Origin of the sequence: Pseudomonas sp. 3JA (assembly GCF_036961705.1) — a bacterium.
GTDB classification, from domain to species: Bacteria; Pseudomonadota; Gammaproteobacteria; order Pseudomonadales; family Pseudomonadaceae; genus Aquipseudomonas; species Aquipseudomonas fluorescens_Q.
The window spans coordinates 1-57,671 of record NZ_JBAMDJ010000006.1 but is presented as its reverse complement, the minus strand read 5'-3'; the positions used below and the strand labels follow the sequence as shown (position 1 = coordinate 57,671).

Sequence of the window (57,671 nt, the reverse complement as noted above, 5' to 3'; positions counted from 1 at the left end):
TATTGTCGACACCCAATTGCTCAATGCCCGACAACCAATCGCACAGGGTCGACTCTTCATTACCACGGTCCAGCAACAGTAATTCGTAGCGGCTGTACAGCGTCTGCCCCAACAGGCTATCGAGGCATCGCTGTGCGTGAGGTAACTGGCCATCGATCACAATCACGATACTGACCATTGGCGCATCGGCATGGTTGTAGTTCAGCTCGTAACAACCCGCCATTCTCGTATCAACCTGCGCCGCCGAGAACCCACGTACACGCAGGTGCTGCTCGATAAGCCCCCGCTCTTGGGGGTTATCCTGCAACGTCAGTAAATCGCTGATCACCAAGGGCTCGCTGATATGCCCCAACCCCTCGAGGCCGCCTGTTTCGATCAGGCGAAGAATGAACTCCAGCTCGAAGGCGTCTGGGTAATCGGTCACGAAACCGCCCATCCCCTGCCAGACATCCCGACGGAACAGCCAGTGCCCAACCATGGTGGCAGGCAGACTGAGCAGCAGGTCAAGATTGAAATCCGGACGCAGCATCAAGTCCAGGTTGCCGTTGGCATCGCGCATGACTTCGTCAGCATATACCGCCCGCAGTGCTGGCGCATTGATCAGGTCCAGAGCGGCGGTCAAGTAACCGCTGGACGTCAATTCATCCCCAGCCCTGAGTACCATGAACCAATCGGCACTCGACTCGAAAAGCCTTTGATTGATGAGTTCCAGACGTTGCCAGCCTGCGGCAATCTGGAACGCTTCGAGATTGACCTGGGGAGCGATGCTCGCCACATCAAGAAGCGCCAGCACAGTCACTCGAATCGAGGCGTAGCGGTCATCGAGGGCGTTTATACTGTCGAGCGTGCGAGCCAAGGCATGCGGCTCTCCCTTGCCATCAAGCACCAACACTTCGAATGTTGGCACGGTTTTGTCGCTCAAATACGCCTTGAGTACGTTTTCTTGGACATCGCTCAGCACTCGCGAAGCCAGCCACCGGCCGCCTTCACCACCCTTGCTTTGCTCTCGCAAGGTACGCACCGCTTGCTGGGTCACATCGACAAAGTGATCCAGCGAAGACCAGAATTTCGCCTGATGCTCAAGTTGAGCCTGACGCAACAAGGGCAAGGTTTGCCGGGCGCGTTCGATGGCCTCGGGAGTATTTCCCCAGGCCGTTCCGTAGTTCTTATTCTCGAACTCGGAAAGCTGCCCTTGTGCATATTTACCCGGCAACACAATACTGATACACCCACAAAGCGCCGCTTCAGCGGCCAACCCCGAGCGCTCGGCAAGATAAAAATACTCGCACTGCTGGAACAGATCGGCCAGCCCCTCCCAAGAATCTGGAAACTCAGGGGTTATCTCTATTGCATCCGGCGGCAATAGCCCAGGGTCGACTTTCGCCTGCGCGGCCCTCCCTTGGTAGTAACAGACTTTTCCCGGTATCCGTTTGGCAGGATTGGCCGGCGGGCAAAAGATACTCAGGTCAATCGCTGGCAGATGGAGGATATTGTCCTCCGGAGTCCCAGGCTGCAGCAGTCCTCGCGAATAGGCGAACAGCAGGTCATCCGGCTCATAGATACCACTGCCCCCCAGATACCCTGGCTGGTTCAGGAGATAACGTACAACGATCCCCGCCCCGAGTGGATTACCGTCGACGATCTCCGGATAAACCGCAATAGGCTCCAGGCCCTGGGACCGGTGCAAGGCGATGACATCATTGCTCAAGTAGGGCGTAATCAGATTCGGATTAAGCACCCGAGAGACGACATAGGCTTCATGGCCGGAACGGTTGAGTGCGTCGCACAGCATGTGCAGTACGCGAATGCCGGCGGAACTGCGGCGATAGTTCGGCGCATAAATGTAGTAAGGCTGTGGTCGCTTGGAAAACAGTTTGCGCATCAACACTTATCTCTCGTCGAATAGGGTGAGGTGTAAAGCCCGGTCAGCGGGCATCAAATGTCGATCCGTAATCCAGGTCACGGGCCCAATCCGCCATGCGGTCGATGGTGGCATCCAGGGACGTCCAGACGTCCAGCCCCAATCCTCTGGCCCGATTGATATCAGGCACATAGAACGAGCGCCCCGCGTCGTCGGGACGTCCCAGTACTTTCACCGGCTTCTCTGGCGCTATCCGGGAAACGACTCGCCGGGCCAGGTCAGCGATGCTGATTGCCTGGTCGGAGCCCACGTTGTAGGCAACACCGGATTCGCCGCGCACAAGCAAGGTCAACAGCCAGGCCGCAAGGTCTGCACCATACAGATAGCTGCGAATCGCCTGGCCACTGGAGTTGAGAACAATCTCATCGCCATAGAGGGCGTCACGAACGAAGTTGCCAATGGCAAAGTGTCCATCCAGGGGCAGTCCTGGCCCCGCGAAAGCAAAGCAGCGAGTCATCACCACCTTGATTCCATGACGTTGCGCATACAACGCCCCCAGCGTTTCCTGCGCCCGCTTGCCTTCCGCGTAAGCGCTGGCCACTGTATTACTTGCACAGGCTCCGCTATATGACTCGCAGACGCCGGTAGAAAAAGGCAGGCTTCCATACTGAGCACCTGAGCCGGTTATCAGCACGCGGGAGGAAGCGCTACGTGCGGCAAGGTCAAATACCCGTCGCGTACCGTCCACGAGTGTATTGAACAGCTCCAATGGATGCGCATTCGCCTCTGCCGATGTATCCGCAGCGGCATGCAGGATCAAATCGGGTGCACGCCCCGGCAAGTCCACGAGTTCACGGATGTCCCCGATAAACCAGCTGATCCAATCGCACTCGCGATATTCGGGGTGAGCCGCCAGGAAGCGCGCGGGGTTACGCGAGGTGATTGTCACCGTGATGGCGGCCCCTCGATTGTTGAGCTCGCCTAGCAATGCCAGTAGCCAGCGACCAAAGAACCCCGTTCCGCCAGTCAACAGAAGATGAGCACCGGACAGTTCATCCTGCAGGCATAGCCTGGCCAGAATCGGTTGCAGGTAATCAGGCAACCTGAATGCGGAACCTGACTGGCAAACGTGCATGTTCTTCTTCAGAAAACTGACCTCAAGGTTTCTCGGTAATCAGACTCCTGCATCGGATAGTCAGCCAACGTGACATCCTGCTTGGGGGCCTGCCAATTACCATAAACGTACGTCAGGTAACCGGGTACATCGTGTGGAGTGAAAAACTGTCGCCCCAGGAAGTTCATTGTATCCGCCGAACGAAAATGCACTTCAGGGGCGATAAACTCCGGACCGGATGACTTGGTGACCGATTTCCCATCTTCAAAAATTCGCCGCATGAAACCCAGTTCAAACGGAACGATGACGTCGCAATTAACCAGGTTCTCGAATGTAACAGACACACCGGTGACGAAATCACCGGACTTGAGGATGATGATTTCGATGCAAACGCCCGTTCGATGCGGAAGGAGCGACTTGAGATCGGACAGATGATCCAACAGCAGGGGGAATTTGTCGTCATTGATAGAAAAATCGACATCATCATCCCACGGGATCAAGTCACCATCGCGTGTGGCCCCCAGAAGCGTGCCGAAATCCATCAGAATGGGTATGTTGAACATCTCCGCAAAATCACCGACCCGTTGAATGGCATCCACTGCCAGCGCTTTGGTGAAGTCATGTGAAAACGGTTTGGCGCCATTATTGACCGCCAGCATGCTTTTAGGAGGAAGGACGATTTTCTCTGCCGAAACACCCAATTCCTCCAGTTGAGCGGTAATACTTTCCCACCAACCAGTACTTATAACGACCAGATCGTATTCCAAAGAATGCAAGGTCGAGGGCAGAACGACCGGCACCCGGCCGACGAAGGTTCCCTCCTTGAGCGGATCGTTATCAGCAAACGCAACCACGTTCAACTCGGGAAACCGGGCGAACATCAGCCGTGCCACTCGCCCGGCACCAAACAGCACCAAGCGTTTTTCTTTAAGTTGTTCAGGTACCATGTTCACCCCTTTACAGCAACGCAACGCCCAACTAGAGCATCTTCATCGCGGTACTTTGCAAAACCTCGCCCCTGTATCTGGTAGGCAATTGAAAATCCCGTCCCCTGTAGCGTATCGATCAATGCCTCATGGTCGATATAGCGACGGTAGTGCTGACCAAATCGTTTCGCCCCGCTTTCATCTTCCTTGGTCCTGTATTCCAGGAAAACCAGGCTGCCGGGTGCAAGCGTATTTTCCAGCATGTCAAAGAATGCCTTTTCCACCTCAGCATCGATCGCATGCAAAAAGAAACGCGCATAGACCGCAACGCGACGTTTGCCTTGCAGGAAATCCTGGAGGTGTTCGGTACTGCCCTCGGCGTTACTCAGCAAATACTGGACCTTGGCACTTTTTGTGCGCTGTTGGCATAAAGCGATGGCTTCGCTGGAAGCATCGAATGCCAACACCTGAAAACCGTTGAGCGCAAAAAATTCACTGTCGCGCCCGTTGCCGCAACCAAACTCAACGACCGCGTCCACGCCAATGAACTCGCCAGCAGCGAACACTGAAAACTGAGAAGGCAATTGCGGCACCGATGTATCTTGACGACTATAAAAGCCGTTCCAGTATTCCAAGCGATCAGCCAGGGTGGGATTGAAACTCATTGACGTACATCCCTTAAAATTCTTTTTAATCAATCGTGAAGTTGTCTCACGAGCCGAGGCATTAATAAAAATAGAGCGTGGTGTCGTCGACAATATCCGAATAATGACGAACACCGACTTTGTAATCCGAACGAATGGAAAGAACCGTATCGATCAATTTCCATAAATCATCACTACGGTGATAGGCACACACGCACAACTTCGGTCGTTCACGTTGTATGACTTGGCGAGCGCCACGCAGCGCGCCTTGTTCGGCGCCTTCGATGTCGAGCTTGATCAGCGTCACGTCGCCGGACATGATCTCGTCCAGCGGGATGCCAGGTACATGCGCAAGCGCTGTAGCCGGCTGCTCGGACGATAACGCACCGAGCACATCACAACTATTGGATTCGGGCGCCGATAATTGGCAAGCCACTTCAGTCATGGCCGCCTGAAGCACCCTCACTTCGGAGCGCCCGTCGAACTTACTCTGGCATTCCAGGAATGCCAGTTGCTCTGGTTCAAAAAGGCAGGCACTTTCCACCGGACCGAAACGTGATTCGATTTTGCTCAATGTGTCGCCGTTATAGGCACCGGCATCAACATAATGACGAAGGTCTTCAGCCCGGATGAATTCGGGTTCGACATATTCATCCATGAAGTCGGAACGAATCTTCGAGTCAGCATGGCCGAGATCAAGGCGCATGGCCATCAAGCCATCGAATACTTGTCGCGAGCGCTCATCATCAAGGCATAGAAATGCGGAGATGAAAGCCAAGCGTTCATCGATGACCTTAGTCCTGTAATTGCGGAAACTGGCCTCAGTGATATAAGGCGCATCCATTGCAACAAGAAATTGCTGCATGGTCATGAAATTGCCCCAACCCTTGGCCTCCAGGTCATGTTGAATGACCGCACTGTAGCGGCCACTGCCCAAGACAATAAGTGCATTGTCGGGCAGGCTGGAAAGGTCGAACGCCTTCACCGGTATCCCATCGAGCGTTGTGTTGTGTTTGCTCGCATCGTTATCGAAGAATGCTTGGACACTCCCACCGCGGTTGGCGTAAAGACGCGCCAATAGCACTCCCACTTGATGAGCGCCAAAGACATAGACCGGCGCATCAAGTTGCCTTTCCAATGGTTCATAGGAAAAGTCGGAGGCACTATCGCAAAGCAACCTGGCCATGGCGGGATAGGTGCCGAGTCGTTTCAGGACATCCAAATGATGGCGCGAGCGCAGCACCACTTCCTGTTCGGCAGCAATACTCGCCTGCGGATCGAAACGAAACTTCAGGATCGAGGATTGTCCATCAAGGGAAATCGTGCACTGATAGGTATGGCCTTCCGTCAGCGCTTCACTTTGCAGCAGATCGGCATTTTCATAGTTACGCATGCGTTGCTACCCCATTGCAGCGTTCAAAGTCATTGGGCGCGACCGCATAAAGCACCGTATCGAACGAGCTATGGGCATGACAGCGCAGAAAAAAGCGGTAACCCAGGCCGTATCCGTCTATCTGTTCAAAAATGCTCCACAGATGTTCGGCGCGGTGATAGATGCTGACGGCCAGGTTCGGACGGTACTGACGAAGAAGTTGCAAGGCCCCCTCCAGCGCAGCAGGCTCTTCGCCTTCAATGTCCATCTTGATCAGTGTCGGCGCAAAGCCCGGCAGTGCGTCATCCAGTCGAACGCAGGTCACGGTCTCGCCGCCCGATTCGACAAGATGGCCGCCAGCGCCCAACGCGCCATCGAAGCCGACCTGACGATTGCCATCGGACACACCGCAAGGAAAGTTGACTGCGTTGAGATTGCCCTGGCTCTTGACGAGCACCGCATAGTTTTCAAGGTTTGGTTCGAAAGTAGCGACGGCCTCGAAAATCAGGCCAGCGGCGCGCATCTCTTCCACGGTATCGCCGGTATAAGCGCCACAATCGATAAAACGCAACGGCTGCGGCCAAGTCGGCAAATCTTCAGGAAAATACTGTCGCGGCGAAGGCGCAGGTAACCGCGAATAATCACCCGAGATCCGAAAATCGACGATGCGATCCAGCAGCTCCCGACTGGTTTCATCGGCAAGGTTCTCGCGCAGATGGGCGATCCGATCAGCATTGGCCTCGTAGTAGCGCGGGTCCACCAACCAGTAACGAAACGGCTGCCCTTCGGGAAAATGACGAACGAACTCAACAAGGCTGACAACACGGCCATAACCCAACTGCTGCAATTGGGCCACGACTTCGCCGACATCCACGTAATTGTTGAACAAGCCGATGATTACGCAGGCACTGGCCGGATCATGACTGACAGCCCAGTCCTGGGCACTGGCGACAGGGATGCCATCGACCTGATCCAGAGACGCATCGCGATCCAGGAAAGCGCTGACCCTGACATCTCGATCCGCCAAATAAGCCTGGACCCGCTGGCCAGCCAAGCGCGCGCCATAAACCAGCACATGTTTGAAGTTCTGCTCATCAAGCATGTCGGTCTCCTGACGCGATCCGCACCAACACGGCATGCCCGTTGAGGTTGTGCAAGAAGCGGAAATCCTGGTTCGCGGCAGTGAACTCATTCACCAATCGGGTCACACCTTCGCAACCAAAGAAACCATAATCGTCAAACACCACGACAGCACCGGCCACCAGGCGTGGCAACGCCCATTCCAGCACGCTGCGCGCGGACTCATATACGTCCACATCAATGTGCAGAAAGGCCAGCCGTGGACCGACATGTTCGGCGTTATGCTCCGGGAACATCCCTTCCAGCAGGTGGACACGATCGATCACGCCGCAACGGGCGGCGAGGGCCTCCACCAGTTGAATATCCGTGTCGCTGTGTTCCCCACCCTCGTAGCGGGTATCAAGACTGCCCGCCTTGACCACACCGGTGAACGTATCAGCCAGGAACACCTTGCGGCCAGGCCGCTGGCTAGCCAGCGCCAACAAGCAACCCGAACCACCGCGCCATACACCCACTTCAAGAAAGTCGCCATCGACGCCATCCAACTGCCGGGCCAGCGACCACAGCTCATACAGCCGGTATTTATCCACGAGAGTATTGCGTTCGACCAGCGCGAGCGCTTGCTCAAAGGACTTATCGCCGCACCACGGCGCATAGCTCGAATATGGCAACAACCGCTCATGACGAATTTCAGGTGACTTGGCATGCGCCCAGGAAACCGTACCGCGCAAATAGCGGTAGCTAAGACCGGTCAATTTTCTCTTCAGCCAGGCCATTTCAGTTGCGCTCCGAAATCGCCATCTGCGCATTGAATTCGTCGCGCGGCAGGAATGGGTAAAGGTCTTCCAGCGCACCGGTCTCCGGCTTGCCCTGCTCGTTGATACGGGTCATCACACGCGGCACCCGCGCCTCTTCGACCTGGACCAGCACTTCGCAGATCACCGGACCACTGCGCGCGAGCACTTCACTCAATGCGGCGTCCAGCCCCTCGTGGGCGTCGATGCGTGCATAGCCCACGCCATAGGCGGCGGACAATTGCTGCAGGTCGGGCAGTTTCAGGCCGCTGGTGTCATCGGCACCGACCAGCAGTTTGAAGTGCATGTTCTGCGACGTACGGATGGAGGCGTAGCCCTGGTTGTTGATCACGAAGCACTTGATCGGCAGGTTCTGCGCGGCCAGCGTGGCCAGTTCCTGGATATTGAGCTGCACACCGCCATCGCCCTCCACACAGATCGTCTGTTTACGACCCGAGGCGAGGCAGGCGCCGATAGCCGACGGCACGCCGAAGCCCATCGAGCCGGTGCCGCGGTTGTGGAAGCAGCGCTGATCCTTCTTCAAGCGCAGATTGAGCAGGAACAGTTCCGAGGCGAAACCGGAACTGCCTGGGGCGATCACATCACCTTCGCTCAGCAGGTCCGACAGACGATCGGTGAAGTGATACATGCTCACGCCTTCGCTGTCGTCGGCGTGCTCAGGTTGCAGCAATGGATACCGCTCGCGCCAGGCCGCGATCTGCGAGCGCCAGGCGGAATAATCCGGCAGTGTTGCAGCCTTGATGCCCGCCAAGAGCCCTTCAATGAACGGCTTGACGTCAGCCACGACTTTGACTTCAACCGGCATTTGCAGCTTGGCGATTTCCGCCGGGTCGATATCGACCACGACCTTCTTGGCATAGGGCGCGAAATGCGCGTGGTTGTAGGCCGTGAGCGCCATGTCCAGGCGTGAGCCCAAGACAATCAACAGGTCGCAATTCTGCAGGGTGAAGTTCGCCCAGCGCGGCGCGATCGAACCAGGACGACCGCCGAAAAGCGGATGATCATCCTCGATCAGGTCCATGGACAGCCACGTCGGCATGACGGGGACGCCCGCGCGCTCGATCAATGCACTGAAAGCCTCGACCGCACCGGCCATGCGAATACCGCTGCCGGCGATGATGCCCGGACGTTTGGCGGTCTTGAGCAACTCAAGCGTGCGGCTCACCGACTCGCTGACGTCGACTGCCGCGGCAACCGGCGGCAATTTGGCACGGCGCAATTGAGCGGGATCGATCTGGACCGCTTGTACATCCAGCGGTACGTCGAGCCAGACCGGACCACGACGGCCAGTCAGCGCAGCATGTTCGAGTTCATCGAACACTTCAGCGACCGCCAGTGGGTCGGTCAGGGTCACCGCGCCCTTGGTAATCGAGGAAACGATGGAGACGATGTCGGCCTCCTGCACGCCCAACATGCGCAAACCGCTGCCGGCCTTCAAGTCGGCGGTCTTGACTTGGCCGGAGATGAAAAATACCGGTGTGGAGTCGAGCCAGGCACCCAGGGTCGCCGTGACCGCGTTAGTGGCGCCCGGACCGCACGTGGTCATGCAGGCACTCGGCCCCCCGGTCAGCTTGCCCGCCGCTTCGGCTGCGATGCCGGCGGCCTGTTCATGCAGGCAGAGGATCGGCTCCAGGTCTGGATGACGTCCCAGGGCATCGTTCAAATGCATGGCGCCGCCACCTGGCAGGAAGTACACCTGTTTGATGCCCAGTTCCGCCAGTCGATTCATGATGTAGTCAGCTACACGCATTTTGGTACTCATCGTTCAAAACCTCAGTTCGCCGAGCGCTCGGCTCAATTCAATTTGTTCAGGAATTCAAGCGCCGACCAGAATCCAGCACCGTGATCCTTGTGGCCTTGCCACACTTCGGGAATGAAACTCACCTGTGGATAATCCTTGAGCTGCGCCCAAGTGGCCGGCCAGTCCACGTCCCCGGTGCCCATCAGGACACCTTCGCCGTTACTGCCCTTGGCATCCGCCACATGCAGGTGCGCCGAATGCGGCAGCAACAGGGCCAGCGCCGCCTGGAAGTCCAGACCGAAATGGAAGCAGGCCATTTGCAGATGCGAGAGATCCAGGCACAGGCGCATGTTCATGGCCTTGGCCTGCTCGGCCAGTTCCTGCGGCATCATGAAAATGTTCTGGTGGCGCTGCCCGCCGAAGTGCCACGGGAACGGCGCCATGTTTTGCGGGATCAGTTCGGTACGACCAAAATCGATCTGGGCGCAAGACTCGCGAAAGCGTCGATACAACTCGGCCCGATGACTGACCGGGAAGGGTTCGTCAGCCGAGAAGCCACCGATGTTCGCCACGATCAGCAGCGAATCGGCGTTGGGGAAAAACTCGGCAATCTGCAAGGTCGCATCCACCACCCGCTGCAGGTTGGCAATGGAACGCTGACGGTATTCCAGGTCATCGGCCACCAGGTCCAACAGTTCGCTGTTTTCAAACAGCTCGGGCGCATGGACCACCAGGCGCGAGCATTCCACGGTCCGCAGGTACGCGTGCGGCGCCACACTAAGGTCGCGGTAGGACAGATGGAATTCGAACAGGTCGGGTTTGATCCACTGGTTGTATTGCAGGAAGTCGTGATAACGAACCGGCACGCCCCAGAGAATCGGCATGGCGTATTCGCGACGGATCACTTGCTGGGCAACCAGATCGCTGTCGAACAGGAAATCGCCCTGGGCAACGGCACGTCCGGCTTGCTTGCCCAGCAGATCGGCCAATCGATACGGCGGCAAGCCTTGGCCCGGACTGGCGACGCGCAGCATGTCCTGGGTGAACGTTTCGCCGGGCTCGATAGCACGTGCGGCGATCACACTTTTGCCGAGGTTTTCGCGGTTGAGCAATTCGCCCTGGCTGGCGTGGCGCCCCGGTCCTGTCCACGGCAACGCTTTCTCGACCTGGCGGATACCTTCGACCAGTTGACGGAATTCTTCCGGTTCCAGGCTGGCGAGGTGGTCCGGACCTTCCATGCCGCGATCGAGGGTGATGTGGCGCTCGATCAGCTTGGCGCCTAGCGCCACGGCGGCGATGCTGATGGCAGTGCCACGTTCGTGACCGGAGTAACCGATCAGGCCGTGCAGCTCACGAAGGCGCGCCAGGTAACCAAGCTGGATATCGGATTCCGGCGCCGGGTAGGTGCTGTTGCAATGCAGCAATGCGAACGGTACGCCCAAGCCGTTCAACTGCTCGATGGCGCGCTCGATCTCATGCTCCAGGGACATGCCGGTCGACAGGATCAACGGCTTGCCCAGGGACGCGGCCTTGGCGATCAGGTAAGGGTTGCAGAGGTCGGCGGAGGCGATTTTCAGCGCTGGCACGTCGAAACCGGCCAGCACGTCCACGCTTGGTTCGTCCCAAGGGGTGCAGATATAGCTGATGCCCTTTTGCGCGCAGTAGTCGCGAATCAGCCGATGTTCATCCACGCTCAGTTCGACTTTATCCAACAGGTCTTGAATGTATTCCACACCCAAGTCTTCAGCGCGCGAGCCATCGGCCTTGCGCCGGTACAGGGCTTCGCGGTTGCGCAGCTGGAACTTCACGCAGTCGGCGCCCGCCTCGATGGAGGCGTCCACCAGTTGTCGGGCCAGCTCCACCGAGCCGTTATGGTTGTTGCCCACTTCCGCGATGACAAAAGTGTGGTCCTCACCAATGGTGATCCCATCGATGCTGAATATCTGCTTACTCATTGAATTTTGGTCCGCCAGGAAGTGACACCGCTGGATTCAAAACGGAAATCGGTGGTTCGGCAGCCAAGCGCTCTGACCTTTTCGGTCACGGCTTGACGGTGCTGGGGTTGTACGAAAAACAGGAAGAAACCACCGCCACCGGCGCCCAGCAGCTTGCCACCCAGGGCACCCGCGTTAAGGGCGCACTCGTAGATCTGGTCGAGCACACCATCGCTCACGGCTTGGGAAAACTGTTTCTTGAGCATCCAACCGTCGTGCAGGCAGCGCCCGAAATCATGCAGCTCGCCCCGGATCAAGTGATGGTGCATGCGGCGGCACAGCGACACGCTTTCTGTCAGCAGCAGGCTTTGCTCGCCCCTGCTGCTCATTTCTTCGCGCTGCTGGACGTGGAGCTTGCCGGAGTCATGGGAGATGCGGGTATCGCAGAGCACCAGGCACTCTTCCAGCTCGTTGCAAATCGAATCTTCAAGGCGGATCGGGTGCACCAGGTTGCGGCCTTCCTTGAACTCGATCAGGTTGAAACCACCGAACGCCGAAGCGTACTGGTCCTGCCAGCCACCGGCGATGCCAAAGCACAGGCGCTCGGCCTGGAACGCCAGCTCCGCGACCTCATAGGTGCTCCAGCGATCACGGCGCAGTTCATTGAACGCGGCAATGACCGCCGTGGCGACCGCCGACGAACCACCCAGCCCAGAGCCCACCGGAAAATCGGAACGCATGTACAGATCCAGCCCGTAGTTGGGCTGGATGACCGAAACGATGGTCGCCAGCAGCCCCTTGTCGGCATGGTCCATGAGGTCATCCAAGGACTCATAGGACTCGCGGGTGCCCAGGTCTTCGGAGAAAATCCGGATCACATTGTCGGTACGCGGGATCAACGTCGCGTGGGAATACAGCCCGACCGTGCAACTGAGTACAGCGGCCGGGTTTTCCACGAAGTAATAGGTCAGGTCCGAACCACCGCCACTGAAGCTCATGCGCACCGGCGCCCTTGCCCGGGCCAGCACCGGCACTTCCTGGTTGGCCGCCAGCCGTGCGGGCGTGACGACGTCCACCAGGCAGCCGGATTCGTCCACGACCGGAATGGCGTTGTAGCTCAGGTCGAAGATCTTGAGCATTTCCTCGCGCGATGCACCCACTTTTACCGAACGGTAAGCGGTGTTCATGCACTCGGTGACCGGCACGTTCGTCGCCCCGCCCTGAAGCAGGTAACGACGCAAGTCGCCGTTGGTCAACACGCCTTCCAGGCGCCACAGCTCGTTGACCACAAAGACGATTTGCAAATCGCCCGTCTCGATGCACTCGACGGCATCGAGAATGGTCTGGTTCAGGTAGACCGTTTGTGTTCTGGCCAATTGGTTCATGAGTTGACGGCCTCCTTGAACCCCGACTTGAATGCGCTCAAGGCGTCAGGCGTTCCAATATCGATAAACGGCCCGGTGTAGGCACAGACCTTGAGTGACTGACGGCGGATAAGCATCGGCAGGATGTCCTGCTCCATCGAGCAGGCCTGGACGGTGCATGCCTGCAGGGAGTCGGCGGCGAACGCATAGACGCCGGCATTGACCCGGCCTGGTCCGCTCTGCCCCTTTTCATTGAGCGCCAGCAATCGCAGATCCTCGGAGCAGTCCAGGCTGCCATAGCGGGAGCGATCCTCCACCTGCACCCCCACCAGCACATCGCCGGTGGCGGCCATGGCCAACCGATAGGCCTGGCGGTCGAGCCAGGTATCGGCATTGAGTACCAGGAAGCGACCTTCGGGTGGCATTTGATGCAAGGCGTGCAGGATCGCGCCACCGGTGCCCATGGGTTGTTTTTCCACCACAATCTGCAGGTCCAGTCCGATTTCGGCCATCAGCGACGGCAGCAGCTCGGCCAATTGATCGGCCCGATAATGTGCGCACAAAACCGCCTGCGTGATGCCCGCCTGCTTGAGCTCAGCCAGCACCAGCGCCAGGAATGGCCGGCCGTGAATATCCACGACGGCTTTTTGCGAGCCTTGAAGCACAGCACTCAGGCGAGTACCGAAACCTCCACAGAGGACATAGGCACGCATCAGCGATCCAGCCCGAAAAAGTGTTCCAGGCAACGTGCCGCGTGGGCCAGGTGCTCTTCACCCAAGCCCGGCCAGACGCCGATCCAGAAGGTGTCGTTCATGATCTTGTCGGTGACCGTCAACTCGCCACTGATGCGGAAGTTGCGGCCCAGCATGTAGGGTTGACGCACCAGGTTGCCGGCGAACAGCAAGCGCGTGCCAACGTTCTGGCTATCCAGATAACGCAACAGCTCGACACGCTGGATGCCGCAGCCGTCGCGCAGGGTCACGGGAAAACCGAACCACGACGGGTCGCTGTCCGCAGTCGCCTCGGGCAGGATGAGGAAATCGGCGCAATTGGCCAGGCGCTCGCTGAGCCAGCGGAAGTTGCGCTTGCGCGCAACCGTGAAGTCTTCCACACGGTCCATCTGCGCCAGGGCACAGGCAGCCTGCATGTCGGTAATCTTCAGGTTATAGCCCAGGTGCGAATAGGTGTACTTGTGGTCGTAGCCCTCCGGCAGTTCGCCCATCTGCTTGCAAAAGCGCTGCTTGCAAGTGTTGTCCTGGCCAGGCTCGCAGTAGCAATCGCGGCCCCAGTCGCGGAAGGACTCCATGATGCGCTTGAGCAGCGGGCTGTCAGTGAACACCGCCCCGCCCTCGCCCATGGTGATGTGGTGCGCCGGGTAAAAGCTCAGCGTGCCGATGTCGCCGAACGTGCCGACCATCTGGCCCTTGTAGGTCGAGCCCAGGGCATCGCAGCAGTCTTCGATCAGCCACAGCTTGTATTTGTCGCACAGCGCCCGCACGACACCCAGGTCATAAGGGTTGCCCAGGGTGTGCGCCAGCATGATGGCCTTGGTCTTCGGCCCGATAGCCGCTTCGATCTTGGCCGGGTCGATGTTATAGGTGCCCATCTGGACGTCGACGAACACCGGGACGGCGCCGAACTGCAGGATCGGATTGACGGTGGTTGGGAAGCCGGCGGCAACACCAATCACTTCGTCGCCGGGTTTGATCGCGCGATCGCCCAAGCGCGAGGAAGTCAAGGCAGAAAATGCCAGCAGATTGGCCGACGACCCCGAGTTGGTGGTCAGCACACAGCGCCGCCCCAAGTACTTGCCCAGGCGTTTCTCAAAGGCCTCGTTGAACCGTCCAGTGGTCAACCAACCGTCCAGCACCGCCTCGGTCATCGATTGCAACTCAGCAGCACCGATTACCTTGCCAGCCGGCGGTACGCTGCTCTGGCCTGCAACGAATACCTGCGGCGCGAGCGCCGATTGCGCGTAGCGCCCCACCAGCTCGACAATTTGTTGGCGCAACTGCGTAGTACTTTCACTCATGGGTATCGCCTTGGTAATCCGCGATCTGGTTGCGGGTAAAGTTGTGCATGTCCTGGCCGTTCTGCCAGGCCAGGTGCCAGGCCAACGTGCGTTCAAGGCTGGTCGCCAGCGACCAGCGCGGCCTCCAGCCAAGCTCTTCGCGTGCCTTGTTGGAGTCGAGTGCCAATAAACCAGCCTCGTGGGGTTGCGCTAGGGGATCCACCGACCAGCGCACCGGCACCGGCCATTGCTCGGCAAGCAGGCCGACAATGGTTTCGACCGAAGCGACGCTGCCGCTCTCAGGGCCGAAGTTCCAGGCGCCGACGTGACGCTCGCCCTCTTCCACCAGCGCCCGGGCCAGCATCAGGTAGCCCATCAACGGCTCGAGCGCGTGTTGCCACGGGCGAGTCGCCTGGGGATAACGTAGGACCACTTCTTCATTGTTCTTCCAGGCGCGGAAAATATCCGGCAACAGGCGTTCCGGCGACCAGTCACCACCGCCGATGACATTGCCCGCCCGAGCGGTCGCCAGTGCCACACCAGATTTGTTCAGGTACGAATTGCGGTAAGACGCACAGAGCAATTCCACACAGGCCTTGCTATTGCTGTACGGATCAAAACCGCCCAAGGCGTCGCACTCGCGATAAGGCAAGACCCACTCACGGTTTTCGTAGCATTTATCGGTCGTCACCACGACCACTGCCCGCACGCTGGGGCAATGGCGAACGGCTTCAAGCAGATTGACCGTGCCCATGACGTTGGTGGCATAGGTCTGGACAGGGTTGCGATAGGCCTCGCGTACCAGCGCTTGCGCGGCCAGGTGCAGGACCACGTCCGGCTGGAATGCCTGGAGCGCCGACGACAGCGCCTCGCCTTCGCAAATGTCGGCCAGGTCCCCGGGGATCAAGCCGTCCAGGCCCGCGACAGACCACAAGGATGGCGTGGTGTCAGCCGGCAAGGCAAAACCACGGACCTCCGCCCCCAGCTGACGCAACCACAGCGCCAGCCAGCCGCCCTTGAAGCCTGTATGGCCGGTCAGGAAAACTTTTTTACCCGTCCAGAATGCGTTCAAGACCAGAGCTTCCATTCGGCCTGGCCGCTGCTCCAGCGCTCTTCGAGGAGTACACGGTCACGCAAGGTGTCCATCGGCTGCCAGAAGCCATGGTGCAAGTGACTCATCAACTGACCTTGCCGCGCCAGGTTGCGCATCGGCTCGTATTCCCAGGTCGTCGTGTCATCTTCAATACCATCGAGCGCAGCAGGCTCCAGCACGAAAAAACCGCCGTTGATCCAGCCGCCATCGCCTTGGGGTTTTTCCTGGAAGCCTCTGACACACGCACCTTCGAGTTCCATCGCGCCAAAGCGGCCCGGTGGCTGAACGCTCGTGACCGTCGCCAGCTTGCCGTGCTGTTGGTGAAACTCCACCAGCTCACGAATGTTGACGTTCGATACGCCATCGCCATAGGTGACGCAGAAGGTCTCATCGCCCAGATAATCGCGCACGCGCTTGAGACGCCCACCGGTACCGGTGACCTCACCGGTGTCCACCAGCGTGACACGCCACGGCTCGGCCTTGCCCTGGTGGATATGCATGCTGTTTTCAGCCAGGTCGAACGTGACATCCGACATGTGCAGGAAGTAGTTGGCGAAATACTCTTTTATGACGTAACCCTTGTAGCCCAGGCAGACCACAAAGTCGTTGATGCCGTAGTGAGAGTAGATCTTCATGATGTGCCAGATGATTGGCTTGCCACCAATTTCAATCATTGGCTTGGGCTTGAGATGCGACTCCTCACTGATGCGAGTACCCAGTCCTCCAGCCAGAATTACTGCCTTCATATGTCTCTCTCAAAATGTGAACCGCATCAGCGCCAAAGACGCTCGGACTACTCACAAGAGACGCCAATTATTCGGCGTCCCCGCCGGTAATACAGGCGTTGATACCTAGAAAGCAATTATGGTGCCACTGGCTGGAAGCCCGTGTTTACTGGGCCTTGAGGGGAAAACGGCGCTCGCCCCGGAGAGAGAAAGCGCCGTTTTTTTGGGCTTCGTTTCGCTAGGATTTCAGGATTGACTGATGGGTATAGGGAGGGAAATAAGCGCGGATGTTGCGTCCACAGGGGGAAATAAGTGTGGGAGCGAGCTTGCTCACGATAACGGCAACATAGTCACCCTCTCCATAAGCTGAACCACCGCCATCGCGAGCGGACTTGCTCGCGATGGCAGTGGTTCAGCGATAAGCCTGGGCCCTACATGCCTGCCCGGCCAATGAGCTTCGACCACGGCACCGGTACCACCGGCCCAAGGGTAAAGCCCGGACCGGTCGTCGCCAGGTTGGCGTTGTAATTCGGATCATGGGACAGCGCGTCCTGCCATTTCCCGACCAGGGCCTGGCGGGCTTCGTCCGAAGACGACAGGATGCCCGGATTCACGACCTGAACGTACGGCGTCCATACCGTGAGATAACCGGCCTGTGCGATTCGCAGGCACAGGTCCACGTCACCCAGCCCCTCGGCGAACAAGGCGTCATCCACGCCATCGGCCGCCTGGAACAGTTGCGCGGAGACCATCAGACAAGCAAAGGACACCGCAGAGCAATCCTGCTCGGCCACCAGGCGGTTCATGTAGCCCCGCGCATCCGACGCCTCACCGACGAACGCCGAGCCCACCACACCGTCGAACCCAAGCATCAGGCCCGCCTGGGTCGTACGTCCCTGACGGTCGATCAATCGGGCACCGACCACGCCGACTTCCGGACGTTGGGCCTGGTTGAGCAGGAGTTCGATCCAGTTGACGTTCACCACTTCGCTGTCCACCGCCAAGGTGAGCAGATACTCCCCCTTGGCCTGCTGGCTGGCCTGGTTGATCAGGACCGCCGTGGCAAGCCCCGGCTCGACATCGATGAACCGTACACGACTGGCCTGATGGCCCTGGCTGCGTAGCCAGTCCTTCACTGCTGCGCCGTGGACCGGATGTTCGGCCACCAGCAGTTCGAAGCGCTGGTAGCGGGTACGTTGCAGCACGTTGATGATGCATCGCTGCAGGGTTACCAGGTCGCCGTCGCCATGCAGGATGATCGACACCAGCGGACGTTCGATAAAGCGGTAGTCAATCTTGTAGACACCCGGCACCGCCGAACTGACGTCGGCCTTGTAGCCTCGTGCCCCGAGGTGGCGAAGCAGGGCCTTGCGCTCGTCGGCGTTGTCGCTGTCCGGCTGCGCCTGGCAAATCAGCAGCGGCTCGTCCAAATGCGCCAGGCCACCCATGCCGCCCTGTTCGATCAACCGCAGGAGCAATTCGAACTCCAAGGCGTCCTTGAAATCGCGCGAATAACCACCGGCCTGCACCAGCACCTCACGACGCACCAACCAGTGCCGCGCCATCAACGACGGTACGCTCAACAACAGATCGAGATTGAAGCCGGGACGGAACACATCGCTCAGGGTTTCATCGGGTTGGCGCTGGAATTCATCCATGGCCACCGCTCGGCATTGCGGTGCGTCAAGCAGCTCCAAGCTGGCATGCAACAGACCGGATGGCGTCAGCTCATCTCCCGCCTCGGCCAGGACCATCCAGTCGCAATCGCTCTGGCTGATGGCCTGGTTGATCCGATCCACATAGTTGCTTTCGTTGACCTTGACGAAATGCAGGGTGTTCTGGAGGGTCGTTTCGGCCGGCAGGTCACCGGTCGTGAACACAATGATCTTGAATGCCCTGCAAGCCCCGTTGATCACACTGTCGAAGGTGGTCTGCAGGCGGGTGAAATCCGCCTCCAGGTCCAGCAACAGGATGCCGAATATCGGTCCGCCCTGATGGCGAGCCAAGTATCGGGTGATGTCCTTGACCTGGTCCGCGCTCGGCTCACGCCCATCCAGCCAGCGTAGCAACTGGCCGGACCGCATGGTTTCGAAAAGACTGGCATGGTCCTGCACCATGACGTCCTGGAGACGCTGCGCCCATGCCTTCAACTTCAGGCTCACGGCTTCGGCACCGCCTTCTTCGAGGATCGCGGCCAATTGTTGCACCACATCAAGATTGAAAGCGTTGAGCTCGAAAGCCTTGAGCAAGCGCTCGTTAAGCGGTTCGGCGCCGGTGTTGCGCTGTGGTCGCGCCAGTTCTTTTTGCTTGAGCAGCACCGCCTCCAGCCCTTGCAGTTGCACGCGTCCGGCAGGCATCGCATGCATCAGGAACTCGAGCCTGGACAGACATTCGAAAAACGGCTGGTTGTAGAACGGCAATTCGACAAACTGCATCGGCTCGAAACGGCAGACAGGCCCTTCCAATTGCGAAAGCCAGCCCGACTCGAACAGCTTGGCCCGAGCGAAAGCTGCGCGCTGACTCAAATAATCACCAATCCCCACCAGGCTCTCGATGGCCTGCGATGACTCGTCCTGGCCCATCTCGAAAATCGAACCCAGCGTCGCCACAAGGCGCTCACGGATCGCCGCAGTGTTCGCATCACGATAGCTCAGCACGGCCGCCAGTTGGCGTGCTTCAAGAGTCGAAGGGGTTTGCAGCGCGTGCACCGCGTAAGGAATCGGCAGGATACGCACCTTCGCTGCCACCATCAGCGCACAACCATGACCAAGCTCTTGCCAGGCCAGATCAAGATCCACAGGCAATACGGCGTACCAGCGCTGTACGATCTCGGTCCGAGCGACAGCATTGATCAACGATGGGCAGTGACTGGCATACGTCGCCAAGCGCTCCGGGGCACAAGACTCGTCAAAATCCTCAACCCCCTTGCGGTCACGCCGGTAATAATCGACACGGGCAGCGTGGGCCTCAAAGGTCAGAGCGTAACCTTGGCAGGCCGAATAATCGCTATGGGCAGCCAGGAATTCCAGTGACTGATCAAGCGCTTCCGGCAGCAGGAAGGCATCGACATCGACCATGGCCAGGTAAGGCGTCGTAACGAACTCCAGCCCTTGACGAAGCTTGCTGGCGAAGTGACCTGTTTCGGGCCGATGCACATAACGCACGCCGGCCAATGTCGCCACACTGTCGGCATCCGGTTCGACAGACGAGTCGAGGACGAGCAGAGCGCATGGGTAAGCGGCGTAGTAACGCAAGGCCCTGCGCAAGGCTTCAGGTTGCTCATGGGCCAAAAGCACCAAGGTGAAACGCTCGTTCAACGGAGCGGATGAATCATTGGCAATACTGCGTTGCATATGAATTCCTATAACGAGCACGTCGCCTGATCGGCGGCATCATGTTCATGGCGTCCCGGTTCCAAATCCGGTCCTCGTTCTGTGGGTCAGACTAGGCCGTACACGGTCACTGTCAATCAATCCGGCAACCAGCCATCAGCCCAGTAGCGCAGGTTATCGCCACGCAGCATGAAGTCGCGCAGCACCACTTCACGTAGCTGATCACCCATTCGATAACTGGCCTGCGGGTCTGACAGGTGCATGCGAATCGCCTCCAACCACTCCTGCGTGCTGTTGGTCTTCACCCGGGTACAGGGTAGATGACCGCGATAGGCTTCGGTTTCGGTACAAATGACCGGATAACCACAAGCACCGTATTCCAGTAACCTGAGGTTGCTTTTGCAGTCATTGAAAATATGAAGCTCCAGCGGTGCCAGGGCCAGGTCCAGGTTCAGGCTTGCCAGCTTGGCCGGGTACGAAGAGAGCGCGACGCCGGCATGGTATTCATGCACATAGGGCCTGAGCGAATCCGGACACATGCCAAAAAAGACCCATTCGACTTCATCCGCCAGCTCGCGCACCACCTCGGAGATGACCTCCAGGTCGCCCCGGTGACTGGTGCCACCGCCCCAACCGACCCGAGGCTTGATCGAGGTGCGGCGCTGGCTGGAGATACGGTTCCACAGGTGCGGCGCCAGCATGTTCGGCACCACGCGAATATCGTGATGCAGGTTCGACAGCGCGTCAGCCAGCGGAAACGTTGAAACCACCACCCGATCACACAAGGCGATACCACGTTCCAACAGATCCTGGATATTGTCCGGCATGTTGCGGGTGTGATCGTTCTTTACCGGGATCCGTGCCACATAGTCATCGAGTTCGTAGATGCGCATGGCATTCGAATAGGTTTTCACCTGGACGAGGTCATTGAACTTACTGGTGTTGTAGCGCCCCTGGAACACAATCACATCCGGCGCTTCGCGCTCGATTTCGATGATCGACGGCATTTCATAGGACACCCGTCCGACGATCCGTCCAGCGTTATGCAATTCAATCAGCGGCTGGCTGATGCGATAGTGGCCGATGGCTGAACTGTTGAGCGCCAGGCCCAGGATCGACGGCAGCGGCTGACTGCATAAGGGGTTCCATCCAGTGCGCTGGCCCGGTGCCAGGCTGAAACTGTTACCAGTCAGGCTAAGGTTGCGGTTGTAGGCCGGGTCATTGGCGATCTTGGGTAACCAGCGCTGGTAAAACGACTCTTGCTCCTGCTCCACGCGCTGCTTCCAGAACACCTCGCGGGCAAACCCGGCGGAAGGCTTCAGGATCACGTTTGCATAGGGGGTCGTCACCACCAGATAACCTTGCTTGCCAATTTCCAGGCACAGTTCAAGGACATTGATGCCTGGCGTGTCGATGGCAGGCGACAAGCCTCCCACGCTATCGAACACAGCCCTGCGCACCAGCAGGCAATGACCACTCACCGCGCTCCAGTTCTGCACGACCTGCAAACGCTGCATGTATCCGCCGGCAGTCGGTTGTTCATTGGCAAATGGTCGACCGGCCAGACCATCGAGCCCGAGCACCAGACCGGTGTCGATCACCTGGCCCTGCAAGTTCAGGGTTCGCGGGCCAACGATGGCCACCTCAGGGCGCTGGGCATGATTCAATAATTCGTCCAGCCAGGCCGCGTCGTGAATCACGCAAAATGGACTGAGCAACAGCAGGTAATCACCGCGAGCCTGCCGGGCCGCAGAATTCCTCACCTGCGCTTCGTTGCCCTGCTCGTCAGCGGTCACTATCCGCAACTTGTCGCTGCCCAACTCGGCCATGGCCGCCAGCCAGTTGCGCATGTCATCGGTTTCGCTGCCATTGTCGACGATGATGACTTCGTAATGCCCATAGTCGGTGGTGGTCAACAAACTGTTGATGCAGCTTTCCAGCGCCGCCAGTTGATCCTTGACGCTGATGATGATCGAGACCAGCGGACGCTCGGGGTGCAGGTACTCGATCCGCGGGATCAACGGCAAGGGTCCAGGATGCAGCCGATGCTCCACACCAATGCGCTGCAAGTGGGTCGTCAGCAGACGAGGGCCCTGCTCGATCACCTGCGGTAGCGAGAGCCATTGGGCGAAAGCCTGGGTCGACTCCACCTGGATCTCCGCCAGGTGCTCGATGGTCTGCGGACCATCGGCTTCCACCAGGCGCCAGATCAGATCATGGGGCGCCAGTTCGCCCAGGTCCGTGTCAAAGCCACCCAGTTCCAGCACGCGTTCGCGCGAGAAGGCCAGGGTCCTGCCCACATAAGGGTAGGCGCGCATCAGGTCGAGATTGAAATCAGGCTTGAAGATCGGTTCCAGCGATTTGCCGTCTTCCAACGCGCCTTCGTCGCTGTAGACACAGGCAATGCCAGGCATCGCATTGATTCGTTCGGCCAACACCAACAGCGCCGACGTCCTCAAGCGATCACCGGCACGTAGCAGATAGAACCACTGAACGCAGTCCAGGCGTGGCAACAACTCATTGAGCGCACGAACCCAGTCGGGTTGCAGCGCCAAACGCATCACATTGCCTTCGATCGCACCCCGGCCATTGGAAAACAGCACCACCGGTTCGCTGGTGTAAATCTGCGAGGCAATGCTGTCCAGCGTCAATGCCACCGCCTCGGCGTCCCCATCGAAGTCGAACACCACCGGCACAATGCCCGGGCGTTGCGCCCAGAGTTCGACTTGTCGCAGGACCACCCGTTGGCGCGCCTTTTCGAACTGTCGATACTCCAGCCACTGCCGGTAGACTTCGTCATAACTCTCGGCATCGGTGCCGACTTGATACGCGACAATGGCCTGCCGGCTGGCCATCAACGAATACAGGTTCAGCTCTTCCCACTCATGAGGCTGGTCCGGCTTGACCTGATCCAGGTTCAGATAACGCACCCAACCCGACGCCGGTGCCGGCTCGCCGCTGCGTTGGGCCAGCATCTGGGCCAACCAGGTCCACTCGACAATCGAGGCATCGACGATGTCGGGACGGTGAGACAACCTTTGCGGGTACAACCGCTCAAGGCTGCCAAGGCTGCACAACTCCACCAGGTTGCCGCGTCGCAGCAGGCAAATGAACAACGCCAGATCAAGCAACGCGATAAACCCCTGGCCAACCTGGGCCAGCGCGGGCAGCAAGGCCACGATGTCGGCCCGTCGCATCAAGGCACCGGTGAAACCACCGAAGATATTACGCGGTGTGGCCTCGACGGAGGCGAGCAGGTCTTCACCCTTGTAGAGACCTTCGAACAGGGCAATGCCTACGTTCTCCAGGCGAATCGGCAGCACATAACCGTCAGCATCGATAAAGTGACGCTTGCTGACGACCAACTGAACGTCGTCATGCGCGGCGAGGACCTGTGCCTGTTGACGCACGCAGGATTGGAGCAACTTATCGTCATCACACAGGAACTTGATGAACTCCCCACCCGCCTCTTCCAGGCAGCGCAACATGTTCTGCTGGAAACCCAGCCGCTGCGGGTTACGCAGGTAGCGCATGGCAACATTCGAGTGTTCGTGCAATGAGTCGACAATCTGACGGATATCGTCACCGGGGCAGTCATCGCACACGATGACTTCCAGGTTTTCGTAATCCTGGTCCAGGGCACTCTTGAGCGCCTCGCGGAAAAAGCGAGGGTTGAACGCGGGGATGACGATGCTGACAAGAGGAGTTGGTTTCACGCGAAAGACTCTCGGCTGGCCGGTGCCGCCTCCCACGAGAGCCGACCTCCTGAGCCGTAAAAAACGGAGGAATGGGGGTTATCTCATTCCGACATACCCCCCAAGCCCATCAGATCTTGTTGAACAGGCCCAACTGGGTGATCTTGCTGAACGCCAGTTGCGAAGCTTGCAGCATGGTCTGCTGCAGCGTCAGACGAGTCATCACCTCAGCCGCGTCCGAGTCACGAATCGCCGATTGGGTCTGTGTATTGGCCAGGACAAAGCTCTGGTTGGTATCGCTCTGGGTGTCTAGCGACTGGCCGCGCCCGCCGACCGAGCTCAACGCGCTGGTCAATTGGTCAGTGCCACTGGCCAGGTTACCGATACCCGAAGCCACTGCCGCATTCAGCTTCTGACCGGCGATGGCATCGCCATCGGCCGGGGTGTTCAAAGCGATCCGCAACTGGTTCACCGTGTCCAGAATGTTCTGCGTCTCGTGAGTATTGACCGAAATACTGAACTGATCATTGGCGGCCGGAGCACCATTGAGCGTGAAACTCACACCGGATGCGGTCGCGACATTGCCCGCCAGGGTGCCGCTGGACACCGGCTTGCTGTCAGCGTTCAAGGGCGCTGCGTACAAGTCGAAATCCGTGGCACTGGTGAACTTCAGCACCGCCGCTCCTGTCGGGAAACTGGCGTGGTAGGCCACCGGATCGGTGATTGCGCTACCGGTGATCTGAGTCGCGGTGGCATTGCCCGGGCTGCGCGCCGGGGTGAACGTATCGGGCTTGGCAGCCAAGGTAAAGGTATGGCCAGGCAACACCGTGCCCGCAGCGTCGCCGGTTTTCAGATTGACGTTCAAGGTCAAGTCGACGCCGCGAAAATTCACACTCTGCCCGGCCTGGCTGCTGGGGTCGATGACACCACCCTTGCTGGCTTCGGCGGTCACATCGTTGCCACCCGAATCGGTGATTTTCAACTGGGTGCCGCTGACGAATTCCACGGTGTACGGCTCGCCGCTGCGGAACTGGCTGTTGTAGGTCACGCTGGACGACACTTGGCCGTTGCTCAACACAACGCGACCATCATCCACCGCCGGCGCGGTCATGGTGACCTGGCTGCGACTGGTGTTGACGGCTTGCTGGAACACTTCCCAGCCCGTGCTGTTGGTGGCCATCGACATGGTATCGCCGATGGGCAGGTCGAGAGTGACCTGATCGCCATTGTAGCTATAGGTGCCATCGTCGTTGCGGGTAAACGGAACGACGTCACCTTTGGATCCGGCAAAGATGTACTTGCCGTTCTCATCCTTGGTGTTCATCAAGCTCAGCAGCTGTTCTTCGATCGAACCCAATTCCGAAGCCACCGCCTTGCGGTCTGCGTCGGTGTAGGCAGCGTTGCCGGCACTCACGGCCAATTCCTTGGCGCGCTGCAGCACATTGCCGATGCTGGTCATGACCGCTTCGGTGGTCCCCAGGGTGGCCTTGATGGTGGTGACGTTGGCTTCGTACTGGGACAGCATCGAAGCCTGGTTGCCCAGTTGCAGCAAGCGCGAAGCGCCCACCGGATCATCAGCGGCGGTGTTCACACGTACCAGGCTGCTGGCTTCTTCGCTGGTCTTGACCACCTTGGCGAAATTTTTCTGGTAGTTCGCAGCCGTGCTTTCGTAAAACTGAGAAGTAGAAATGCGCATGGGCTACGGCTCCTTAAAGACTGTTGATCAATGTGCTGAAGATTTGCTGCGCCGCCTTGATGATCTGCGAAGACGCGGTGTAGTACTGCTGGAACTTGACCAGGTTGCCGGTTTCCTCATCCAGGTCCACGCCCGACAGCGAGTCACGGGCGGTCTTGGCGTTGTTCAGGATCGCCCCCGTGGCAGCGCTGTCGAGCTTGCCCTGGGCGGCCTTGGCGCCGACGCCTTCCACCAGCTTGCCGTAGGCGTCGTTCAGGGAAATACCCTTGCTGGCCGAACCGGTGTCTACAGTCTTGGCGGTCTGCAAGCCGGCCAGGACAGTACCGTTACGGTTGTCCAGGCTGCCGGCCTGGCTGAGGCTGATATTGACGGACGCTCCGTTGGATGGAGCTCCGGCAATGGACATGTCGAACGTAACGGTGCGTTGTACCGGTGGCACGGACGAATCCATGATCGGGTTACCACTGGCATCCTTGAGCGGAACACTCAGGCTCAGGGTATTGCTTTCGCCGGGCTTGATCGTCCCGCTGCTGATCGGGGAGCCCTTGGCATCGAGCAGTTGGTAAGCCTGGCTGGTGCCATCGGCGGATGTCGCGCCGAATACCACCTTGACTGGCATGGAATTCTTGATGCCGTTCTGGATGACGGTCGTGGTGGCTGCGTCGTAGATGTCCAGCTTGGTGGTCATGCTCGGCTGGCCGCTGGCCGGGATGGTCAGCGTACCGCTGCCCCCTGGCACGATGGCGGCGCCCAACGGCGCGGCAATCGCCAGCCGCTTGGAGTCGGTCATCTCGGTCTTGATGTTGGCCGCCTCGTTGCGGGTCGGCGTGAGTTTGAACGTGTCGCCGGCGGCCGCGGTGCCGTTGGCAAAGGTCATCGAGAAACCGTCGATCACCGGCGGCGGCGTGGTCGCGGTGTTGAACGCGCCCATCGAAGTACCGTCGGGCAGGCGCTGGACGGTGTAGTCCGTGCCGCTGGTGAACGTCACCTTGTAATCGTTGGTGGTCAGCTTGCCGGAGTCTTTGATGGCAATGTTGAAGTTGCCGGAGCCGGCGCTGTTGTTCAACGACGCAACGCTGCGCTGGCTGATCTGCGCGGCGCTGTTGATGTTAGTGAACAGGTTGGAGCCGAAGGCCCCGTTCATATCGATGCCCGAAGCCTGGATGCTGTTCATCTGGTCGGCGACCACCAGGGCCACGCGCCCCAGCTCGTTCATGGCCGGATCGAGCACCGTACTGCGGTAGCGCATCAGGCCACCAATTTCGCCGCCAGTGAGCACCGACGTCAGGTCCATGGAGCTGGAACCGCTGTTGAGCTGGATACCTATGCGCCCCGGATCGTTCTTGTCCGGCACCGCTTCCAGGGTATTGACGGTATTGCCCATCACCAACGGTTGGCCAGAGCCCAGGTAAATGTCCAGGCTGCTGCCGTTCTCGACGACCTGCGTGCCGGTGAACGTCGAGAGCTGGCGAATGGTTTCGCTGCGAGCATCGAGCAGGTCGTTGGGCGCGCCGCCGGCGTTGGAGACTTCGGCGATTTTCTTGTTCAACTGGGCGACGGTGGTGGCCAGGTTGTTGATCTGGTCGACCATGTTCGACAGGTTGCCGTTGATGTTTTCGTTCTGCGCGGTCAACTGGCTGGCAACCGAGTTGAAACGGTTGCTCAAGGCCTGGGCATCGCTGAGCAGCAACTGCCGGGATGCATCGTCACCCGGTTTGGCGTTGACGTTCTGCACCGAAGCGAAAAACTTGGTCAGCGCGCCGTTGAGGCCAGTGCCGCTGTCCGACAGCAGGGAGTCAAGCGGGGTGATCTGCCCCTGGTAGGCCGCCGCATCGCTGTTGAGCGACGTGGTGGTTTTCAGTTGCGCTTCAAGATACGAGTTATACACCCGGCGCACATCGGCCAGGGTCGTGCCGGAACCAATGAACACGTTGCCGTATTGGTTCGACGCCTTGGTGGTCTGCACGGTCTGCTGGCGCGAATAGCCGGCGGTATCGACGTTGGCGATGTTGTTACCCGTGGTCACCAACGCGGTCTGGCTTGCTGACAGACCCGACATCCCTATATTGAGCAAACTCATGGTTCAGACCTTATAAAGTCGTGGTGGCGCCTGCAGAAGCGTAGTTTTGGTAACTCGTCATCTGCCGGGCTATGTTCGAAATCTTATTCGCGTAGTTCGGGTCGGTGGCATAACCGGCCTTCTGCAACTCGCGTACAAACTGTTCGGGTTTATCGGCCGACTTCAGCACATCTTGATAGCGACTGTTGCTTTGCAGCAGGTTGACCAAGTCATGGAAACTGTCGCGGTACGAGGCGTAGGAACGGAACTCGGCCGTCTCCTTGACCATCGCCCCATTGCGGAATTCGCTGGTGATCGCCCGGGCCGAATCGCCCTTCCAGTTCGCGCTGGCCTTGATGCCGAACAGGTTGTGACTGCTGCTGCCATCGGGCTGGCGCATGACCGATTTGCCCCAACCGGTTTCCAGGGCGGCCTGGGCCACCAGATAACGCGGGTCGACACCGATGCGGTCGGCCGCTTCCTTGGCCATTGGCAGCATGGCATTGACGAATTCGTCGGCATCGCGGAAGGCCTTGCGTGCCGGTGCCAGCGGCGGCTGGGCCACGGCGCGGCCATAAACCTGCATGTCGCCTTTCGGCTCGGCTGCCTTGAGTGCAGCCAACCAGTCGCCATTGGCCAGTTCGCCAGTCGCCGGTTTGACGGCGGCGATGGCGCGATCCGTCAGGACGTTCTGTGCAGGCGCATCGGCGTTGACCGCGGCCGAGGGCACCAGCCCGGCAAGCAGACGGTCAGCCAGTTTCGGTGGCAGGGCCAGGCGACGCTGGTTGAGCAGTTCCATGTCGTTGCGGTGGATACCCTCGGCCCCTTGCGGCGCACTCACAGCCCGCGAAGCCCACAGCGGACGCTGGCCGTTGCTACGCGACAAGGGACCGTCGGTAGGCAATGTACCTGCCGCCACCGGTGTCGGAACCCGCTTGGCCACCTTGTCCAACGCCTCCTGTTGCTTGGCGGCGGACAATGTGGCCGCCTCACCAGGGGCTGTAGGCTTGTTCTTGGACATCTGGCGCAACAGCACATCGGCCAGCCCGATGCCGCCGCCTTCGCGAGACATGGAAACGGCCAACTGCTGGTCGTACATTTCCTGGTACTGCTTGGCCTCGGGCGTGTTCATGGGATTGTCCTTGCCCAGCACCTCGGTGGCCGAACGCATGGACTTGAGCATCTCGCCAATGAACAGCGACTCGAACTCCTGGGCCACCTTGCGCAGGTTACCGTCGCTGTTCTTGTCGCCGACCTTGAGCTGATTGAGGCGGTTCAGGTCCGAGTAGGAAGCCGAATCCCCGCTGATCAAGGCGCCTTTGCGCATATCCACCATGGCCGGTGTCCTTAAATCACGATCAGGTCGGCTTGCAACGCGCCGGCCTGCTTCAAGGCTTCGAGAATCGCCATCAAGTCGCCCGGCGCCGCGCCGACCTGGTTCACCGCCCGGACGATTTCATCCAGGGTAGTGCCCGGGCCGAACTTGAACATCGGCTTGGCTTCTTGCTCGGCATTGACCCGCGAACGGGGCACTACGGCCGTCTGGCCGTTGGACAACGGGCCAGGCTGGCTGACGATCGGGTCTTCGGTGATGGTCACGGTCAGGCTGCCGTGGGTCACGGCGGCCGGGGAAACCTTGACGTTCTGGCCGATCACGATGGTGCCGGTACGCGAGTTGATGATGACTTTCGCCACCGCCTGGCCCGGATCGACCTCGAGGTTTTCCAGGATCGACAGGTAGTCGACCCGCTGGCTCGGATCCAGCGGCGCGGTGACGCGGATCGAACCGCCGTCGATGGCCTGGGCCACGCCTGGGCCAAGCATGTCGTTGATCTTGTCGACAATGCGCTTGGCGGTGGTGAAGTCGGAACGGTTGAGGTTCAGCGTCAGGCTGTTGCCCTGGTTGAAACCGCTCGGCACCGCACGTTCCACCGACGCACCGCCGGGAATGCGACCGGCCGACGGAACGTTGACGGTGATCTTCGAACCGTCGCGCCCCTCGGCATCGAAACCACCCACCACCAGGTTGCCCTGGGCGACGGCGTAGACGTTGCCGTCGATCCCCTTGAGCGGCGTCAGCAGCAGAGTGCCGCCACGCAGGCTCTTGGAGTTACCGATGGACGAGACGGTGATATCCACCTGTTGGCCAGGCTTGGCGAACGCCGGCAGATCAGCACTGATCGATACCGCCGCAACGTTTTTCAACTGGACGTTGCCGGAACCGGCCGGCACCTTGATGCCGAACTGCGACAACATGTTGTTGAAGGTCTGCAGGGTGAACGGGGTCTGGGTGGTCTGGTCGCCGGTGCCGTTCAGGCCCACGACCAGGCCGTAGCCGATCAACTGGTTGGAGCGCACGCCGGAAATGCTGGCGATGTCCTTCAAACGCTCGGCCTGAGCGGTAAAGGCTGCGGACATCACCAAGGCACCGATCAACAGCTGCTTAAGATTCAACTGGGCCACCTAGAAAGGGAACTTCGGGCTGAGGAAGAAACGGTCGAACCAGCCTGGCTGACTCGCATCGGCAAAGGCACCGGTGCCCGAATAGGTGATGCGCGCATCGGCCACACGAGTTGACGGAACAGTATTATCGGTAGAGATGTCATCGGCGCGAACCATGCCGGCGATGCGCACCAGCTCGTCACCGGTGTTGAGGGTCAGCCACTTCTCGCCCCGCACGGCAATGATGCCGTTGGGCAGCACATCGGCGACGGTCACGGTGATCGAACCGGTCAGGCTGTTGCTCTGGCCCGACTGACTGTCACCCTTGGTGGCCCGGTCGGCACTGTAACCGGCGTTGAGGCTCAGGTCATTGCTGCCGATCGGGTTGTTGGTGGTCAGGCTGGAGCCGAACAGAGAGGTCAGGCCGACGCTGGTTTCGCTGGTCTTGTCGATCTGCGAGTTGGCGTTCTTGCTGGCCTGGGTTCGCTCGTTCAGGGTGATGGTGATGATGTCACCGACCCGGAAGGCCTTGCGGTCGCTGTACAGGTTCTGCTCGAAGCCGGCCTGGTAGATCGAGCCATTGTTGGCGGCAGCCGGCAACGGCGTGCGTGGCAACACCGGAGCGTAATACGGGTCATTGGGCCTGGGTGTCGGCGCGACACAGCCCGCGAGTGCGGTGATGCCACTCAGTGCCAGAACAGATACGAAGCGTTTCATGACCCTACCTCTTGGTGTTGCAGGCGACCCTGGGGTCGCCCTGTCTACGTGGTGACGGACGTTGTGACGATTACAGATTCTGCGTAACGAACGAGAGCATCTGGTCGGCGGTGGAGATCACCTTGGAGTTCATCTCGTAGGCACGCTGGGTGGTGATCATGTTGACCATCTCCTCGACGGTGCTCACGTTGGAGGTTTCCAGGGTGTTCTGCAGCGTGGTGCCGAAACCGTTCAGGCCCGGGGTGCCGACTTGCGGCGCGCCACTGGCAGCGGTTTCCAGGAACAGGTTGTTGCCCACCGCTTGCAGGCCGGCCGGGTTGATGAAGTCGGCGGTCTGCAGGTTGCCAATCACCTGGGCGGCCGGGTTGCCTGCCACGGTGATGGACACGGTACCGTCACGGCCCACGGTAAAGGTCTGGGCATCGTTCGGAATGACGATCGCCGGCTCCAGGGCGAAACCGCTGGCGTTGACGATCTGGCCATTGGAGTCGAGGTGGAACGTACCGTCACGGGTGTAGGACGTGGTGCCGTCCGGTTGCAGGATCTGGAAGAAACCGCGACCGTCGATGGCCATGTCCAGCGGCTGCTCGGTGGTCTGCAGGCTGCCGGCGTTGAAGTTTTTCTGGGTGCCGACAATGCGCACACCGGTACCCACTTGCAGGCCCGACGGCAATTCGCTGTCCTGGGTCGATTGGGCGCCAGGCTGGCGTTTTACCTGATACAGCAGGTCCTGGAACTCGGCGCGGTCACGTTTGAAACCCGTGGTCGAGACGTTCGCCAGGTTGTTGGAAATAGTGGAAAGGTTGGTGTCCTGGGCGGACAGACCTGTTTTGGCAACCCATAGAGCCGGAAGCATTCGATTCTCCTCGTACGCCTGTTTTTCGGCGCAGCGCTGTAATTAATGATTAGATCTGCAAGACCCGAGCCATGGCTTCATCGCCTTCTTTGGCGGTGTTCATCATCTTGACGTGGAGCTCGAACTGCTTGGCCAAGGCCAGCACCGAAGTCATTTCATCCACGGCGTTGACGTTGCTCGCCTCCTGGAAACCCGACACCAACTGCACGTTGGCATCGATGGGCGCCGGCTGGCCGTCCTTGGTCCGGATCGAACCGTCCAGGCCCTTGGTCATGTTCTTGAGGTCCGGGTTGACCAGCTTGATGCGGTCGACTTCAGCCATCACCCGCGGGCCTTCGCCCATGGCGCGAATGCTGATGGTGCCGTCCTGGCCAATTTCGATTTTCTGCTCTGGCGGCACGGCGATCGGCCCGCCGTTGCCCATCACCGGCATGCCGTTGCCAGCCCGCAGCACGCCCAGGGCGTCGACATTGAGGCTGCCGGTGCGCACGTAGCTTTCACCGCCGTCGGGGTTCTGCACGGCCATCCAACCCGGCCCGCTCACCGCGACGTCGAGGTCACGACCGGTTTCCACCAGTGCGCCCGGGGTGAAGTCAGTGGCAGGCCGTTCGGACATGGCAAAGGCCCGCGCCGGAAAGCTGTCGCCAAACACCGGCATCGAGCGCGCCTGCTCCAGGTCTTTCTGAAAACCATTGGTGGAGATGTTCGCCAGGTTGTTGGCATGGGCCCGCTGCGCCAGTGCGTTCTGGCTGGCGCCGGTCATTGCCACATAAAGGTACTTGTCCACTGTCGTTCCTCTGCATGCCGGACGTTTGCCGCCCACTGCTGTGTTGCACAGCCTTAAGCAATTTGCAGACCAACTTTTTTCTGGCGCCACGAGCCCCGGTAAACAAAGGGCTTGTGGGTTCTGGAAGGGAATTTTGGAATGGATCGAAGACGAAAAACCGGCGGTGTCATGCCGCTGCAAGGCAAAGGTATACCCCTGCGGCAACTGCTCCACATTCTTGTGGCGAGGGGATTTATCCCCGCTGGGGTGCGAAGCGCCCCTAAAAACAGACAACTAAAGTCTGTCAGGTTGACTGCTTTGGGGCTGCTACGCAGCCCGGCGGGGATAAATCTCCTCGCCACAATTGATTACGCACTGGGTTCTTTGCCGACTTCATATTCGCGCAATTTATTGGCAATGGTCGTATGGGAAACCCCCAGCCGCTTGCCCAGTTGCCGGCTGCTCGGGTGCTCGGAGTACAAGCGCTCCAGCACCGCTTTCTCGAAACGCCCAACGATCTCGTCCAGCCCCCCCTCCAGGGAAAAATCGCCAAGGGGTTGGCGCACGCCGTAGTCCGGCAGGCGGATATGCTCAGCCTTCACCGTCCCGCCATCGCACAGGGAAACGGCCTGGAACAGCACGTTTTCCAACTGCCGGACGTTGCCCGGCCAGTGGTAGTGACTCAGACGCTCCATCGCCGCCGGGGCCAGCTTGGGCAGCGGACAACCGATCTGGCGGCTGGCCTGGTCGAGAAAATGCTCCACCAGCGGCGCCAGGCCATCGAGGCATTCGCGCAGCGGTGGGATGTGCAAGGACAGCACGTTCAAGCGGTGGTACAGATCCTGACGGAATTCGCCCCGGGCGCAGAGTTCGGACAAATCAACCTGGGTGGCGCAGATCACCCTGACGTCCAGGTACACCTCTTCATCGCTGCCGACACGCCGGAAGCAACCGTCCTGCAGAAAGCGCAGCAGTTTCACTTGCAGGCGCGGGCTCATTTCCCCGACCCCGTCGAGGAACAGCGTCCCCCCGGCGGTCAGTTCCAGCAGGCCGAGCTTGCCTTCTGCCCGGGCACCTTCGAAGGCCCCCGGCCCGTAGCCGAACAGTTCGGTCTCGGCCATGGACTCCGGCAGCCCGGCACAGTTGAGCGCCATCAATGGCGATTGCCCGCGCGGGCTCGCCAGGTGACAGGCGCGGGCCAGCAGCTCCTTGCCAGTGCCGGTTTCGCCTTCTATCAATAGCGGCGCGTCCAGCGGGGCCATGCGCCGGGCCTCGCGGACCACCGCCGCCATCACTTTCGAACTCTGGAAAATACTGTCGAAACCGCGCAGTTCCTGCTTGCGCACGTTATAGATCCGCTCGCCCACGCGGTCGGCCCGATGCAGCGTCAGCACCGCACCGGCCATGGCCTCGCTGTCGTCGTGCTCCGATTGCAGTGGCGCGATGTCGGCCAGGAACACATCGCCCTTGACCTTGACCCGCAGGCCGTTGATGCGCGACTGGTTAGCCCGCACCAGTTCCGGCAAGTCGAAATCCTCGGCATAGCGGGACAGGGGAATGCCCGGCACCTCGTCCACTCGCACTCCGAGCAACTGCGCCGCCGCCCGGTTGGCCGCAACGATGGAGCCACCCATGTCGATAGACAGCACCGGGAATTCCAAAGCGCCGAGCAAGGCGTTAAGTTCCATGTGCCGACGCTCACTGGGCATCAGTCCTACGCGCTTGACGCCAAACACCCCTGCGATGCCTTCGAATTTCGGACGCAGCGCCTGGAACTGGATGTTGATCAGGTTTGGGCAGTGCAGGTAGATCGCGTTGCCATGCTCGCCACCGACCTCGCCTCGGGCGACGTTGATACCGTATTCCACCAACAGGTTGAGAATGTCCCGCAGGATGCCGATGCGATTCTGGCAATGGACTTTGATGCGCATGAAAAGGCCCGGATGTGGATGAGAGAGTGGTGCCCCATTCAAGCCCGACACACACCCTGTGGCGAGGGAGCTTGCTCCCGCTGGGCTGCGAAGCGGCCCTGTTATTGGGACTGCTGCGCAGTCCAGCGGGAGCAAGCTCCCTCGCCACGGGTTTGTGTTGGTTTTTTTGTCTAGGCACACAAATAGTTGTCAAGATTATGTGACAGCTGTAGACCATTTCCCAGCCAAAAATCTCGACATGGCCGCGACTCGACCTCATACGTAACGAAAACTTTACAAAATGACACGCACTTGTCCCTACCCACCTGTTTTCTTCGGCTGCACGCGCTCCTGCTTCGGGTTATCTCTAATGCATCGCTGGACATAAAAACAAACAGCCTTCCCCACGAGGGAAATCAGCAGGAGAGCAGCATGAAGCAGACGCAGTACGTGGCCCGCGAGCCCGATGCGCAAGGTTTTATCCACTACACCGCCGAAGAACACGCGGTGTGGAACACGCTGATCACCCGCCAGTTGAAAGTCATCGAAGGCCGTGCGTGCCAGGAGTACCTGGATGGCATCGACAAGCTGGGCCTGCCCCACGACCGTATCCCGCAACTGGACGAAATCAACAAGGTGCTGGGCGAGACCACGGGCTGGCAAGTCGCCCGGGTGCCAGCGTTGATCCCCTTCCAGACCTTTTTCGAATTGCTCGCCAGCAAACAGTTTCCTGTGGCGACCTTCATTCGTACCCGAGAAGAGCTGGATTACCTGCAAGAGCCGGACATTTTCCACGAGATCTTCGGCCACTGCCCATTGCTGACCAACCCTTGGTTCGCGGAATTTACCCACACCTACGGCAAACTCGGCCTACAGGCCTCCAAGGAAGAACGCGTCTACCTGGCGCGCCTGTACTGGATGACCATCGAGTTCGGCCTGGTGCAGACCCCGCAGGGCCGGCGCATCTACGGCGGCGGCATCCTGTCTTCGCCCAAGGAAACCGTGTACTGCCTGTCGGACGAACCGGAACACCAGGCCTTCGATCCGCTGGAAGCCATGCGCACGCCGTATCGCATCGACATCCTGCAACCGGTGTATTTCGTGCTGCCCGAACTCAAGCGTCTGTTCGACCTGGCTCACGAAGACATCATGGGCATGGTCAAGCGCGGTCGGGAGCTGGGCTTGCATGCCCCGAAATTCCCACCAAAAGCGGCGTGAACCGCCTCTTTTAATCCCAATTGAGTCTGTTGCACGACGCGGCTTTGCTTTAGCGTGGATGCATCGACGTTTTCCAAATATTCGATCCAGGAACACACCATGAACACTCTGAACCAAGCCCACTGCGAAGCCTGCCGCGCCGATGCCCCGCAAGTCAGCGACGACGAATTGCCGGTGCTGATCAAGCAGATCCCCGACTGGAACATCGAAGTGCGCGACGGCGTGATGCAACTGGAAAAAGTTTTCCTGTTCAAAAACTTCAAGCACGCCCTGGCGTTCACCAACGCCGTCGGCGAGATCTCCGAGGCCGAAGGCCACCACCCAGGCCTGCTCACCGAATGGGGCAAAGTCACCGTGACCTGGTGGAGCCACTCCATCAAGGGCCTGCACCGCAACGACTTCATCATGGCCGCCCGCACCGATGACGTGGCCAAGACCGCCGAGGGCCGCAAGTAATGCATTTCGACGCCATCGGCCGGGTCCCCGGCGACCCGATCCTGGGCCTGATGGAGGCCTACGGGGCGGACGCCAACCCGAGCAAGTTCGACCTGGGCGTGGGCGTCTACAAGGATGCCCAGGGCCTGACGCCGATTCTTCAGTCAGTGAAACAGGCTGAACAACGGCTAGTGGATCGCCAGACCACCAAGACCTACATCGGCGGCCATGGCGACGCTGCATTCGGCCAATTGATCAACGAGCTCGTACTGGGTGCCGACTCTCCGCTGATCAGCGCAAAACGCGCCGGCGCCACCCAGACACCGGGTGGCACCGGTGCGCTGCGCCTGAGTGCCGACTTCATCGCTCAATGCCTGCCGGGCCGTGGCGTGTGGCTGAGCAACCCGACCTGGCCGATCCACGAGACCATCTTCGCCGCGGCCGGGGTCAAGGTCGGTCACTACCCTTACGTAGGCGCCGATAACCGCCTGGATTTCGAGGCGATGCTGGCGACCTTGAACCAGGCCCCCAAAGGCGATGTCGTGCTGCTGCACGCCTGCTGCCACAACCCCACCGGGTTCGACCTGTCCCATGAGCAATGGCGTCAGGTGTTGGAGGTGGTGCGCGACCGCGACTTGCTGCCGCTGATCGATTTCGCCTACCAGGGCTTCGGCGATGGATTGGAACAGGACGCCTGGGCGGTCCGGCTGTTTGCCCAAGCCCTGCCGGAAGTGCTGGTCACCAGTTCCTGCTCGAAGAACTTCGGCCTGTACCGCGATCGTACCGGTGCGTTGATCGTCTGTGCCCGGGATGCCGAGAAGCTGGTGGACATCCGCAGCCAACTGGCAAACATCGCCCGCAACCTGTGGTCGACACCGCCGGATCATGGTGCGGCCGTGGTGGCGACCATTCTCGGCAACCCGGAACTCAAAAGCCTGTGGGCCGATGAAGTCCAGGCCATGCGCCTGCGCATCGCGCAATTGCGCAGCGGCTTGCTGGAGGCCCTCGAACCCCATGGCTTGCGCGAGCGCTTCGCCCATATCGGCGTGCAACGCGGGATGTTTTCCTACACCGGCCTGACGCCGGAACAGGTCAAGCACCTGCGCGAACGCCACAGTGTCTACATGGTCGGCACCGGCCGGGCCAACGTGGCCGGCATCGACGCCACGCGCCTGGACCTGCTGGCCGAAGCGATTGCCGACGCTTGCAAGTAACCCAAGGCCAGGCACTTTCCCTGTGGCGAGGGAGCTTGCTCCCGCTGGGCTGCGCAGCAGCCCTGAGACCTGGCACCTCGGCGTGTCAGGCGGCCTCTAACCAGGCTTTTGGGGCGGCTTCGCCGCCCAGCGGGAGCAAGCTCCCTCGCCACAGTGGATCCCCCCCCAAGTCATCCGCCGCCCTTGAGACGTTACTGGCCCGTCCACTCCCGGACAAACTGCCCGACATCTTCCTGCGGTGCCGTGCGCGCTTCTTTCTGCGGCGTGCCCAGGTAGAGGAAACCGATCACCTCTTCCCCGTCCTCAAGGCCAAGCCCCCTGGCCACATGCGGCGAGTACGCCAGTTCACCGGTACGCCACACACCGCCAACCCCCTGGGCATACGCCGCCAACAAGATGCCATGGGCCGCGCAGCCGGCCGCCAACAGTTGCTCGGATTTGGGGATTTTGAAATGGTCCTGCAGACGGGCGACCACCACCACGACCAAGGGCGCGCGCAATGGGCCGTTGAGGGCCTTTTCCACGACGCTTTCCGGTACCAGCGGGTCATTGAACCGCGCGGCTTCGGCCAGCAGTTCGCCCATGCGATGCCGCGCCTGCCCTTCGACCGTCAGAAAACGCCATGGCCGCAACTGGCCGTGATCCGGCGCCCGCATGGCCGCGGCAAACATGAGCTCGCGCTGCTCCGCAGTGGGGGCCGGGTCCACCAGGCGCGGGACGGAAACACGGTTGAGCAAAGCGTCGAGAGCCTGCATCGGCCACCTCCTGAAAAAATGTCCAGCTATTCTAGTGGCTGTGCGGCGAGTTCGTCAGCGCAAATTCCGCGGCCAGTTGCCCACTCGGCGCCAGGTGCCGGTTTACAGGGCGCTTGTCGCGGGTAGAATGGCGCCCTTCCTTTTCCAGCCTGAGCGGACTTCATGGCGTTGCCGACCCTGCGGATCATTGGTTTCATCATCGGCATCTTCCTGATCACCCTGGCGATCTTCATGGTCGTGCCCATGGCCACCCTGATGGTCTTCGAGCGCACCGCCGACCTGCCGTCGTTCCTCTGGTCGAGCATGATTACCTTCGTCGCCGGCCTGGCGCTGGTGCTTCCCGGGCGCCCGGAACACATCCACCTGCGCCCGCGCGACATGTACTTGCTGACTGTCAGCAGTTGGCTGGTGGTGTGTATCTTTGCCGCGCTGCCGTTCCTGCTGACCCAGAAGATCACCTATACCGACTCGTTTTTCGAAAGCATGTCGGGCATCACCGCCACCGGCGCCACCGTCCTGAGCGGCCTGGACACCATGTCCCCGGGCATCCTGATGTGGCGCTCGCTGCTGCACTGGCTCGGCGGTATCGGCTTCATCGGCATGGCTGTGGCGATCCTGCCCCTGCTACGCATCGGTGGCATGCGGCTGTTCCAGACCGAATCGTCGGACCGCTCGGAAAAAGTCATGCCCCGTTCCCACATGGTGGCGCGGCTGATCGTGGCGTCCTACGTAGGCATCACCATCCTCGGCACCCTGGCGCTCTGGTGGGCCGGGATGAGCCTGTTCGATGCCATCAACCATGCGATGTCGGCGATCTCCACCGGCGGTTTCTCCACCTCGGACCTGTCCCTGGCCAAATGGACCCAGCCGGCGGTGCACTGGGTCGCCATTGTCATCATGATCCTCGGCAGCCTGCCGTTTGCCCTGTATGTCTCGACGCTGCGCGGCAATCGCCGGGCGCTGATCAAGGACCAGCAGGTCCAGGGGCTCATCGGGGTGTTGTTGGTGACCTGGCTGGTGCTCGGCACCTGGTATTGGGCGACCACCGACCTGCATTGGCTGGACGCGCTGCGGCACGTGGCGCTGAACGTGACGTCCATCGTCACCACCACCGGTTTCGCCCTCGGCGACTACAGCCTGTGGGGCAACTTTTCGCTGATGCTGTTTTTCTACCTGGGGTTCGTCGGCGGTTGTTCAGGCTCGACGGCCGGCGGGATCAAGATTTTCCGCTTCCAGGTCGCCTACATCCTGCTGCGGGCCAACCTGAATCAACTGATCCACCCCCGCGCGGTGATCAAACAGAAATACAACGGTCATCGCCTTGACGAAGAAATCGTCCGCTCGATCCTTACGTTCTCGTTCTTCTTCGCCATCACCATCTGCGTGATCGCCCTGCTGCTGTCGCTGCTGGGCGTGGAATGGATGACGGCGCTGACCGGTGCGGCCAGCACCGTGTCCGGCGTCGGCCCGGGGCTGGGAGAGATCATCGGGCCGGCCGGCAACTTCGCACCGCTGCCGGACGCGGCCAAGTGGATTCTGTCCGCAGGCATGCTGCTGGGCCGACTGGAGATCATCACGGTGTTCGTGCTGTGTATCCCGGCGTTCTGGCGTCACTGACCGCTTCTGGCTGGCTCGCCAACCGTGCCCGGTATTCGCCGGGCGTGGTGTCGAACCAACGGCGAAAGGCCCGGAAAAAATTGCTCGGGTCGGCAAACCCCAACAGATAGGCGATCTCCAGCAGCGTCATGCCCGGCTGCGCCAGGTACTGCTCGGCCAGTTCACGACGGGTGTCCTCCAGCAAACTCTGGAAACTGGTGCCCTCTTCCTGCAAGCGCCGCTGCAAGGTGCGCTGTGACAGGTGCAGCGTCTGCGCCACCACGTCACGCTTGGGCTCGCCCTGGGGCAACAGTCGGCACAACACTTGTCGCGCCTTGTGGGTCACACGGCTTTCCGAAAAACGCGCGAGGTATTCACCGGCAAACCGGTCATGCAACTGCGCCATGGCTTCGTTGGCCGTAGGCAACGGCGCCTCCATGTCGGCCCGTTCAAAAATCAGCGCGTCATAAGACGCGCCGAACTCCAGCGGCGCGCAGAAGGCTCGCTGATAAGGCGCCAGGTCCAGGGGCTCGGTGCCTTGGCACAGCACTTTTACCGGGTGCAAGGTACGCCCGGTCAGCCAGTTGCACAGGGCCAACGCACAGGCCAGGGATGCTTCGGCACTTTGGCGGGTCGGGGGCAAATGGTCGCCATGTACCGTCAAAATCAGCCCGTAGCCTTCTTCCAAGCGACGAAAACTCAAGTCGGCGCTTTCGGCAATGATCCGCTGGTATCGCACCAGTCGCTGGAACCCCTCCGCCAGCGTGCGACTGGACATCAAGGCGTAGCCCGCCACATGGAACGAGGCCGGGCGCACCACTTTACCCATGTTCAAGCCAATGGCCGGGTTACCTGACAATTCCACCGCCCGTTGCCAGAGCCGCGTCATCGAGTCCTGGGGGAAACGTGCATCCGGATCGTCCAGCGCATCAAAGTCCAGCCCCAGTTGCTTGAACAGCACCCGACAATCCAGGCCGTCGATTTCCAACGCCTTGACAATCCCCATCGCCCAGCTTGAAGAAGTCGTTCGTTCGTTCATGACGTTTTACTTGCATGACGAGCCGCAGGGTACGGCTGGATTTGCGAAGGATAGCAGTGTCCGGTCTTACCAATAACGCCCCTTTTGGACGAGCGGCTGTTGTTGTCAGGCAAGACGCCACGACGAGTCATAGCCCGCTATGGCGAGGAGTGGCAACGCAGCATGACGGCAACAGAAGCCGTCCAAAAGGGGCGTTATTGGTAAGACTGGACACTAGAGTGGCGCTGATTGTCACTGGCCGTAGCGATTGATGGCTCTAGACTTCAAGTATCAGAACAATGACCACAGAGCCAGCCGTCGTGGAAAACACTAAACGATTCAATAGCTTCGCCGAGTTCTACCCGTACTACCTCAGCGAACACAGCAACAGCACCTGCCGACGACTGCATTTCATCGGCACCTCCCTGGTCATCCTGGTGTTCTCCCTCGCTCTCGTCGTGGGTAGCGGGTGGCTGTGGCTCGCCCTGCCCGTGGCCGGCTACGGCTTCGCCTGGGTCGGGCACTTCTTCTTCGAAAAAAACCGTCCCGCCACCTTCCAGCATCCGCTCTACAGCCTGCTCGGCGATTTCGTCATGTACCGCGACATGCTGCTGGGCAAGGTCGCGTTCTAACAAGGACTGCCGATGAGCAACCACGCGCGCTTTACCCACATGAAAGAAGGCACCCAACAAGACTGGGCGATCATCGCGGCCGACTTCAGCGCCTACGCGCGGCAATTGCCGGGCCGGATCCTGGCCCATTTGAAACTGCTGGACGGCGATTTCGGCGGGTTCCCGGTGGATCGCCTGACCCATTCCCTGCAAACCGCTACCCGCGCCTACCGTGACGGGCGGGACGAAGAATACGTGGTCTGCGCCCTGCTCCACGATATCGGTGACACCCTGGGTTCATACAACCACCCGGACATCGCCGCGGCGATCCTCAAGCCTTTCGTCAGCGCCGAAAACCTGTGGATGGTGGAGAAGCACGGGATTTTCCAGGGCTATTACTTCTTCCATCACCTGGGCATGGACCGGCATCTGCGCGAGCAATTCAGTGGCCATCCGCAGTACCAGGCGACCATTGAGTTCTGTGCGAAGTACGACGCGGCGGCATTCGATGCCGAATACGACACCCTGCCCTTGAGTTTCTTCGAGCCGATGCTGGAAAGGGTCTTTGCCACGCCGAAGCAATCGATCTACAAGGCGGCGATGGCGGACATACCGGCCTGACAGACACAGCAAAACCCGTGGCGAGGGAGCTTGCTCCCGCTGGGTGGCGAAGCCGCCCTGTTTTTGGGGGCTGCTGCGCAGCCCAGCGGGAGCAAGCTCCCTCTCCACAGGGGGTTATATGTTTGCTTGCGAAAGCATCAGACCGGTCTAAACCGGCTCGGCCACTTTCAACTCTGCCTTGAGCAACGCCTCCCGCGCCTGGGCCTCCGCCAACCGATACAACTCGATCGACCCATCCCAATGCTCGATCAGCGCCGTGCAGGATTCGACCCAATCACCACAATTGAGGTATTCCACCTCACCCACCTTGCGCATCTCCGCGTGGTGGATATGCCCACAGACCACGCCATGCAGTTCGCGCTTCACACACTCGTGGGCGATGGCTTCTTCGAAATCGCTGATGAAGCTGACGGCGGTCTTGACCTTATGCTTGAGGTACGCCGACAACGACCAGTAGCCGTAGCCGTAACGGGCTCGCCAATGGTTGAGCCAGCGGTTCAGCGTGAGGGTGAACTCGTAGGCCGAATCCCCGAGGAACGCCAGCCAACGGTGGTACCGGGTGATGACATCGAACTGGTCACCATGGATCACCAACAGATGCCGGCCATCGGCCGTGACGTGCACCGCTTCGTCTACCAACTGGATATTGCCCAGGATCAGCTTCGAATAGCGCCGCAGGAATTCGTCATGGTTGCCGGTGACGTAGATCACTTCGGTGCCGCGCTTGCTCATGGTCAGCAAGCGACGAATGACGTTGGTGTGGGCCTGGGGCCAATACATGCCACCGCGCAGTTTCCAACCATCGATGATGTCACCCACCAGGTAGATCTTGTCAGCGTGGTAGCCCTTGAGAAACTGCGACAAGTGCTCGGCCTGGCAATCCCGGGTACCCAGGTGCACATCGGAAATCCACAGGGTGCGTACACGCTGTTTGCGGCTGGGTCTGGCGAGCTCGGCGCTGGTCATTGGGCAACCCTCTGATCGTTTTCGCCACTGTGCACGCCAGCGGTTAATGGCCCATGACAAACACAAGTCCATTACATGACAGCGCGGGGCGGTGTGCCCTCGGTGTATGCTGGCGGCCTGATACGGGAGACCGCGATGAGACCGATCCTCACGCTACGCCACTACAGCCACGATCTGATTGTCCACAGCCACGACCACGCGCAACTGGTGTTCGGGTTGTCCGGCGCGCTGGATTTCGAGGTCGAAGGGCGTGGCAGCCAGGTGGTGCAACAGAGTTTCGTGGTAGTACCCGCCGGTGCCCATCACGCCTGCGGCAGCCCCCGGGGCAGTCGCTGCCTGGTGCTGGATGTGCCCAGTGACGATTGGGTCGGGCAATGCCTGGGGGATCACGCCGACGCCAGCCGCCGTTTGCTCGACGACACCGCGCGCCTGCCCCTGGACGCGGGACAAAGCCAGTTGGTCAGTTGGCTGGCGGGCAGCCCGGTGGACGATCCGGTGATCGCCCAGCAAGGCGCGGTGCTGCTGCTGGCGAGTCTCAATGACGTTCGCCAGCGCCCCGTCGGTGGGCGGCGCCTGCCCTACGCCGCACTCAATGCCCACATCGACCAGAACGCCGCCTATGCGCTGCAAGTGGCGGACCTGGCGCGAATCGCCGGCCTCTCCAACGCCCGCCTGCACGCACGTTTCGTCGCCGAGTGCGGGCAAACCCCGATGGAGTACATCCGCAGCCGCCGCTTGCACCAGGCCGTGGCGTTGTTGCGTGATTCGCAGTTGCCCATCGGTGAGATCGCCCACCGCGTCGGCTACAGCTCCCAAAGTGCCTTCGCCGCGGCGGTGCTGCGCGAATTCGGCGTCTCGCCGGGCAAGCTGCGGCGTCAGCGCTAGCTTCGCGCTAAAAATCGCTAGGATCGCGACAGACACAGCACCTCCCCAACGCTTAAATACCCCCATGGGATCGATGTTTGTCCGTCGGTTTTGGCTTATCTGTTGAAAGGATTGAAATGACACCTCGTACCGCCCTCGGCGCCCTGCACATCGGCGCACTCATGTTTGGCCTGACCGGTGTCTTCGGCAAACTCGCCGCGGCTTCGCCGGCGGTCATCGTGTTCGGGCGCGCCGTCTTCGCCGTGCTGGCCCTGGCGATGTTCGCCCGGTTCGCCAGCAACAGCCGCTGGCAGAAGCTGCGGGCCCGGGATGGCCGGCGATTGTTGCTTGGGGGGCTGTTGCTGGCCGGGCATTGGGTGAGCTTCTTCATCGCCGTGAAGGTGGCCGGCGTGGCGGTCGCCACGTTGGGGTTCGCCAGTTTCCCGGCCTTCACGGTATTGCTCGAGGGGCTGATCTTCCGCGAACGGATTCGCGCCAATGAAATCTGGCTGGTGGTGCTGGTGAGCGTCGGCCTGGTGTTGGTCACGCCGAACTTCGACCTGGCCAGCGGTGCCACCACTGGCCTGCTGTGGGCCGTGGCCTCGGGGTTGCTCTTCTCCCTGTTGTCCTTGACCAACCGTGCCGGTTCGGCGCACGTCCCGCCAGTGCAGGCCGCGCTGTGCCAGAACGTGGTGGTCGGGTTGTGCCTGCTGCCGATGGCCGCGCCACAATTGAGCGACGTTCGCCCCCTCGACTGGTTGTGGATCGGCTTGCTCGGCGTGTTCTGCACCGGCCTGGCCCACAGCCTGTTCGTGGCCAGCCTGGCGGTGATCAAGGCCCGCACGGCGGCGGTGGTGTTCGCCATGGAGCCGGTCTACGGCATCGCCATGGCCTGGTGGCTGTTCGATGAGAACCCGACCCTGCGCATGCTGCTGGGCGGCGTGGTGATCATCGCGGCCATCGTGATCTCAAGCCAACTGGGCGGTTCGAAGAAACCGGGGGTTGGCGCCCAAGCCGCTTCTCACTGAACCCGATCGTTGTGGCCCAGGTCCCGCTCCGGATCGATCCGGTCGCGGACCCGCTGCTTGAGGACCTTGGCTTCGGGAAAACCGCCATCGGCCTTGCGCTCCCAGATCTGCGTATTGTCGCAACTGATGTGGAACACGCCACCGGTGCCCGGTACCAGGGACACTTTGCCCAAGTCGTCGCCAAAGGTGCTGAGCAGTTCCTGGGCCAGCCAGGCAGCGCGCAACAGCCATTGGCACTGGGTGCAATACGTGATGACGACTTCCGGTTTATGTTCGGTCATTGCGGGTGGACTCCTGGATTCGAAGGCGTCGTTATAATACCCGCCTTTGACGCCCGCCCCGAGATTGACGATGCGCCGCCTCCTGCCCCTCCTGCTTCTGTTGCTGTTGCCCCTGCTCGGCCATGCCAACGTGCCCGCCGTCGAAGCGCCACGCCCGAAAATCGGCCTGGTGCTGTCCGGCGGTGCCGCACGAGGGCTGGCTCACATCGGCGTGCTCAAGGCCCTGGAAGAGCAAGGCATCAAGATCGATGCCATCGCCGGCACCAGCATGGGCGCGGTCATCGGCGGGCTGTATGCCTCAGGCTACAAGATCGACGAACTGGAAAAACTCGCCCTGGGCATCGACTGGCAACAGGCTCTGTCCGATGCGCCGCCACGCAAGGACGTACCCTTCCGGCGCAAGCAGGATGACCGGGACTTCCTGGTCAAACAGAAACTGAGTTTTCGTGACGACGGCAGCCTCGGCCTGCCCTTGGGGGTCATCCAGGGCCAGAACCTGGCCCTGCTGCTCGAAAGCCTGCTGGCCCACGCCAGCGATACACGGGACTTCGACAAACTGCCGATCCCGTTTCGCGCAGTCGCCACTGACATCGCCACGGGCGAAAAAGTCGTGTTCCGCAAAGGCCACCTGCCCAAGGTCATCCGCGCCAGCATGTCGATCCCGGCGGTATTCGCTCCGGTGGAACTGGACGACCGACTGCTGGTGGACGGCGGCATGTCCGACAACATCCCGCTGGATGTGGTCCGGGAAATGGGCGTGGACGTGGCCATCGTGGTCGACATCGGTACGCCCCTGCGCAACCGCAAGCAACTGGTCACGGTGGTCGACGTGCTGAACCAGTCGACCACCCTGATGACCCGGCGCAACTCTGAAGAGCAACTGGCAACGCTGAAGAAAGACGACGTGCTGATCCAGCCGGCGCTGGCGAGCTTCGGCTCCACCGATTTCGGCCGGGCCCAGGACATGATCGACGCCGGTTACCGTGCCACGCGGATACTCGAGACACGCCTGGCGCCTCTACGCCCGTCCGAGGCGCCCGACGCCGAGCTCATGGCCGCGCGCACCCCAAGCGAGCGCACGCCGGTCATCACCGCCATTCGTGTGGAGAACGACTCGAAAGTCGGCGATGACGTGATCCGCTATTACGTTCGCCAGAAAATCGGCGAGCCGCTGGACCTGGGCCGCCTGCAGACCGACATGGGCACGCTGTACGGCCTGGATTACTTCGAACAGGTGCAATACCGCGTGGTCCGCAAGGGCCCGGATCACACGCTGGTGATCAGCGCCCGGGGCAGACGCACCGGCACCGACTACCTTCGGCTGGGGCTGAGCCTGTCGGACGACATGCGCGGCGACAGCGCTTTCAACCTGGGAGCCAGCTATCGGGTCAACGGCATCAATCGCCTCGGTGCCGAATGGCTGACCCGGGCGCAGATCGGCGACAAGCAGGAGCTGTACAGTGAGTTCTACCAACCATTGGATGTCGGTTCACGTTACTTCATCGCCCCCTACGGGCAATTTGAATCCCGCAACGTGGAGTCCATCCTGGACAACGATCCGGTGGCCCAGTATCGCGTCGAGCGCTATGGCTTCGGGCTGAACGTGGGCCGCCAGATCAGCAACAACGGCGAAATCCGCTTCGGTGTCGGCCAGGCCTGGGGCAAGGCGGATGTGCGCATTGGCGATCACGACCAGCCCAGCGAAAACTTCAATGAAGGTTTCTATGAGCTGAAGTACTCCTTCGATTCCTTCGACAACGTGTATTTCCCCCACGAAGGGGAAGATATCGGCCTGAGCTGGCGCCAATACGAACCAGGGCTGGGTTCCGACCAGCGTTACCGCCAGTGGGAGTTCAAGCTGGACAAAGCCCTGAGCAGCGGCCCGGACACCTTCATCCTGGGCGGGCGCTACGGTCGAACACTGGACACTGCTGAAGTCGTGACGTCCAGCTTTGTGCTCGGTGGCGCGCGGCAACTGTCAGGCTTTCGCGAAGACGGGGTATCCGGACAGAACATCAGCCTGATGCGTGCCGTGTATTACCGCCGCCTCACACCGCGGGCCTATCTGCCACTGGACTTCCCGCTGTACATCGGCGGCTCGTTGGAACGCGGCCGGGCCTGGAACAACGACAATGAATTCGACAGCGGCTACATCAACGCCGCCAGCATTTTCCTGGGCTTCGATACACCGCTGGGGCCACTGAATTTCAGCTATGGCTTTAACGACGATGATGAACAGGCGGTGTATCTGAACCTGGGGCAGACGTTTTGATGGGCTGTCTGGACAGGATTTGACAGCCTGATAGGCCGCTATCGCGAGCAAGCTCGCTCCCACATGGGGGCGCAGATGGCTGTGGGAGCGAGCTTGCTCGCGAAGAGGCCAGCCGCTACAACCTCGATGGTTCTTAGCGAATCCCTGCCAGCAGCACCCGGGCGGTCTCCTTGAGGGGTTCGTCCCCCTCCTCGAGCAGCTCTTCAAGCAGGGAGACGGCGGTTTTCAGGTCTCCATCGTCGATGCAATTCTGTGCCTGTTCCAGCTTGACCGAGTGTTCCGGGGCCTGAGGCTCGAGGGACAGGGTGTCCAGGGAAACAGGTTCAAGGGCCAGTGGCTCAAGTTCCAGCGACTGTTCTTCGTCGGCAAAGCTATCGAGGAAGGCATCGTCCAGCGACTCGGTTTCCAGTGGTGCTTCCCATTGCAGGTCCGGTTCGTCAAAACCTGAAAGCGAAAAGCTCTCGGCGGCATAAGGTGAAACAGCCTCTTTATCGGCAGTGCTGTCCTGGGCATCGGCGAGGTCCCAGCTGGTTTCCATGGACAGCGCATCCAGGTCCAACTCGAACTCGTCACCGGGCACCGGCTCACGTTCAGGAGCAGATGTCGGTGCCGGAGTAGATGAAAGAACCGGTACCTGAGGTGGTACCGACGCCACTGTCGGCGTGGCGATCATGGAAACCTTGGGGTAGCGCCCACGGACCTCCTCCAACGTCCCGGCATCGATACCCTGTGCCTGTAGATGATGCTCCTGGGCCTGGAAACCGATGACATCGCCCTGCTTGCCCAGTACTTCCAGCAACTTGAGGCCCAGGTCGGTGCGTTCCGGCTCCGCCAGCAACGCGGCGCGCAACAGCCCTGCGGCCTCGGTGAATCGACCGTAGGTCAGGTAGATCCCGACGCCCTCCAGCACATCACCCAGGGGCGTGTCACCGTTATTGAACGATGCCGCGTTCTCGGAAGGCTCCGTATCGGGGATTGAAGCGAAGGTTTCGTCGCCCTCCTCCAGCATCGGCTCGGGACGCCCGGTCATCGGTTCCAACTCGGCCTGCTGCTGCCGACGCCGAACGAACAGTAACAGCGCCAGCAACCCCAACAGGCCCACCAGCCCCGCCACCCATGTCCAATTGATGCCCTCTGGCTCTGCTACCGGTTCTGTAGCGGGTTGCGCGTTCGACGCCGGTTCCGATGCAGGAAGCGCCGGTTGCGGTTGCGTCGATGCGACAGGGGCTGGCGCCACCTCGGCCAGCCGGGCCTGCAATTCGCTGATCTGCTTGCGCTGGCCAGCGACTTCCTCGTCCTGGGCCTGGAGCCGGGCCTGCAGTTGCTCGATAGTCTTCTGTTGCTGCTGGTTTAGCAGCACGCTGGCGGCCAATTGCTCATCGGCCGCGACGGGGGCCTGGCCGGCCGGGGTTGCAGCCGACGTCGGCAGCACGGCCGAATCGGGCAACAACAAGCGCTGGCCGATGGAAAGCCGGTCGCTGCCGGGGTTCAAGGCCTGGATTGCTTGCATCAATTCATTGATCGACGCGTTGCTGCCGGCGTCATGCAGGCGTTTGGCGATGAGCCAGGGGTTGTCCCCCGGCACCACGGTGTAGCGCTTGCCCTGTACCGCCGGGGGCGGCTTGATGGACGGCGGGGCCTCGGAAGGTTCGTCACGGACAGGCACGATACCCGGTGTGCCCGGCGGGTCGATCAGCACGGTGTATTCGCGCAGCAGGCGCCCGTTGGGCTGATTGAGCTGCACCAGGAAGTTGAGAAAGGGTTCCTCCACCGGTTTGCTGGAGGTCACCCGAATGAAGCTGCGCTCCCCGCGCAAGACCGGCGTGAAGCGCAGGTTGTTGAGAAAAAACGCCCGTTCCACACCCGCACGACTGAAATCGTCCGGGCTCGCCAGGCTGGCCGACAGATCGCCCTCGCCGATGCCGGCCACATCGACCAGGGCGATATCGGCGCGCAACGGCTGGTTCAGGGCGGAATGGAGCGTTATGTCCCCCAGTCCCAGCGCCGACGCCAAGGCCGAATACCCCAGGGCACCCACGACGACCGACACGTTGACCCAACTGCGCAACGTGGACTGCAAACTTTCAAGCATGGGTATCCCTTTCGACTACCAGACTGAGCGTAAACGCATCCAATACGATCACTTAGTACTGGTTATAGTTCGCTAATCGCCGAATCTCAAAAGTCTGGCGCCAGGGATATGCCTCAGGATTTTTCCAGGTTGGCCAGGATCGTACCGTGGACCCGCATGCACACGCGCATGTCCGCTTCATCGACCCCTTCGAACAGTTCACGACGCAATTGCGTGGCAATGGTTTCGATTTGTTCGATCAACGGTAGGGCCGGTGCGCAGAGCACGATTTTCTTGGCCCGGCGGTCCTCGGCCACGGCCTGGCGCTGCACCAGCCCCTGGGTTTCCAGGCTGTCGAGCAACCGGGCCAGGGTCGGTCCTTCGACGGCGACGCTCTGGGCCAGTTCACGCTGGGTCGGCGCCTGTTCGAAACGGGCCAGGTGCAACAGCACCAGCCAACGCGCCTGGGACAGGCCCAACCCGGCCAGGCGACGATCCAGTTCGGCACGCCAGCCCCGAGACATTTGCGCCAACTGCATGCCAAAACGGTGTTGATCGGTTAACGGCATAAAAAAACTCATCAGATCTGAAATAGAGAAAAACTAATTATTAGTCAGCTAAGCATGAGCTTTGGATTCAAGCAAGGCTCGCCTTGTACTGAATCGTTAAAGGAACGCAACTTACTGATCAGACTTCAAATTCCGACTGCAATGCAGCCCTGACGCAATACAACACGCCTTCGGGAACCCGTCCGACAAACAGTGCGGCAACTTCAGACACTGGTGGTAACTCGCCTTCGCCGTCCAGGAAGGCATCCTGCACTTCACCCATCAGTTCCTCGGGCAGATCCAGTGCCTGCTCCAGGGATAACTGCTGTTTGCCAATGGCCTCGGCCAGCATCGTGTAGACGTTCTTTTCCGAGCACTGCAGTTGCCCGGCGATCTGCAACGGCGTCATGCCGGCCCGGGCCAGTGTGATGAGTTCGTGGCGTACATCGGCCACCGCTTTCGGTGCTTCGGCCTCGCCGCCCAGGACCTGGAGGAAGGCCTCGCCATACCGCTCCAGCTTGCGCGCGCCCACGCCACTGACCCGGGCCATTTCCGCCAGGGAGGCGGGCTGGCTGCGGAGCATTTCCAACAGCGTCGAGTCGGGGAAGATGACGTACGGCGGGACGCCGTGCTCCTCGGCCAGCTTGCGCCGCAAGGCCCGCAAGGCTTCCCATTGATCGCGCTCTTCGCCACGCACCAGTTGGCTGGCCTGGCTCTTGCTGCTCTTGACCGCCGTTGCCGGTTTGAGGTCGCGGCGCAGTTCGAGGGTGACTTCACCTTTGAGCAATGGCCGGCAAGTCGCACTCAGGCGCAGGCCGCCGTAGCCTTCCAGGTCGATGTCGGCCAGACCGCGGGCGACCAGTTGTCGGAATAATGAACGCCACTCACTCTCGGTGCGCGCCTTGCCCACACCGAACACCGACAGGTGCTGGTGGCCAAAGCTGCGGACCTTTTCGTTGTCCTTGCCCAGTAACACGTCCACCAGATGCCCAACACCGTAGCGCTGGCCGGTGCGGAAAATCGCCGACAAGGCCTGGCGGGCCGGTTCGGTGGCGTCCCAGGTTTCCACGCCATCAACGCAGTTGTCGCAATGCCCGCAAGGCTGGGGCATGTCTTCGTCGAAATAGGCCAGCAGGGTCTGGCGCCGGCAGCGGGTTTCTTCGCACAGCGAGAGCATCGCGTCGAGCTTGTGCTGCTCCAGGCGCTTGTGGCGCTCATCACCTTCGGAGCTCTGCAACATCTGCTTGAGCATCACCACGTCTTGCAGGCCGTAGGCCATCCAGGCGTCGGCCGGCAAGCCATCACGACCGGCACGCCCGGTTTCCTGGTAATACGCCTCGAGGGACTTGGGCAGGTCCAGGTGCGCGACAAAACGCACGTTGGGCTTGTCGATGCCCATGCCGAACGCAATGGTGGCCACCATGATCAGGCCTTCCTCGTTGAGGAAGCGCTTCTGGTGATAGGCCCGCAGGTCGTTGGGCAGGCCGGCGTGATACGGCAACGCCGGGAACCCCTGCTCACACAGAAACGCCGCCACTTCATCGACCTTCTTGCGCGACAGGCAGTAGACGATGCCGGCATCACTGCGACGTTCGGCGAGAAACGCCAGCAACTGCTTGCGCGGCTGCTCCTTGGGGACGATGCGGTAGAAAATATTCGGACGGTCGAAGCTGGACAGGAAGCGCTCGGCATCCTGCAAGTGCAGGCGCTCGACGATTTCCTCGCGGGTGCGCTTGTCGGCGGTGGCGGTCAGGGCGATGCGCGGCACGTCGGGGAACAGTTCCGCCAGTTGTCCCAGTTGCAGGTATTCACGCCGGAAATCATGGCCCCATTGCGACACGCAGTGGGCTTCGTCGATGGCGAACAGGGCGATTTCCAGGCTCTGCAGGAACGCCAGCATGCGCGGCTGCACCAGGCGTTCCGGGGCCAGGTACAACATCTTCACTTCGCCGCGCCTGATGCGTGTCGCCAGGTCCCGCTGTTGCTCGGCGCTGAGGGTGGAGTTCAGCGAAGCAGCGGCAACCCCCAGCTCCTCGAGGGTCGCAACCTGGTCGTCCATCAATGCAATCAGTGGCGAGACCACCACGGCCAGGCCGTTGCGCAACAACGCCGGGACCTGGAAGCACAAGGATTTGCCGCCGCCGGTGGGCATGAGCACCAGGGCATCGCCACCGCTGGCCACGCGCTCAATAATGGCACCCTGGCGGCCACGAAAACTGTCGTAGCCGAAGATGTCCTTGAGGACGCGTTGAGCCTGTTCGAGCATAGAAACTCCAAAAATCACCGAAACATCCCTGCAAGGCTGGTTCAGAATCACAAAAGCTGCACCGGCAAATCGTAAGTGCGCGTTTCGAACCGGCGGGACGCCGCAGGGCATCACAAAACGCGGCAGTATACCCGAGGCCTTCGTTGCGAAGGGCGCTGCTGACAAGAGGTGTTCGATGAAGCCCTTGCACTGTTGCCAGTCATGCACCGAACCTGTGGCGAGGGAGCTTGCTCCCGCTGGGTGGCGAAGCCGCCCCAAAAAACAGGGCCTCTGCGCGCCCCAGCGGGAGCAAGCTCCCTCGCCACGGGGGATAAATGCCAGGGCATGCGGGCAACCCAGCCCTTACCGGCAAGGCAAATACGCCACGCGGCTGGCCTGGGCGCTCAAGAAGGCCTAGAATTCCCGCATTGTTTATTCCCCAAGGTAGCCCGTAATGTCCTTCGCTGAGCAACTGACCCGCCTGCAAGTCTTCCTCGACGCCGATGAGCTGCACGAAGAGGCGCTGGACTACGTGGCCGCTCACGGCTATCTGACCGCCCTGTCCATCTGCGCAGAAACGGTGCCGGACCGTGAGTGGATCGACGCCCTGTTCGCCGAAGAGCCGCATTACAGCGACGAAGCCCAGCGTGCCGAAATCGAAGCCACGCTGGTCGGCCTCAAGGCCCACATCGCCCGCCAACTGGCTTCCGACGAAGAGTTCGAACTGCCGTGCGACCTGGACTTGGGCGATGACCCGGACGATTCGGAACTGCGTGGCTGGTGCATCGGCTTCATGGAAGGCGTGTTCCTGCGCGAAGCCGCCTGGTTCGAAACCGCCGAAGAGGAAGTCAGCGAAATGCTGCTGCCGATCATGGTCGGTTCCGGTCTGTTCGACGAGCAACCGGAGTTTTCCGACATCGCCGCCGACGCCAACCTGATGGACGACATGATCGTCCAGATCCCCGAAGCCCTCACGGCCCTGTACCTGCTGTGCAACGCACCGGACGAGAAACCGGCGATCCTCAAGCCTCGTCACCACTGAGTGACCGGGTGCCCTCGCCCATTGGCAATCGCCCGCTGATCCTGCGTTACGTTCTGTTGGCCATTGGCTGGCTGAGCGTAGCGCTGGGGGTCATCGGCATCTTCGTCCCCGTACTGCCCACCACCCCTTTCCTGCTCTTGGCGGCGGCCTGTTTCGCCCGCAGTTCGCCGCGCTTCTACCAATGGCTGGTAGAACATCCCCGCCTCGGCCCATGGATTCGTGACTACCTCAGTGGCAAGGGCATCCCGCTCAAGGGTAAGGTCTATGCCATCGGACTGATGTGGGCGAGCATCCTCTTTTCCTGCTACCTGGTGCCCCTGCCGTGGGCCCGGGGGTTCATGCTCACCAGTGCGGTGCTGGTAACGGTTTATATCCTCAGGCAAAAGACGCTGCGCAAGCCTTGAATGTGGCACGAGCCTGGATCTCCTGTGGCGAGGGAGCTTGCTCCCGCTGGGTGGCAAAGCCACCCCAAATGAACTAACTCAATTTTCCTGGCTCATCGCACCAAGCCTTTTTTGCGACTGCTGCGCAGCCGAGCGGGAGCAAGCTCCCTCGCCACAAAGGCATGCATGCGTCCAGCAATCTGTGGATCCACCCACAAGGTTCAGAAAAACAAAACCCGCCATTTCCAGACCGGAAATCGCGGGTTTTGTTATTTCAGCTCATCTCACACCGTGTCCACCTTCAACGAGTGGTCATTCAACATCCCGTTGATGATGGTCGCCGTATCTGCACCTGCGATCATTCCGTCTGCGCCGGGTGTGACGCCGTAATGACTGGCGAGGTTGACGCCGGCCAGGTCAATGGTCTGGTTCGGCGTGGCGCCGGCGATGGCGCTGACGTCGATGCTGGTAATGACCGACGCCCCGCTGCCGCTCACGCTGAAATGCAGGTAATCGTCCAGTGACGCCGCGCTGCCATTCTCCCCCTGCAACAACTGGGACAGGTCGAGTTTGTCGACACCGGGCGCGAAGTCCGTGATCACGTCGTGGCCGCTGTTGCCTGCCTGCCATTGAAAGGTATCGGCACCGCTGCCGCCAGTGAGGGTGTTGTTGCCCAGGCCGCCAATCAGCAGGTCATCGCCGCCACCGCCATTGAGCACGTCATGGCCCAATCCACCGTTGATGCGGTTGCTGGCGCCGTCGCCGGTGAGGGTGTCGTTAAAGTTCGAGCCCACCAGGTTTTCGATGCCGATCAATGTATCGGTGCCCGCGCCCAGGGTGTTCTGCGCCGCCAGCAGGCCCAGGTTCACCGTGACTGCCGACGTGGCATGGGCGTAGCTGACGGTGTCGTTGCCCGTACCGCCATCGAGCAGGTCGTTACCCGTGCCGCTGTAGAGCAAGTCATTGCCGGCCCCACCGTTCAGGGTGTTGTTGCCCGAACCGGCGCTGAGTACGTCGTTGCCGTCGCCGGCGTTGAGGATGTTGTCGCCGTTGCCAGCCAACAGCACATCGTCACCACTGGTGCCCGTCAGGGTATGGCCCGCCTGGTAGCTGATGCCTACCGATGCGCTGTCACTGCCGCCATGGTTATCGCTGGCGGTGTAGCTGCCGTGGTAGTCCGGTGTTTTGTCTTGCGCCCCGGAATAGTCAACGGTGAGGGTCAGTTGATAGTTCTCCGCAGCGTTGGAATTACCGCCGCCGGGATTGGCGATATTGGTGACGTGGATCTGGTAATTGCCATCCGCTGCCGCGGTGAAAGAAGCCCCATCGTTGATCGCAATGAATGGCCCGCCGTTGAGCGAATACTCCATCGCAATGCGACCGGCCGACAGGTTGTGGTCCAGGGTGAGGGTTTCGCCCTGTTTGAGGCTGATGTTGAGCCGATCTTCATCGTTGGTGTTGTTATTGGACACCATCCCCAGTGCACCGCTGACCACCAACATCGCCGTCATGCTCGCGGTATTGGCGACGAAAGCGCTGCGGCTGAGGTTGATCGATTGCACGTTGTTGCCGGTGAAGCTGGCCGTGCCGGTGCTGCCGGTGAAGTCCGCGCCTTTGGCGACCCAACCGGTATTGAAACTGGTGGGTGACGCGCTGAGCGGATCGCCGTTGGCGTCGCTGTCGTTACCCAACAGCAATTCACCCGGAATCACGATGTTGCCCGACAGCACGTTGGTGATGATGTTGTCGTCAGCCGCTATCGGTGGGCTGTTGGGTACGACGTTGATCACCAGGTTGGAGCTCGCCAGGTCACCGTCATGGTCGCTGACGGTGTAGCCGATGTGCTCGGTGATCAAGGTGCTGGTGGCCGTCTGGGAGGTGTAGCTGAACGCACCGGTATCCAGGTTGACCACCAGGGTGCCGTCGTGGTCGGTGGCGATGCTCAATGTGTGGGTGGCGGTATTGAAGGAGCCATGGTTGAGCCCGCCGCTGGCGGTCAGCGCGCCATGGCCACCGTTGGCCGCCGGGTCATAGCTGTACGTGGTGCCATCGACCACCAGGCTCTTGATAAACCCGCCATCGGCGCCGAACGAGCCTCCCTCGCCCAGCAGGTTGCCGGTGACCGGCGCGCCTTGCACGGTACCGGAAAGCACCGAGTTGAGCTGGTTCAGGTCGGTGACCACCACCGCGTTGGTGTTGGTGTGCGTGCTGCCGTCATAGGCCAGCGGGTCGAGGTTGATGTTTCTGGCACCGCTGCCCAGGCCGACGGCGTAATTCTTGATGCCGTTGGCATCGAGAAAGGCTTTCCATGCGACCTCGTCCGCCGAGCCGATTTCGCCCAAGGTCGGCTTGCCATCGGAGAAAAAATAACCAATGTTCTGGGCGCCGGTCAGTTGTCCGGGGGTGGCGAACGCCGTCTTGGCCATCGCCACGGCCGCATCGTAATTGGTGTCACCGTGCGCGCTCAGCGCGGCGATCAGTGTCTTGGCAGTTGCCACGTCCACCCACACGGCACTCTGGTCGGTGGCACTGCCGCTGAAGGTCACCAGCTGGACTTTGACGTCGCCCATGTCGTCGTATTTGTCGAGCAAGGCGCTGATCGCCTGTTTGGCCAGATCCATACGCGAGAGCCCCGGCACGCCGGAATCGTCTTTCATGCTGCCGGACACATCCAGCACGATCAGCAGGTTCGAATCGACCTCCACCGCCGTGACCGAACGCTCGGACGCGACAGCCTTTGGTATGTCATCGACGATGCTGACCACCAGGCTGCCGGTGGTGCTGTTGCCCAGGGAGTCCGTGGCCTGATAGGTGAAGCTTTCGCTCAACACGTTCGGGCCATCGTTGGCATGGGGTGTGGTCGTAGCCGGCGAGGTCAAGGTGTAGGTGTACGACCCATCAGGATGGAGCAGCAACTGACCGTAGGCACCGGTAGCATTGCCCACCAGGGTGAAGGTGACGGCGCCCGTGGCACCGCTGACCGAGCCGACCAAGCTCCCGCTGGCGGTTTCACCGGTAGCGCTCGGGTCACTGCCGGTGACGGTGCCGGGGGCCAGGTCCTGGCCGTCCTGGGTCAGGTCCAAAGCTTTTTCGTAGACGGTCACGTCATGGTCGGTTTCTGCGACGAGGCAGCTGTTGTGCACGTCGACAGTGATGGTCGTCGTGCTTTCATCACCATCGGCATCACGCACGGTGTAGGTGAAGACATCGGTCGCGCCTGGTGCGCCGACAGCATCGGGATTGCTGTGGTAGACGGCGTTGCCGTTGGCGTCCAGGGTCAGGTAGCCGTAGGTGCCATTGATCTGGCTATTGAGGCCGCCGATGGCTGGGTTCGAGGTGTCGTTGCCGGCACGCACGCCGATGATTGCGCCGCCGTCCGCACCGAGTACGTCGTTGTCCAGCACGTTGCCATTGACCGTGCCGCCCTCTACCACCGAGGCAAAATCGGCATGGGCCTTGGGCACGTCGTCGACAATGTCGATGACGATGGTGCTAGTGACCGTGTTACCCAACGAGTCCGTAGCCTGGTAGGTGAAGCTTTCACTCAAGACGTTGGGGCCATCGTTGGCGTGAGGCGTGGTGGTGGCTGGCGAGGTCAGTGTGTAGGTGTAGGAGCCGTCGGGCTGAAGCGACAGTTGACCGTAGGCACCGGTGGCGTTGCCCACCAGCGCGAACGTGACGGTGCCAACGGCGCCGCTGATCGAGCCCACGAGGCTGCCGCTGGCGGTTTCACTGGTGGCATTCGGGGCGCTGCCCGTGACAGTCCCAGGGGCCAGGTCCTGGCCGTCCTGGTTCAGGTCGAGGGCTTTTTCGTAGACGCTGATTTCATGGTCGGGTGTGGCGACGAGGCAGATATCGTGGACATCGATGGTGATGGTGGTAGTGCTTTCGTCGCCATCGGCATCACGCACGGTGTAGGTGAACACATCGGTCGCGCCCGGGGCGCTGACGGTGTTCGGGTTGCTGTGATAGACGGCGTTGCCATTGGCATCCAGAGTCAGGTAGCCGTAGGTGCCGTTGATCTGGGTGTTCAAGCCGCCAATCGCCGGAGTCGAGGTGTCGTTGCCCGCACGCACACCGATCACGGCACCACTCGCAGCCGGTCCGTCGGCACCACCTTCGTCGTTGTTCAGGACGTTGCCACTGACCGTCCCACCCTCATCCACCGAGGCGGAATCAGCATGAGCGGTTGGCAAGTCGTCGACGATGTTCACGTCCAGATTGTCGTTGGCCGTGGTGCCATTATCGTCGGTGACCACTACGGCGAATTGCTCGCTAACGCTATTGGCACCGTTGGCGTTTGGATGGGTTTCATTGTCCAGCAAGGTGTAGCTATAGCTCACCACACCG

At 60.6% G+C, this 57,671-nt stretch carries 43 protein-coding genes (1 of these 43 running past the window's edge); 11 read left to right on the top strand and 32 right to left on the bottom strand.

Annotated elements, in window-relative coordinates; all coding sequences use genetic code 11:
• From V7773_RS06410 to V7773_RS06295, 24 genes are all read right to left on the bottom strand, one after another.
• A protein-coding gene (locus tag V7773_RS06410) for a glycosyltransferase (protein ID WP_336072715.1) crosses the window boundary here: on the bottom strand, positions 1–1,882 show its 5' portion. 1,607 nt of this gene lie to the left of the window's left edge; 1,882 of the gene's 3,489 nt are visible here — the first part of the coding sequence; it begins with the start codon at positions 1,880–1,882; the stop codon falls past the left edge of the window.
• Between the two features lie 43 nt (positions 1,883–1,925).
• On the bottom strand, positions 1,926–2,963 hold the full coding sequence (locus V7773_RS06405; RefSeq protein WP_336072714.1) for an NAD-dependent epimerase/dehydratase family protein: 1,038 nt from the start codon (positions 2,961–2,963) through the stop codon (positions 1,926–1,928).
• A 41-nt stretch (positions 2,964–3,004) separates the two neighbouring features.
• A complete protein-coding gene (locus tag V7773_RS06400) occupies positions 3,005–3,922 on the bottom strand; it encodes a LicD family protein (RefSeq protein WP_072341577.1) in 918 nt (305 codons plus the stop codon).
• Positions 3,923–3,924: 2 nt separating this feature from the next.
• Positions 3,925–4,566, bottom strand: a complete 642-nt coding sequence (locus V7773_RS06395) for a class I SAM-dependent methyltransferase (RefSeq protein ID WP_336072713.1) — start codon at positions 4,564–4,566, stop codon at positions 3,925–3,927.
• Positions 4,567–4,627: 61 nt separating this feature from the next.
• Positions 4,628–5,938 (bottom strand): FkbM family methyltransferase, encoded by a 1,311-nt coding sequence (locus V7773_RS06390; RefSeq protein WP_336072712.1) that lies wholly within the window; start codon positions 5,936–5,938, stop codon positions 4,628–4,630.
• Positions 5,931–7,109 (bottom strand): FkbM family methyltransferase, encoded by a 1,179-nt coding sequence (locus V7773_RS06385; RefSeq protein WP_336072711.1) that lies wholly within the window; start codon positions 7,107–7,109, stop codon positions 5,931–5,933. Before V7773_RS06385 ends, V7773_RS06390 begins: the two co-directional genes overlap by 8 nt.
• Entirely contained in the window at positions 7,012–7,773 is a 762-nt protein-coding gene (locus V7773_RS06380; RefSeq protein ID WP_072341567.1) for a TylF/MycF/NovP-related O-methyltransferase, read from the bottom strand. Before V7773_RS06380 ends, V7773_RS06385 begins: the two co-directional genes overlap by 98 nt.
• Position 7,774: 1 nt before the next feature.
• On the bottom strand, positions 7,775–9,574 hold the full coding sequence (locus V7773_RS06375; protein ID WP_336072710.1) for a thiamine pyrophosphate-binding protein: 1,800 nt from the start codon (positions 9,572–9,574) through the stop codon (positions 7,775–7,777).
• Between the two features lie 32 nt (positions 9,575–9,606).
• Positions 9,607–11,508: an N-acetylneuraminate synthase family protein gene (locus tag V7773_RS06370; protein ID WP_336072709.1), complete on the bottom strand. Its 1,902-nt coding sequence runs from the start codon at positions 11,506–11,508 to the stop codon at positions 9,607–9,609.
• Positions 11,505–12,872, bottom strand: a complete 1,368-nt coding sequence (locus V7773_RS06365; RefSeq protein WP_336072708.1) for a GHMP family kinase ATP-binding protein — start codon at positions 12,870–12,872, stop codon at positions 11,505–11,507. The genes V7773_RS06370 and V7773_RS06365 overlap by 4 nt, the downstream gene beginning before the upstream one ends.
• A complete protein-coding gene (locus tag V7773_RS06360) occupies positions 12,869–13,564 on the bottom strand; it encodes a sugar phosphate nucleotidyltransferase (RefSeq protein ID WP_336072706.1) in 696 nt (231 codons plus the stop codon). Before V7773_RS06360 ends, V7773_RS06365 begins: the two co-directional genes overlap by 4 nt.
• Entirely contained in the window at positions 13,564–14,883 is a 1,320-nt protein-coding gene (rfbH, locus tag V7773_RS06355; protein ID WP_072341553.1) for a lipopolysaccharide biosynthesis protein RfbH, read from the bottom strand. Before rfbH ends, V7773_RS06360 begins: the two co-directional genes overlap by 1 nt.
• Positions 14,876–15,949: a CDP-glucose 4,6-dehydratase gene (gene rfbG, locus V7773_RS06350; RefSeq protein WP_072341550.1), complete on the bottom strand. Its 1,074-nt coding sequence runs from the start codon at positions 15,947–15,949 to the stop codon at positions 14,876–14,878. Before rfbG ends, rfbH begins: the two co-directional genes overlap by 8 nt.
• The gene (rfbF, locus tag V7773_RS06345) at positions 15,931–16,701 is read right to left on the bottom strand and encodes a glucose-1-phosphate cytidylyltransferase (RefSeq protein ID WP_072341548.1); all 771 of its coding nucleotides are present in this window, start codon (positions 16,699–16,701) and stop codon (positions 15,931–15,933) included. The genes rfbG and rfbF overlap by 19 nt, the downstream gene beginning before the upstream one ends.
• 410 nt (positions 16,702–17,111) lie before the next feature.
• Positions 17,112–20,033 (bottom strand): glycosyltransferase family 2 protein, encoded by a 2,922-nt coding sequence (locus tag V7773_RS06340; RefSeq protein ID WP_336072705.1) that lies wholly within the window; start codon positions 20,031–20,033, stop codon positions 17,112–17,114.
• Positions 20,034–20,149: 116 nt separating this feature from the next.
• A complete protein-coding gene (locus V7773_RS06335) occupies positions 20,150–23,728 on the bottom strand; it encodes a glycosyltransferase (protein WP_336072704.1) in 3,579 nt (1,192 codons plus the stop codon).
• Between the two features lie 109 nt (positions 23,729–23,837).
• Positions 23,838–25,403: a flagellar hook-associated protein 3 gene (locus V7773_RS06330; RefSeq protein WP_336072703.1), complete on the bottom strand. Its 1,566-nt coding sequence runs from the start codon at positions 25,401–25,403 to the stop codon at positions 23,838–23,840.
• Positions 25,404–25,416: 13 nt separating this feature from the next.
• On the bottom strand, positions 25,417–27,483 hold the full coding sequence (gene flgK, locus V7773_RS06325) for a flagellar hook-associated protein FlgK (protein WP_336072702.1): 2,067 nt from the start codon (positions 27,481–27,483) through the stop codon (positions 25,417–25,419).
• 10 nt (positions 27,484–27,493) lie between these two features.
• A complete protein-coding gene (gene flgJ / locus V7773_RS06320) occupies positions 27,494–28,795 on the bottom strand; it encodes a flagellar assembly peptidoglycan hydrolase FlgJ (RefSeq protein ID WP_092225695.1) in 1,302 nt (433 codons plus the stop codon).
• 14 nt (positions 28,796–28,809) lie between these two features.
• Positions 28,810–29,880, bottom strand: a complete 1,071-nt coding sequence (locus tag V7773_RS06315) for a flagellar basal body P-ring protein FlgI (RefSeq protein WP_161951755.1) — start codon at positions 29,878–29,880, stop codon at positions 28,810–28,812.
• Positions 29,881–29,925: 45 nt separating this feature from the next.
• Positions 29,926–30,621: a flagellar basal body L-ring protein FlgH gene (flgH, locus tag V7773_RS06310; RefSeq protein ID WP_018614454.1), complete on the bottom strand. Its 696-nt coding sequence runs from the start codon at positions 30,619–30,621 to the stop codon at positions 29,926–29,928.
• A gap of 70 nt (positions 30,622–30,691) precedes the next feature.
• Positions 30,692–31,477, bottom strand: coding sequence for a flagellar basal-body rod protein FlgG (flgG, locus tag V7773_RS06305; RefSeq protein WP_053120245.1), 786 nt, complete (start codon positions 31,475–31,477; stop codon positions 30,692–30,694).
• A 49-nt stretch (positions 31,478–31,526) separates the two neighbouring features.
• A complete protein-coding gene (locus tag V7773_RS06300; RefSeq protein WP_003199043.1) occupies positions 31,527–32,264 on the bottom strand; it encodes a flagellar basal body rod protein FlgF in 738 nt (245 codons plus the stop codon).
• A 347-nt stretch (positions 32,265–32,611) separates the two neighbouring features.
• Positions 32,612–34,174, bottom strand: coding sequence for a sigma-54-dependent transcriptional regulator (locus tag V7773_RS06295; protein ID WP_072341529.1), 1,563 nt, complete (start codon positions 34,172–34,174; stop codon positions 32,612–32,614).
• A 411-nt stretch (positions 34,175–34,585) separates the two neighbouring features.
• On the opposite strand from V7773_RS06295, the gene phhA reads away from it, so the two are divergent.
• From phhA to V7773_RS06280, 3 genes are all read left to right on the top strand, one after another.
• Entirely contained in the window at positions 34,586–35,371 is a 786-nt protein-coding gene (phhA, locus tag V7773_RS06290) for a phenylalanine 4-monooxygenase (RefSeq protein WP_053120239.1), read from the top strand.
• A gap of 99 nt (positions 35,372–35,470) precedes the next feature.
• Complete coding sequence (locus V7773_RS06285) at positions 35,471–35,827, top strand: 4a-hydroxytetrahydrobiopterin dehydratase (RefSeq protein ID WP_336072700.1); 357 nt, start codon at positions 35,471–35,473, stop codon at positions 35,825–35,827.
• Positions 35,827–37,020: an amino acid aminotransferase gene (locus V7773_RS06280; RefSeq protein WP_063322430.1), complete on the top strand. Its 1,194-nt coding sequence runs from the start codon at positions 35,827–35,829 to the stop codon at positions 37,018–37,020. Before V7773_RS06285 ends, V7773_RS06280 begins: the two co-directional genes overlap by 1 nt.
• Positions 37,021–37,211: 191 nt before the next feature.
• Here V7773_RS06280 and V7773_RS06275 read toward each other — a convergent pair whose 3' ends face one another.
• The gene (locus V7773_RS06275; protein ID WP_092145014.1) at positions 37,212–37,775 is read right to left on the bottom strand and encodes an NAD(P)H nitroreductase; all 564 of its coding nucleotides are present in this window, start codon (positions 37,773–37,775) and stop codon (positions 37,212–37,214) included.
• Between the two features lie 162 nt (positions 37,776–37,937).
• Between V7773_RS06275 and V7773_RS06270 the strand changes: the two genes are divergently transcribed.
• Positions 37,938–39,392, top strand: a complete 1,455-nt coding sequence (locus tag V7773_RS06270) for a TrkH family potassium uptake protein (protein ID WP_336072699.1) — start codon at positions 37,938–37,940, stop codon at positions 39,390–39,392.
• Here V7773_RS06270 and V7773_RS06265 read toward each other — a convergent pair.
• Positions 39,349–40,410, bottom strand: a complete 1,062-nt coding sequence (locus tag V7773_RS06265; protein WP_336072698.1) for an AraC family transcriptional regulator — start codon at positions 40,408–40,410, stop codon at positions 39,349–39,351. The two genes, V7773_RS06270 and V7773_RS06265, sit on opposite strands and share 44 nt — an antisense overlap.
• Before the next feature lie 299 nt (positions 40,411–40,709).
• Between V7773_RS06265 and V7773_RS06260 the strand changes: the two genes are divergently transcribed.
• The gene (locus tag V7773_RS06260; RefSeq protein ID WP_336072697.1) at positions 40,710–41,021 is read left to right on the top strand and encodes a DUF962 domain-containing protein; all 312 of its coding nucleotides are present in this window, start codon (positions 40,710–40,712) and stop codon (positions 41,019–41,021) included.
• 12 nt (positions 41,022–41,033) lie between these two features.
• Positions 41,034–41,621, top strand: a complete 588-nt coding sequence (locus tag V7773_RS06255) for an HD domain-containing protein (RefSeq protein ID WP_063322435.1) — start codon at positions 41,034–41,036, stop codon at positions 41,619–41,621.
• A gap of 147 nt (positions 41,622–41,768) precedes the next feature.
• On the opposite strand, the gene V7773_RS06250 is transcribed toward V7773_RS06255, so the two are convergent.
• On the bottom strand, positions 41,769–42,587 hold the full coding sequence (locus V7773_RS06250) for a UDP-2,3-diacylglucosamine diphosphatase (protein WP_336072696.1): 819 nt from the start codon (positions 42,585–42,587) through the stop codon (positions 41,769–41,771).
• A gap of 135 nt (positions 42,588–42,722) precedes the next feature.
• Here V7773_RS06250 and V7773_RS06245 point away from each other — a divergent pair, with 135 nt between their 5' ends.
• Together V7773_RS06245 and V7773_RS06240 are read left to right on the top strand one after the other, a co-directional pair.
• Positions 42,723–43,472, top strand: a complete 750-nt coding sequence (locus tag V7773_RS06245) for a helix-turn-helix transcriptional regulator (protein ID WP_336072695.1) — start codon at positions 42,723–42,725, stop codon at positions 43,470–43,472.
• 116 nt (positions 43,473–43,588) lie between these two features.
• Positions 43,589–44,479, top strand: a complete 891-nt coding sequence (locus V7773_RS06240; RefSeq protein WP_063322438.1) for a DMT family transporter — start codon at positions 43,589–43,591, stop codon at positions 44,477–44,479.
• On the opposite strand, the gene V7773_RS06235 is transcribed toward V7773_RS06240, so the two are convergent.
• On the bottom strand, positions 44,473–44,760 hold the full coding sequence (locus V7773_RS06235; RefSeq protein WP_063322439.1) for a SelT/SelW/SelH family protein: 288 nt from the start codon (positions 44,758–44,760) through the stop codon (positions 44,473–44,475). The genes V7773_RS06240 and V7773_RS06235 overlap by 7 nt on opposite strands.
• Before the next feature lie 70 nt (positions 44,761–44,830).
• On the opposite strand from V7773_RS06235, the gene V7773_RS06230 reads away from it, so the two are divergent.
• On the top strand, positions 44,831–47,032 hold the full coding sequence (locus V7773_RS06230) for a patatin-like phospholipase family protein (RefSeq protein ID WP_336072694.1): 2,202 nt from the start codon (positions 44,831–44,833) through the stop codon (positions 47,030–47,032).
• Between the two features lie 133 nt (positions 47,033–47,165).
• Here V7773_RS06230 and V7773_RS06225 read toward each other — a convergent pair whose 3' ends face one another.
• The 3 genes from V7773_RS06225 to recQ all read right to left on the bottom strand — a co-directional run bounded on the left by V7773_RS06225 (position 47,166) and on the right by recQ (position 51,917).
• On the bottom strand, positions 47,166–49,124 hold the full coding sequence (locus V7773_RS06225) for a FimV/HubP family polar landmark protein (protein WP_336072693.1): 1,959 nt from the start codon (positions 49,122–49,124) through the stop codon (positions 47,166–47,168).
• Between the two features lie 113 nt (positions 49,125–49,237).
• A complete protein-coding gene (locus tag V7773_RS06220) occupies positions 49,238–49,672 on the bottom strand; it encodes a MarR family transcriptional regulator (protein WP_003199001.1) in 435 nt (144 codons plus the stop codon).
• A 118-nt stretch (positions 49,673–49,790) separates the two neighbouring features.
• Positions 49,791–51,917: a DNA helicase RecQ gene (gene recQ / locus V7773_RS06215; RefSeq protein ID WP_336072692.1), complete on the bottom strand. Its 2,127-nt coding sequence runs from the start codon at positions 51,915–51,917 to the stop codon at positions 49,791–49,793.
• Positions 51,918–52,350: 433 nt separating this feature from the next.
• On the opposite strand from recQ, the gene V7773_RS06210 reads away from it, so the two are divergent.
• Positions 52,351–52,938, top strand: a complete 588-nt coding sequence (locus V7773_RS06210; RefSeq protein ID WP_003198997.1) for a UPF0149 family protein — start codon at positions 52,351–52,353, stop codon at positions 52,936–52,938.
• 8 nt (positions 52,939–52,946) lie between these two features.
• The gene (locus tag V7773_RS06205) at positions 52,947–53,342 is read left to right on the top strand and encodes a YbaN family protein (RefSeq protein WP_063322443.1); all 396 of its coding nucleotides are present in this window, start codon (positions 52,947–52,949) and stop codon (positions 53,340–53,342) included.
• A gap of 263 nt (positions 53,343–53,605) precedes the next feature.
• Here the strand turns inward: V7773_RS06205 and V7773_RS06200 are convergent.
• On the bottom strand, positions 53,606–57,671 hold a 4,066-nt coding region (locus tag V7773_RS06200), incomplete at its 5' end, for a beta strand repeat-containing protein (protein WP_336072690.1).

Bases quoted from the DNA above. Each gene is read 5' to 3' on its own strand.
- V7773_RS06400 (WP_072341577.1), bottom strand. From the start codon at position 3,922: ATGGTACCTGAACAACTTAAAGAAAAACGCTTGGTGCTGTTTGGTGCC.
- V7773_RS06395 (WP_336072713.1), bottom strand. From the start codon at position 4,566: ATGAGTTTCAATCCCACCCTGGCTGATCGCTTGGAATACTGGAACGGC.
- V7773_RS06390 (WP_336072712.1), bottom strand. From the start codon at position 5,938: ATGCGTAACTATGAAAATGCCGATCTGCTGCAAAGTGAAGCGCTGACG.
- V7773_RS06385 (WP_336072711.1), bottom strand. From the start codon at position 7,109: ATGAGTTCACTGCCGCGAACCAGGATTTCCGCTTCTTGCACAACCTCA.
- V7773_RS06380 (WP_072341567.1), bottom strand. From the start codon at position 7,773: ATGGCCTGGCTGAAGAGAAAATTGACCGGTCTTAGCTACCGCTATTTG.
- V7773_RS06375 (WP_336072710.1), bottom strand. From the start codon at position 9,574: ATGAGTACCAAAATGCGTGTAGCTGACTACATCATGAATCGACTGGCG.
- V7773_RS06370 (WP_336072709.1), bottom strand. From the start codon at position 11,508: ATGAGTAAGCAGATATTCAGCATCGATGGGATCACCATTGGTGAGGAC.
- V7773_RS06365 (WP_336072708.1), bottom strand. From the start codon at position 12,872: ATGAACCAATTGGCCAGAACACAAACGGTCTACCTGAACCAGACCATT.
- V7773_RS06360 (WP_336072706.1), bottom strand. From the start codon at position 13,564: ATGCGTGCCTATGTCCTCTGTGGAGGTTTCGGTACTCGCCTGAGTGCT.
- rfbH (WP_072341553.1), bottom strand. From the start codon at position 14,883: ATGAGTGAAAGTACTACGCAGTTGCGCCAACAAATTGTCGAGCTGGTG.
- rfbG (WP_072341550.1), bottom strand. From the start codon at position 15,949: ATGGAAGCTCTGGTCTTGAACGCATTCTGGACGGGTAAAAAAGTTTTC.
- rfbF (WP_072341548.1), bottom strand. From the start codon at position 16,701: ATGAAGGCAGTAATTCTGGCTGGAGGACTGGGTACTCGCATCAGTGAG.
- V7773_RS06340 (WP_336072705.1), bottom strand. From the start codon at position 20,033: ATGCAACGCAGTATTGCCAATGATTCATCCGCTCCGTTGAACGAGCGT.
- V7773_RS06330 (WP_336072703.1), bottom strand. From the start codon at position 25,403: ATGCGCATTTCTACTTCTCAGTTTTACGAAAGCACGGCTGCGAACTAC.
- flgK (WP_336072702.1), bottom strand. From the start codon at position 27,483: ATGAGTTTGCTCAATATAGGGATGTCGGGTCTGTCAGCAAGCCAGACC.
- V7773_RS06315 (WP_161951755.1), bottom strand. From the start codon at position 29,880: ATGTCCGCAGCCTTTACCGCTCAGGCCGAGCGTTTGAAGGACATCGCC.
- flgH (WP_018614454.1), bottom strand. From the start codon at position 30,621: ATGAAACGCTTCGTATCTGTTCTGGCACTGAGTGGCATCACCGCACTC.
- flgG (WP_053120245.1), bottom strand. From the start codon at position 31,477: ATGCTTCCGGCTCTATGGGTTGCCAAAACAGGTCTGTCCGCCCAGGAC.
- V7773_RS06295 (WP_072341529.1), bottom strand. From the start codon at position 34,174: ATGCGCATCAAAGTCCATTGCCAGAATCGCATCGGCATCCTGCGGGAC.
- phhA (WP_053120239.1), top strand. From the start codon at position 34,586: ATGAAGCAGACGCAGTACGTGGCCCGCGAGCCCGATGCGCAAGGTTTT.
- V7773_RS06285 (WP_336072700.1), top strand. From the start codon at position 35,471: ATGAACACTCTGAACCAAGCCCACTGCGAAGCCTGCCGCGCCGATGCC.
- V7773_RS06280 (WP_063322430.1), top strand. From the start codon at position 35,827: ATGCATTTCGACGCCATCGGCCGGGTCCCCGGCGACCCGATCCTGGGC.
- V7773_RS06275 (WP_092145014.1), bottom strand. From the start codon at position 37,775: ATGCAGGCTCTCGACGCTTTGCTCAACCGTGTTTCCGTCCCGCGCCTG.
- V7773_RS06270 (WP_336072699.1), top strand. From the start codon at position 37,938: ATGGCGTTGCCGACCCTGCGGATCATTGGTTTCATCATCGGCATCTTC.
- V7773_RS06265 (WP_336072698.1), bottom strand. From the start codon at position 40,410: ATGAACGAACGAACGACTTCTTCAAGCTGGGCGATGGGGATTGTCAAG.
- V7773_RS06255 (WP_063322435.1), top strand. From the start codon at position 41,034: ATGAGCAACCACGCGCGCTTTACCCACATGAAAGAAGGCACCCAACAA.
- V7773_RS06250 (WP_336072696.1), bottom strand. From the start codon at position 42,587: ATGACCAGCGCCGAGCTCGCCAGACCCAGCCGCAAACAGCGTGTACGC.
- V7773_RS06245 (WP_336072695.1), top strand. From the start codon at position 42,723: ATGAGACCGATCCTCACGCTACGCCACTACAGCCACGATCTGATTGTC.
- V7773_RS06240 (WP_063322438.1), top strand. From the start codon at position 43,589: ATGACACCTCGTACCGCCCTCGGCGCCCTGCACATCGGCGCACTCATG.
- V7773_RS06235 (WP_063322439.1), bottom strand. From the start codon at position 44,760: ATGACCGAACATAAACCGGAAGTCGTCATCACGTATTGCACCCAGTGC.
- V7773_RS06230 (WP_336072694.1), top strand. From the start codon at position 44,831: ATGCGCCGCCTCCTGCCCCTCCTGCTTCTGTTGCTGTTGCCCCTGCTC.
- V7773_RS06225 (WP_336072693.1), bottom strand. From the start codon at position 49,124: ATGCTTGAAAGTTTGCAGTCCACGTTGCGCAGTTGGGTCAACGTGTCG.
- V7773_RS06220 (WP_003199001.1), bottom strand. From the start codon at position 49,672: ATGCCGTTAACCGATCAACACCGTTTTGGCATGCAGTTGGCGCAAATG.
- recQ (WP_336072692.1), bottom strand. From the start codon at position 51,917: ATGCTCGAACAGGCTCAACGCGTCCTCAAGGACATCTTCGGCTACGAC.
- V7773_RS06210 (WP_003198997.1), top strand. From the start codon at position 52,351: ATGTCCTTCGCTGAGCAACTGACCCGCCTGCAAGTCTTCCTCGACGCC.